The sequence below is a fragment of the Vibrio ouci genome (genome assembly GCF_004551525.1).
Lineage (GTDB): Bacteria > Pseudomonadota > Gammaproteobacteria > Enterobacterales > Vibrionaceae > Vibrio > Vibrio ouci.
The window spans coordinates 1-57,671 of sequence record NZ_SATR01000025.1; the positions used below are offsets into that span (position 1 = coordinate 1).

Sequence of the window (57,671 nt, forward strand, 5' to 3'; positions counted from 1 at the left end):
CATTGCCCTCTTGGTAGCTCACTACCAAGTCACCTTCAAAGTCCGCCGCTTCCGCGCTGCCATCAAGGTTTAAACCAAAGGTGTACGTCACGTCACCGTCAACCGGATTGCCTAACGTGACATCGAAGGTCGCAACCGCGTCTTCCGCTACGCCCTCAGCACTCACTGACAATGTTGGCGTGTCGTCATCTCCACCATTTTCACCGCTATCTTGAATTACTGTATTAACGTTTCCGGATCCTACAGTGCCTAGACCTGATTCTAATGAAATCGAATAATCTTCATTTCCTTCGTAAACATTATCTTGTGAGGTTTTAACTGTGATAGTTAATTGTGTTTCACCTGCAGGTACTGACACCGTCCCATCTTCATTAACATTTAGAAATTCACCATTTGATAATGTAACAACTAAAGATTCAAGGTCATCAGCTTCGGAACTACCTAGCGTCAAGCCAATTTTAACTGTAGTTTCTTGAGTTGAAGGCTTGTCAAAGTTTACGGTATAGCTCGCCGCATCACCTTCGCTCACAACATCGTTGCCTACAATTGAAATCTCTGGGATTGGTGTGACTGTAACATTAACGACCAAGGTATCTGTTCCGCCATTGCCGTCATCTACAGTTACCTCGAAACTATCATTGCCGTCAAAGTTTTCATTTGGCGTATATGTCCAAGAACCGTCTGGGTTTACGGTTACAGAACCGTTAGAAGGAGAAGATGTTTGGGTATATGTCAGTGTGTCGTTCTGGCTTGCATCTGTCGCGGTTAACTGTCCGCTGATTGGCGTGTCTTCATCTGTGATGACCGCTAAGCTTTCACCTAGTGGTGAGCTGTTGGAGTCGACAAAGATTGGATCGTATAGGCGGAATTGCTCTAGTAGAGAGAGGCTTTGTGTTTCAGATAGGCCTAATGATGCAAAGCCCGTAGTAACAAAGTCTGTTGTCGCAATAGTTTCGGTACCATCACGAGTAACACTGCCTGAAGCTGTCAGACTTGACCCACTTTGACCACCCGCGGCGGTTGCAAAGTCTTCACCCAACAGTGTCGGGTCTTGGCCTTCTTCTAAAGCAGCAAAGATGTCATCGATCTCTGCTGTAAGATCTTGTGGTACACCACTATCATCGACCAAGCTTACCTGAGGTGATTGTTCCTCAATCGCATTTGGGTCGAAAATAACTTCACCTGGTTTTGGTAGCTCGCCTTCACCTAATACTCTTAGATTTCCATTGATGTCGATTACGATAACTTGGTTAATTCCCGCGTTACCCATTGCTACGTAAGTACCAAATCCCATACTAAAGCCCTTTATCCTTGACTAACACAACACCTGTCTACGGTTACACGACAAATGTTTGACTGATTATAGATTCACTTGCTTTATAAATTATCATTTTTCGGGCTACAGCCAAAACATTTTATTCATAGTTTTTAACATTAAACACGATACAAGTTGCATTTCTCATCATTGAGATTCTGACTTAAGATCTCATTTTTCGGCTGATTTTAAACAGAACGCCATGTATTTGTATTAAATTTGAGACAAGCATGCATTTGCACCAATAATTAACACTTGCTTAACAGTAATTTACCTAAATGCATTAGTTTTCTTATTCCAAGAGTGTTACTTTATTGGCGCTATTGATGGATATGTATCGAATTTGAGACAGTGAATTTGATTACTATCCTCTGCGAAGAGCACTTGAGGAGAACCAAAGTGAATTGGAATAAGTTGAAAGTACTAAGCTGCGCGGTTGCACTTAGCTTTCCAGCACATAGTCAGACACTAGAGCAAGCAGTCGCTCATACAATTACAACCAATCCAGAAGTTAAAGCGTCGTACAACGAATTTAGAAGTAAGTTTTTTGATTCTGAAGCATCATCCGGTGCTTATATGCCAAGAATCGATTTAGATGCTGGTATTGGCTACGAAAACGTCGATCTTGCCTCTGGTACAGAGAATGAACTTACTCGTAAAGAAGCTACTCTTGCGCTTACGCAGTTGCTTTGGGATGGTTTAGCGACATTAAATGATATGGATAGAACGTCTGCGGATGCTGAATCGGTTCGCTTCCAATTACTTTCTGACGCTCAAGACATTGCTTTAGAAGTAACGAAAATCTATCTCGACGCGACAAAAGCTTATGAAGTGCTCGCGCTTTCTGAAAGTAACCTAGCCGTTCATAAAGAGATCTATCGAGATATCAAAAAGCGCGTAGACTCCGGTATTGGCTCTACAGCTGATATGTCACAGGTAGAGGCTCGCCTAGCAAAGGCTCATGGTAACCTGCTTGCCGCTCAGAACAATCTCTTTGATGTTCACACCCAATTTAAACGTATCGTTGGGCAAGCACCTCAGGGACTAATTTTCCCACGCGCTGATGAAACTGCGATCCCTTATACGGTAGATGAAGCCATTGATACGGCATTTAACCAACACCCTGTTGTGAAAGTTGCTCAGGCAGATGTTGACTCCGCTCGCTTCCAATACGATCAAACCAAAGGCGTTAACTACCCGACCCTTTCTATCGAAGCAAATCAAACATGGCGTGATGATGCAGGCGGTATCGAAGGTAGCAGTGATGAGTTTTCAGCGATGCTTCGCATGCGATACAACCTCTATAACGGCGGTTCTGATTCAGATCGTTCGGAAAGTGCAGCTTATCAGTTGAATAAAGCGAAAGACTTCCGCGACCGCACTTACCGTGCTGTTGAAGAAGGTCTACGCCTATCTTGGAGTGCTTTGGACTTAACAGTTCAACAAAAAGAGTTCTTATCAGACCACGTAGACTCGGCATCTGATACTGTTATCGCTTACGAAAAGCAATATAAGTTAGGTAAACGTACCCTACTTGACCTTTTAAACACGGAAAACGAACTGTTTGAAGCTCGTAAAGGCTACTTAGACGCTAAATATGATGAGCAGTACGCTAAGTATCGAGTGATGAACGCAACGGGTAACTTGCTTGCATCTCTACGTGTTGACACCCCTGAAGAGTGGAATGAAAAGGTAGAATACTGATATGAACAAATCACTATTAACAATGGTTATTGCTGCTACAGTATTTACCGCGCCACTTAAAGCGGAAGATGTGTACGAATACAAAGAGACACCAAAACCAAATCAAATCGATGACTTACTTGATGATGACAAAGACGGCGTTATTAACGCGCGCGATTTGTGTCCTCAGACTCCAGGTAAAGCTGATATTGATAATGATGGTTGTGGTACTTACATCAAAACAGAAGAAGAGATGAATCTTCATATTCTGTTCCAAAACGACTCATCTGTTATTCAGCCTATGTTCTTAGCGCAGATCCGTGAGATGTCTGAGTTCTTAGAGGCGTACCCGTCTACTTCGATTGAGCTTCAAGGTTACGCGAGTAAGGTTGGTAAAGCTGAGTACAACCAGAAGCTTTCAGAGCGCCGTGCACAATCAGTGCAAACGGCTTTACTAGATAATGGTGTCGCTTCTTCACGTGTACGTATTGTGGGTTTCGGCGATACTAGACTGGACGAACTCGGTGATGACGAAGTCAGCCATGCAATGAACCGTAAAGTTGTCGCAACCGTTGTTGGACTTAAAGGTAACGTGAAGGAAGAGTGGTCTATCTTCACTAAAATCGAAAAATAACGTTAATTGTTACTTAAAGGGGGCTAATGCCCCCTTTTTTATTTGGCTTTTCAACGATGAGTGTTACTCTAGCAGCGAATTGACTTACGAGATTTTTCCAATGAGCAAATTAACTTCTGATATTCAGGCAAACCTTGAACTATTCGTAGCTGAAACCAAGCAAAACAAACTTGTTTGGGGTATGCGTAATGAAGAAGGCTGGCTAGCTTGCGACTCAACTGAGTTTGAAAACAGTGAGGTTATGCCTTTCTGGTCATCGCAAGAAGACGCAAAAGCACACAACGTTGAAGAGTGGACTGACTTTGAAGTACTGGAAATTCCACTTGATATCTTTGTTGAAGATTGGCTACTCACTCTTGCTGAAGATGGTGTGCTAGTTGGAACGAACTGGAATGACCAACTTGAAGGTAAAGAGATGGAACCTTCAGACTTAGCAAAATTATATCTTGATTAATCGATACTAGAAAAGCGCTCAGATGGGCGCTTTTCTTTTTTCAATACCATCCTACTCACCTCGCATTTCTCCAGGTCCTATCGACAATACATTGTACTCTATTTGTTTTACGCCCTAAAATACTGAAAACAATTAGAACTCCCTTACAATGAGCCATCAATTCGTCAGCTACATTCTTATTTTTATATGTACCCTACTTTCAGTGCCGTCTTCTCTCGCTAGCAATGACTGGCATAAGTGGGAGCTCGCTTTCCATGAAGTCTCTGCTAAAAGTGACAGCCGCGCTCTTAGTATGCTTGAAGATCGCTACAACGCACTGCCTCTAGGTTTTGAAAAACTCTACATAAGCTCAAAAATTCACAGCTTCATGGTACTACGGGGCCAGCCCTATCATGGGAATCAAATAGCATTTAACCAAGACTATACCAACCGAGAGCAACTGTTCATTGCTGCGCTAAACGCAGAAGAGCAGCTCAACTTCTCACTAGCGTTAAATAACTATACTCAGCTCCTTTCTTACGCAAACCAGGTCAATGATATTCAGGGAAAAATTTTGTTCGAATATCACCTTTGCCGTTCGCTTAACAAACAGGGACAGTACCAAAGCGCTAACCTTTATTGCAGTTCTCTACAAACTCATCTTGAAGACGTTGATCATTCGCTGTTACCCAAATATCAAGCACTGAGAGTGATTGCGAACAATTTCGAATCAATTGGTGATTACAAAACAGCATTACAGTCTTATCAAGAGTACCTGACGATTCTACCGAGTAGCGTTGATCCTTCTGGGGTGTACAATGATGCGGGGCTGTTGTTAATGACTTTGGGTCAAATAGACCAAGCGATAGAGTACCTCAATATCGCCTTAAAAATTAGGAATGAGAACAACTCACAGCTCGAACTTGCCCAATCTCATCATAGTATGGGGAAAATTCTACTTGCAGCAAAAAACTATGAGTCGGCCGTTCATCATTTCACTCAAGCAAAAACGATCCTTACTCACTATCAGCACAGCTATGGGCTTACCTATGCTCTTCTCGGTTTAGGTCAAGCGAGTCATTTTCAAGGTGAGTACGCGCAGAGCCATGAATTGCTGCTCGAAGCTTTGGAACTGGCATCAATACAAGGTAACGACCAACTTAGAGGTGAAATATATTTAACCTTAGCGTCTTCTCATCAAGCGCAAGGGAAATATATCTCTGCCAACAGCTTTGCGAATAAAGCCCACCTTCTTGGCCAAAAGATAGCAAGCGTTGAATTAAATACTTCTTCCTTGAAAGCGCTGGCTTCCATCGCTGAATCTCAGCAAGACTATCAACAAGCTCTCACGCTATACAAAGAATACACAACGTCAGAGTTGTCAAAGCGAACAATGCAGCATCAATCCGCTTACATTGCGCTAGATAGCACGCAAAAAGAATATCAGCAGCAAGCGAATCATTTAAAGTCGATTGAGACAAATAACCACTTGCTTGCAAAGATAGACAAGTTGAACACCTTAAACACAATTTATCTTATTGTTATCGCCCTATTATGCGGCGTAATGACTGTATATATTTGGAAGATAAAACAACGTACTCGCAAAGCGGAGTTGGATCATCTAACCGGCGCGTTGAACAGAGCCGCGGCCATACGCGAAATAAAATCAGTGCCTAAGCTACCCAAGCAAGAACAAAAGCATTTGCTGATTTTGCTCGACCTAGATGACTTTAAAAGCATTAATGACAATTACGGTCACCCAACTGGGGATATCGCACTGGCTCATGTCGCGGAAATTATAAATAGCCACCTTAACGAAGGCGATATATTTGGCCGATTAGGCGGTGAAGAATTTGTTGTTATTCTCAGGGAGGTCGACGAGTTAGATGTGTTGGAGAAAGTGGAGAGCCTGCATCAGGCTATTTCGCAGACACCTTTTGAAGCTGAGAACAAAGAGAAGGTTAACGTGACTGCAACCTTCTCGTATCTCATCACTTCGAAGAGCCTTGATGATTTTGATGAGCTCTATTCAATATTGGATCAAGCTCTATATCAGGCAAAACAAAGTGGCAAAAATTGTATCATTGATGCCTTAAACGAGCCTATTTATCTGCCTGCTTCTGCTTACGCACCAATTCAGCCATAATCTGCTCTCGGTTATCAAGGTAGCTATTTAAACCAACCTTACGCAACTCGCATGACGGGCAATCACCACAGCCGTCACCAATGATGCCATTGTAACAGGTCAGTGTTTTTTCACGCACCAGTTGCAAGGCGCCATATTGGTCTGCTAGCGCCCAAGTTTCTGCTTTGTCTAACCACATTAGTGGAGTAGCAATTTCAAGATCACGATCCATACCTTGGACCAGAGCATTGTTCATCGCTTTAACGAAATCATTGCGGCAATCCGGGTAACCAGAAAAGTCCGTTTCACACACGCCAGTAATCACTGTCTGCGCGCCAATCTGGTAGGCATAAATCCCTGCTAAAGTCAGAAATAGAATATTACGGCCAGGAACAAAAGAATTAGGCAGGCCATTTTCTTGAAGCTCATGAGACACTGGAATGTCATCACGCGTTAGAGAACTAATAGCAAGTTCGTTAAGCAGACCAACATCCATCACTTTGTGCGCAGCAACACCAAGCTCTTTCGCTAAGCTCTGCGCAACTTCGATTTCTAGTTTATGACGCTGACCGTAATCGAATGTAATCGCATGTACTTCGTCGAACTCTTTTAGCGCTTGCACTAGGCAGGTCGTCGAATCTTGACCACCACTAAATACTACAACGGCTTTTTTCATCTTAATTTCCTTTATGCAATGCTGAGGTATTTGTGAGTTTGAATCGACAAACGCCAATTGCGCGCAACACAAACATCAATACATAACTGAGTTGCTCGTGGCTTTTGACTGATCGGCTGAAGAGCAATTGTTGTCTTATCAGAAACCTGAGCTCTTTCGATAAGCTCATCTAGCTGATCGATGTCTTTTTGAGTCGCAACCGGGTGTTTAATTTCATTGGCACGTAACAGCGCACTATCAAGTACTGGCAACTTACCTTTCATTGCCACCTTTGGTGACACTGTCACCCAAGTGTTCGTCGTAGCAAACACTTCAGACGTTCCACTGGTTTCGATCTGGCATTGACAATCAATATCTTCAAACGCCTGAGTTAAAGGGCGCAAATCATAGATACAAGGTTCGCCACCAGTAATAACAATATGCTTGGCAGTGTAGCCTTGCTGCTTGTACTCATTAACAATATCTTCCGCGCTGACACTACACCATGTCGGTGAGTCTTCGGTCTTAGCGAGAATTTCATTTAGCGGGCGCTCATCTGTTGGAGTTGCATCCCATGTTTGTTTTGTGTCGCACCATGCACACCCTACCGGGCACTCTTGCAAGCGAACAAACACTGAAGGAACGCCTGTAAACACGCCTTCACCCTGAATGGTCTCGAACATTTCGTTAATTTTGTACAATTTGATCTCAGCCTAACTCATCTACTAATTTCTGCAGGAACGAGACATTAAAGGGTTGGGCAAGCTAGGTCAACCCATTCATAAATTGATCAATCCAACTCAAGCGATTATGCTGCCCTCTTTTGTCAAATTTTAACTCAACGTTTTTAGGTAAGAGATGTACAAACTGATCGCTCTCGATATGGATGGCACCCTGCTAACCAGTGAAAAGGCTATTTCACACAGAACTCAACAGGCTATCGCTCAGGCAAGAAAGCAAGGCGTTAAGGTGGTGCTTGCTTCGGGACGCCCTCTTGATGGCATGCAAGCCAAAATTGATGAACTTGATATCACTGGCGACAGTGAGTTTGTCGTCTACTTTAATGGCTCAATGGTTAAAGAGATTGGTAGCGGTAAGTTGATTCATTCCGCGATGATTTCAGGCCGTGATGCAAAACGCGTTGCGACTCTGGCCCGCGAACTTGGTGGGTACTGTCACGCATTCAGTACTGAGCTGGGTCTGATCACACCAGAGTTAAACGAATTTACGGATATTGAAGCAAGCATCAACCAGATCCCAGTCACCGTTAAAGACTTTAATGAGCTCGACGATGGGCACCCAATCATTAAGGCGATGATTGTCGCAGCTCCAGACACACTCACGGCTATTAGCAAGACACTCCCTGCTCAATACCGTGAAGAATTCACCGTCGTTCAGAGTGCTCCCATCTTCTTAGAGTTTCTCAATAAAGACAGTAACAAAGGGGTTGGTATCAAAGCGATAGCCGACCATATGGGTATCAGCGCAGAACACGTGATTTGTATGGGTGATGCAGAAAACGATCACCACATGATCAAATATGCTGGCTTAGGCGTTGCAATGGAAAACGCGATGGAAGAAACGAAAGCCATCGCTGACCACATCACTCTAAGTAACAATGATGATGGTGTTGCAGCAGTAATCGAAGCTTTTGTTTTAGCTCGATAGGAGATCGGAGGTTCTGCCTCCGATAAATTATACTCATGGTAATGACAAAATAATTTAATCAACAAAAACAAATGGTTATACGACACACCCAATTGTTACTGATATCATTCAGCCTTGTTTATTATTTCTACAAGCTGAATATATGTTTACCGATTTATCTATAAAGAAGAAAATCGTTCTGCCCGTCATTTTGATCATATTACTTTTTACCACTAGTTCCGTTATAAATGTCGTCACATCCCGGAGCCAGGCTCAACTATCTAGTTCGATTCAACAACACTACTTACCCGCCTTATTTACGCTTGAGGACGCCTATCGCGACTTGTATCAAGCGACTTCCGCAGTTCAAGCCCTTGTACTAGCAACTTCAGAGAAAGAAATCGAGCATCACCGATTTGAATACAAAGACAATGCATATAAAGCAATTCCTCGAATGGAAAGCGCAATAGAGCTAGTTGAACTTGATTTATTGCCAAAGTCACTGGAACAAGATATAGACCACCTTGTTAGACTAGGTAAGAACTGGCTTGAAAGTTATGAAGTGTTTATAAATACGCCTGAATCTCAGTGGCAATTGTTCTATGAGCAAAATAAAGGAACATTTGACCGCCAATTCATAGAGGTACGCGAGCAACTAAACGTAGTTAAGGATGCGATTGAAGCCGCACGTAGTGAAGCTCAGTTGAAAAATGAGGCAGCAGCAAAACAGGCAGAGTTAACATTAGAAATTGGTACGACAGTCGTTATTCTAATCGCTCTGTTAACCTGTTGGTTTTTAATTAAAGTGATAGTCAAACCCATCGAAAACATTACACAAGCGATGCACGACATTGCTTCCGGAGACGGCAATTTAAACCAACGAATTGCGAGTCAGTCAAAAGACGAAGTCGGACAACTTGCTGAGGGTTTCAATATATTTGTATCAAAGATACAGAACACCATTGAACAAGTCATTGATAGTGCGGCCTCTGTTCGTGCTGAGATGTCACACCTCACTAGTGTTGCTCAATCAATTTCTAATTCAACCAATCATCAACAACGCGAAAGCGAAGTTGTTGCTGCAGCCGTACATGAAATGCAAACCACAAGTCATTTGGTCAGTGAAAATGCAAGTAATGCTGCAGAAGCGAGCCATGGAGCTAACCAAGAAGTTCAATCAGCAAACCTAGTACTAGAATCAACTGTGAATTCTATTCGAGCGCTCGCTACCGATATAGATAATGCTAGTGGAGTGATCCACACATTAGACCAAGATGTTACAAACATCGCATCGATACTCGATGTTATTTGCGGAATTGCGGAGCAAACTAACTTACTTGCTCTTAATGCCGCTATTGAAGCTGCTCGCGCTGGTGAGCAGGGTCGCGGTTTTGCAGTTGTCGCAGACGAAGTACGATCTCTTGCTAGTAGAACGCAACATAGTACCGGAGAGATTCAAGCAATGATCGAGCGTTTGCAATCTGGTGCAAAGCAAGCTGTAAACGTTATGCAAGCAAGTAAAAATAGCAGCGACTCTACTATTTCATCGGCCCTGTCGGCAACTGAGTCACTACACGAAATCCTGACTGCGATCAGCAAAATGAATGAAATGAACACTCAAATTGCAACCGCTGCATCTCAGCAAAGTTCCGTTAGTGAAGAGGTTAACTGCAACGTACAGAAAATTGCAGACAATAGCATCGCTATGGTTGAAATGGTTGGTACCGCGGATCAAGCAATCTGTGCTCTCGAGAAACAATGTGAGCGCTTAGAAGAACTGGTTTCACAATTTAAGTGTTAGCACGAAATTAACGACTAGGCCGACTCGCATTAGGGTCGGCTATTGCAGACTAAGTAAAAAGGCAGCGATATGCTGCCTTTTCTTTACTCAGATCAATTAGCGCTTAGACTTGGTATTGATGCGAATGATCATTACAAACAACAATATTAATATTGGATAGCGGAGCGTTTCAGCAATTAATGACTGTAAGCCACTGTGAGACAACGTTGTCACCAAGCGATCCCAAACAAGATCTAAAGCAATGGCCAACAGAGCAGCAATAGCGATAGCCATCCCTGAAGCTCTAGTGTGGTCATCCTTAAGCGTCGCGACCAAAGCAGAGACAGTGATCGTGATGGCCAACCAATAAGTGAACGCAGGAATTGGCCAGAAGAATGTTAATACTGCCGTCAACACGACCAAAGTCAACCAAACTGCTTTAGATGATAAGGTCTGGATGAGGTTTATATCTGGCTTCACATCCAATCGAATCATATGCCACGCACAAAGTGCACCAAGAATTGCGCCACTCACGCTATCGATCAAAAACGCAGCCCCATTGTAGAATCGAGACAAACTGAGCCAGATAACAATACACAATAAGATTACAGACCACCGATTCACGGATAGTCGCTTACAAGCATGTAATACCCATATACCCACACAAAACCATATGGACATGGATAAGCTTGGTAAACTGTACCCATAGCTATGTGCAACCTCTACAGCTGGTATATATACATGTGGCCTTGGATGGTTAAAGCCTTGCTGTGCTATCAAGGCGAGAAGCGATGTTACTGTAACCGCAAAAAACACTTTGTAAGCAAACTGCTTTCCAAACTTCCAATAAATAAGTGGGATAACAACAAGCAATAGAGTTGGAGTTGCTAGTACCCCGCCCGCATAGAATATGTACTCAATAATGGAACGTGTTTCAGAGGGAAGTCGATGGATCGCACTTTGAGCTTGTACCATCCAATCCAACTCTATCTGATTGATCTCAGGGGCGGCTTCGACAAGGTTTCCAACATAAACGACTGGTTGATCGGTGGCACTAGGCAAGGTGTCAATTAGCCATTGTAGTTGCTCGGGAAACCGGTATCTGTGCGCAGGTACTACTGCAGGATCGATCAAGGTAGCCGACGCAACTTCGATACCATAGTGTGGTGCAAACCAAACCGGTAGCTCATTACCATCAAGATGGTTGTTAAACTGAAAAGCAACAATATCAGAGTCACTCACGCAGTCGTAGAATATTGCTTCCTCTGTACGCCCTAATTCACCCGCAATTGAAACCACAAGCCCAGTTTCTTCCCAAGTTTCACGCTGCGCGGCCAAAGCTGGGTCTTCCCCTTGAAGAATGGTTCCGGCAGGTAACGAGAGCTTTTTGGTCAATATTTCATTGACCATTACAACTTTATCATCAGACCGGATTACGCAAACTGCCCCTTTAAGATTGGATGCTTCATTCGCTGAGGCAATAGGTAGCGAAGTAATGAAGAACAAACCGATAAGGAATATAAAAAGGTTTCGAGTCAGTGTCATAATGTCCATGATTTAAGAGGTAACGGCTTTACGCATCCAATGGATGTGATGGTTAAAGCCCGAGTGGTTATAAAATTCAATAGCAAGTTGGTTAAACTCCCATACTTCAACGAAGATTTGTTTAACACCATACTCTTCAAATCGAGTTTCGAGCTCGCTGCAAAGACGCTTAGCAATGCCTTTCTCTCGATAGGTTGGCTTTACATAAAGCTCATCGATACTTCCCATTTGCACAGGTTGACTCACAGTCGATACAAGCTCACAAAAATGTCCGGAGATAAAGCCGACGACACGCTCCCCCTTACATGCAACCAAAACGATGCATTCAGGGTCATCAATGTAACGTGCAATGCTCTTCTCTTGCTCGATTTCCTGCGCACTTTTAAAGTGCTCCGGGCATTGGCGGTGATGCTCATCATGCAACTCAAACATTTGATCATTGAGCTGCTCCAAATCGTTCATCGACGCCGCGCGAATAGTTACTTTCTGCATAAATATTTTCGCGTAACGAATAAAGTCATAGTTTGGCTGTTTAACAAAAATATATCAATAAAAAAGCCCCTACAAATAGGGGCTTCATCTTATATTTCCTGAGCTTAAGCTTTTAATACACGCTCAATTTCTTCTAAGCTGGTCGGGTCATCAATCGTCGATGGCACCGTATACTGTTCTCCATCCGCGATTTGGCGGATCGTCCTACGCAAGATTTTTCCTGAGCGAGTCTTAGGTAAACGCTCAACCACCAGCGCGTGCTTAAAGCAGGCAACGGCGCCGATTTCATCACGAACCTTACCAACCAGCTCGCCTTCGAGCTGAATGTCATCAACCTTAACGCCGTCTTTGAGTACCACTAGGCCAAGAGGCATCTGACCTTTAAGTTCGTCATGTACGCCAACTACTGCACATTCTGCAATCGCTGGGTGGCCGCCGACGATCTCTTCCATCTCACCGGTTGATAATCGGTGGCCGGCAACGTTAATCACGTCATCAATACGGCCCATAATGAACAGGTAACCCTCTTCGTCAAGGTAACCACCATCACCCGATACGTAGTAACCTGGGAACTGGCTAAGATAGCCCGATTCGAAACGGTCGTGGTTACGCCATACCGTAGGCAGACAACTTGGAGGCAGTGGGCGCTTAAGAGCTACAAACCCTTGTTGGTTCGCTTTTACCCTCTCACCAAGCTCATTGAGGATCTCAACCTGATAACCTGGGATTGGCTTAGTTGCCGAACCAGCCTTTACTGGCATAAGCTCGATACCCGTCGGATTACCGGCAATTGCCCAACCTGTTTCTGTTTGCCACCAGTGGTCAATCACAGGCTTATCCGCTTTGCTTTCGACCCATTCTAGAGTTGGCGGATCAAGGCGCTCACCCGCCATAAAGATAGTTTTTAAGCTTGATAGGTCATACTGGTTAATAAAGTTACCATCCGGATCTTCTTTCTTGATTGCACGGAACGCCGTTGGCGCCGAGAACAGAACCTCGACTTTATACTCTTCACACACTCGCCAGAAGGCGCCCGGATCTGGAGTACGAACGGGTTTGCCTTCAAACAGTACCGTTGTACAGCCGTGAATCAGTGGTGCATAGACAATGTAAGAGTGACCAACCACCCAACCGACGTCCGATGCAGCCCAGAAGACGCCATCTTGAGGAATGTTATAGATAGAGGTCATTGAGTACTTCATCGCGACCGCATGACCGCCATTATCACGTACAACGCCTTTCGGTTTCCCCGTAGTGCCCGAGGTATAGAGGATGTAAAGCGGATCCGTTGCTAAAACAGGAACACACGCATGAGGAAGCGCAGAGTCATAAGCCGACGCCCAATCCACATCTCGCTCTTTGTTAAGCTCAGCTTCACACTGAGATCTTTGTAAGACCAAGACACTTTCTGGCTTCCAGCGACTGTCCATAATCGCTTTATCCACCAGAGGTTTATATGGAATGACTTTCGCCACTTCAATCCCACAAGACGCCGTCATCACCACTTTTGGCTCAGCATCTTCAAGACGCACGGCAAGCTCGTTCGCGGCAAAGCCACCAAAAACCACCGAATGAATTGCGCCAAGTCGCGCACATGCCAGCATCGCCATCGCAGCTTCCGGTATCATCGGCATATAGATTACGACCCGGTCGCCTTTGGCTACGCCTTGAAGGGCAAGCATACCGGCGATTTTTGCGACTTTGTCTCGCAGCTGGTAATAGGTGTATTGCTGCTTTGTCCCAGTCACTGGCGAGTCATAAATCAAGGCAACATGATCACCTCTTCCCTGCTCGCAATGGTAATCTAACGCTAGCCAAGAGGTGTTAAGAACACCATCTGGAAACCATCGTTCTATACCGTTTTCGTCGTTGGCTAATATGGTTTGTGGCGATTTAAACCAATCAATATTGTTCGCCTGTGCGCCCCAAAATGATTCCGGCTCACTGAGTGCCCATTGATATTCTTTCTGATATGCAGACATATTGCTTCCTCCAGTATGTCCTGACATTGCTTTATTTATGTCGTTAGGTAATTGACTTAGTGCCAATTACTCAAAGATATCGGAGGGTACACGCACAAAGCCCTCCATTAAGATGCGAGCGCTTCGGCTCATTGACGCTTTTTCTGCGGTCCAACCATCGCCAGCGTTCAGCGCTTTGGCACCGACTTTAAGTGTGCCTGACGGATGGCCAAACGTGACGGACTCTCGCTCACCGCCACCACAGACATTATTCACTAACGTACCGGGAACACATGCCGCAACAGCGATAGCAACCGCTGCAGTGCCCATCATTGCGTGGTGGAGCTTGCCCATCGATAACGCTCGCACCAGCAGGTCAACCTGTTGTGTATCGATTTTCTTGCCACTTGATGAAACATAGCTTTTGGGCTGTGATACAAACGCTATTTTAGGCGTGTGCTGGCGGCTACTGGCTTGCTCTACAGACTCAATAAGGCCCATTTTTAACGCGCCATAGGCTCGGATGGTTTCAAAGCGGTCTAATGCAGCTTGATCACTGTTGATCGCCTCTTGTAGCTCGGTGCCTTGATAACTTAGTGCCTCTGCATCAATAAAGATGGTCGGGATCCCTGCATTAATCAGGGTCGCACTAAAGGTCCCTATATTCGGCACTTCCAAGGAGTCCACTTGGTTACCAGTTGGGAACATACTTCCTTCGCTTGCTCCCGGAGACATAAAGTCGACTTGTATTTCGGCTGCAGGAAACGTCACGCCATCAAGTTCAAACAGTCCTGTTTCTTGAACGCAGCCGTCAACAATTGGAACATGAACAACAATGCTCTTGGCGATATTTACCTGCCAGACTCGCACCTCTACGATACCGTTGTGTGGAATGCGCTGTGGGTCTATCAGGCCAGCATGAATGGCAAAAGGCCCGACGGCAGCAGACAAGTTGCCGCAATTGCCACTCCAATCGACAAACGGTTTATCAATTGATACCTGCCCAAACAGATAGTCCACATCGTGATCAGGGCAAGTACTTTTCGAAACAATCACCGTCTTGCTTGTACTTGACGTCGCCCCGCCCATACCGTCAATTTGCTTACCATAAGGATCAGGGCTACCAATGATGCGTAGCAATAACTTATCTCTTACTTGACCCGGTTCTTGCGCTTGCGCTGGGAGCTCTTCGAGATTAAAAAAGACCCCTTTACTGGTGCCCCCGCGCATATAGGTAGCGGGAACCTTAATTTGACTTGATGCCATGATTACCTCCTACCTATTGTGCTAAGAAGTCTTGAGCAAAGCGCTGTAATACGCCACCTGCTTTATAGACATTCACTTCGTCTTCAGTATCTAAGCGACACGTTACCGGAACATCAACTTTTTCACCGTTTGTCCGGGTCACCACTAGCGCTAAGTCTGCTCCCGGCGTTATTTCACCGATCACATCATAAAGCTCGCTACCGTCTAGCTGGAGGGTCTTGCGATCTGTGCCTGCTTTAAACTGCAATGGCAATACGCCCATACCCACCAGGTTCGTTCTGTGAATACGCTCAAAACCTTCTGCTGCAATGGCTTCAACACCAGCCAAACGTACACCTTTCGCGGCCCAATCACGCGATGACCCTTGGCCGTAATCCGCACCTGCGATAATGATCAGTGGTTGCTTGCGCTGCATATAGTTCTCGATGGCTTCCCACATACGGGTCACCTTGCCTTCAGGCTCGACTCTAGTCAGTGAACCTTGAACCACTTCGCCTTGCTCTAATACCATCTCATTGAATAATTTAGGGTTAGCAAACGTTGCTCGCTGTGCGGTTAAGTGGTCGCCTCGGTGAGTTGCGTATGAGTTAAAATCTTCCTCCGGCACGTCCATAGAAGCAAGGTATTCACCAGCGGCACTGCTCGCTAAAATCGCGTTAGACGGTGATAAATGATCAGTTGTGATGTTATCGCCTAACACTGCTAACGGCCGCATTCCTGAAAGGCTGCGCTCTCCTGCCAGCGCTCCTTCCCAATAAGGCGGCCTGCGTATATAGGTACTCTTTGGTCGCCAGTCGTATAAAGGATTGCTGCTGCGCTCATCGTCATCAAGCTTAAACATTTGGATATAGACCTGTTTAAACTGCTCAGGTTTGACGTGCTTACCCACGACAGCATCAATCTCTTCGTCCGTTGGCCATAAATCATTAAGATAGACTGGATTGCCGCTTTGGTCAGTGCCTAATGAGTCACGTTCGATATCAAAACGCATCGTCCCAGCTAATGCATAAGCAACCACGAGTGGAGGTGAGGCAAGAAACGCCTGTTTAGCATAAGGATGGATACGCCCATCAAAGTTACGATTCCCTGATAAGACAGCTGTGGTGTACACGTCTCGTTCAATGATCTCTTGCTGAATCTCAGGGTCGAGAGCGCCACTCATACCGTTACATGTCGTGCAAGCATAAGCCACGATACCAAAACCGAGCTTTTCCAATTCCGGTAACAGCCCGGCATCTTCTAAGTAAAGTTTGGCAACCTTTGATCCCGGAGCGAATGAAGACTTCACCCAAGGTTTTCTAATTAGGCCGAGCTCATTGGCTTTCTTAGCCACAAGGCCCGCTGCAACCACATTACGGGGGTTACTGGTATTGGTGCATGATGTTATCGCCGCAATAATTACCGCGCCATCTGGCAATTGCTGAGAAGACTGCTCTTCTATCGCATTACCTGCAATGCCGCGTGCAACAAGCTCGGAGGTAGGAAGTCGACGATGAGGGTTCGATGGCCCCGCCATATTGCGAGTTACCTGAGACAAATCAAACTCAAGCACACGCTCATACTGAGCCGTTTCCAAATCATCAGCCCACAAGCCAGTTTGCTTAGCGTACTGCTCTACCAGTGCAACCTGCTCTTCATCACGACCAGTCAACTTAAGGTAATTGATTGTCTGCTCATCAATATAGAACATACCCGCAGTGGCACCGTATTCTGGCGTCATATTAGATATTGTCGCTCGGTCGCCAATCGTAAGATCTCTTGCTCCCTCGCCAAAAAATTCAAGGTAAGAAGAAACCACACGTGCATTGCGCAGAAACTCAGTGATTGCCAAAACAATATCTGTAGCGGTAATACCTGGCTGACGCTTACCTGTCAGTTTTACACCAACAATATCAGGCAGTCTCATCATCGAAGGACGCCCGAGCATCACCATTTCCGCCTCTAAGCCGCCGACACCGATAGCAATGACGCCTAATGCGTCAACATGGGGCGTATGGCTATCGGTCCCAACGCAGGTATCTGGGTACGCAATCCCTTGTTTCGCTTGAACAACTGGCGACATTTTCTCTAAGTTGATCTGATGCATAATGCCGTTACCCGCAGGGATCACGCTGACATTTTCAAATGCCGTTTTACACCACTCAATAAAATGAAATCTGTCTTCATTGCGGCGTTCTTCTATCGCGCGATTTTTCTCAAACGCCTTCGGATCGTACCCGCCGTGTTCTACGGCTAATGAGTGATCAACAATGAGTTGCGTTTCGACCACAGGGTTAACCTTAGCGGGATCTCCCCCCTGCTCTGCAATGGCATCTCTTAGCCCTGCAAGATCGACAAGTGCCGTCTGGCCAAGGATGTCATGACATACCACGCGGGCCGGATACCAAGGAAAATCGAGGTCTCTCTTACAATAAATAAGCTGCTCTAGGCTTTGATTTAGTTTGCTAGGCTCACAGCGTCGAACCAGTTGTTCGGCTAATACGCGGGAGGTATAAGGTAGCTTTTCATACGCACCATCAGATAGTGCATTGACCGCTTCTCTGGCATCGAAATAGTCAAGATCGGTTCCCGGGAGCGCTTTTCGGTATAAAGTGTTATTGCTCATATCTGCTTCCATTCAGGTAATAGGTTATTCGCCTCACCGCGTTGTGAGGCGAATCGTTGACAATTACCTAGCCGCTTAGCGACTTTCGATATCAACCCAGTCTTGATGATCAGGTCCGGTATAATCCGCACTTGGGCGAATAATGCGGTTATTCGCGCGTTGCTCATAGACATGCGCAGCCCAACCCGTCAATCGACTCATCACGAAGATTGGCGTGAACAATTTTGTCGGAATATCCATAAAGTGATAAGCAGAAGCGTGGAAGAAGTCCGCATTACAGAACAGACCTTTTTCGCGTTTCATTACGGATTCTACACGTTCAGACACTGCATAAAGGTGAGTATCGCCCACCGCTAAAGACAGCTCTTTCGACCAACGTTTGATGAGCGCATTTCTTGGGTCACTTTCACGATAGATAGCATGACCAAAGCCCATAATTTTGTCTTTGTTAGCTAACATCTGCATGATGTTGTTTTCCGCTTCTTCTGGCGTTTGCCAATCTTGGATCATCTCCATTGCGGCTTCATTTGCACCACCATGCAGAGGGCCACGTAGCGTACCAATTGCTGCGGTAATGCATGAGTGAATATCTGATAGCGTTGACGCACACACGCGTGCAGCAAAGGTTGAAGCATTGAATTCATGCTCTGCGTATAAGATTAGCGAACAGTGCATCACTTGTTTGTGGATCTCTGTTGGCTCTTTATCCGTTAACATCTTAAGGAAGTAGCCGCCAATACAAGGCTCAGATTGGTCTTGGGTATCGATGCGAACGCCGTCATGACTAAAGCGATACCAGTAACAGATGATGGCAGGAAACAGTGCCAACATTCGCTCTGTCGCATCGAGTTGCTGGTCAAAACTCATTTCTTGCTCAAGATTGCCCAGTACTGAACAACCAGTTCGCATGACATCCATTGGGTGAGCTGATGCCGGAATCAGTTCAAGCGCTTGTTTTAGCTCGGCAGGTAAGCCACGCAAACTTGTTAAGCGCGTTTTATATTCATCCAGCTCTTTCTGATTCGGTAAGTGACCGCGTAACAGTAGGTGAGCAACTTCTTCAAACTGAGCGTTATTGGCCAGATCGGTAATATCATAGCCACGATAGGTTAATCCTGTCCCCGTTTTCCCGACAGTACACAAAGCTGTGCTACCAGCGCTTTGACCACGTAGGCCTGCGCCGCCTAACTCTTCATTCTTTTTTGATGATAGAGGCATTTTTTGAACTCCTTTTCTGTTTGATCTCGCCCTCTTTTCGGAGCATTTTGTAATCAAACAATTTCACGTTATTGGTTGGTTTCCGAAACTCTTTTCTTGGACTTCCGTTTGTTTCTACTTCCCTTCAGAAAACAGCTGGTCGAGCTTATCTTCATAATCATGATATTTAAGGTGAGCATAGAGCTCTTTGCGCGTTTGCATCGCATCGGTCAATGCTTCTTGATTGCCCACTTCTAACAGATGTTTGTAGACCATTTCAGCCGCTTTGTTCATCGCGCGGAATGCACTGAGTGGATAAAGCACCATGTCGACCTTTGACTTCGCCAGTTCTTCACAGCCATACAACGGCGTTTGACCAAACTCCGTAATATTGGCCAGTATTGGCACATGCTTGCCTGTTGCCTGCTCCAGAGCCTCAGAGAATTGAACGTATTGATCTAGGCGGCTCATCGCTTCCGGGAAAATCATATCGGCTCCCGCTTCAACACAAGCGATCGCTCGCTCAATCGCACGATCAATGCCTTCGACAGCCAGCGCGTCTGTTCTCGCCATGACAACAAAGCTTTCATCGTTTCGCGCATCAACGGCCGCTTTGACGCGATCGACCATCTCTTGCTGGCTAACAATCGCTTTATTCGGTCTATGACCACAGCGTTTCTGCGCAACTTGGTCTTCCATATGCACCGCACCCGCTCCTGCTTTTTCCATCGCCTTGATGGTGCGTGCAATGTTGAAAGCGCCACCAAAACCAGTATCAATATCAACAAGTAGCGGTAAGTCACACGCATTAGTAATACGCTCAACATCGACAAGAACATCATTGAGCGTGGTAATACCTAAGTCAGGTAGCCCGTACGATGCGTTGGCGATCCCCCCACCAGACAGATAGATTGCTTGGTGACCTAAATTTTTCGCCATCATGGCGCAATACGGGTTAATTGTACCCACGATTTGTAATGGGTCATTTTGTTCAACCGCGAGCCTGAACTTAGCCCCTTGAGATAAACTCATGTTGTCTTCCTCTAATCCCTTAGGATTTGTTGCTCAATCAAGGTTCGACTACCCGAAATATGACGTCTCATCAGCATCTCTGCTAACTCTTCATCTCTATTTCGAATCGCCTGTAAGATGTATTTGTGCTCGTCTAGTGCCTCAACTGGTCGAGACTGAGCTCTTGGAGATTGGTAACGATACATGCGTAACAGATGGTATAGCTCATCACAAAGCAGTGAGATGAGTTTGCTGTTTCGGCTGGCCAATATGATGCGGTAGTGGAAATCAAAGTCGCCATGTTGATGGAAGTACGACGCCCCCTCTACTTCATCAATGTGCTTAGAGTGTGTCGACAATACTGACTCTAGACCAAGCAACTCTTCTTCAGTGATGTGTCTCGCAGCCAGTCTCGCTGCCATGCCTTCTAACGCTTCACGCACAGAATAAAGCTCGATGAGTTTCTCAGGAGAGAAAGTGATCACTCGCGCCCCAACGTGAGGGATGCGCTCAATAAGTCCAAGGCCTTCAATGCGCATGATGGCTTCTCTTAGCGGACCACGACTGACTTGATATAACTTGGCTAGCTCAGGCTCTGAAATTTTACTGCCCGGCGCGATCTCGCCACTGACAATCGCTTCTACCAAGGACTCTGTAAGGCTTTCAGATTTGGTATTTTCCTTATCCGGAGCACCTTCTTTTTGTCGAGTTTTAAGTTCTATATTCATAATCAATACACTCGCGTTAAGAAACCACACTGTCTACAATTTGTTCTGATACATTTAAAATAGACCACAACATTGTCGACAATCAAGAGGATTGTCGACAATTTAGACTAAGGTATAAAGTAATGGACGTTATGAGCTAGGTAACGCGATGTATGCAACAATACGGCTAATGTGACGTACGCGGCTTTATTGATCTTTCTGCAGTGAGTCCTTGTCCTATTCAGATTAGTATCTGAAAACCAACAGCTATTCTCGTAACCTAAATTCTATGTACGTCCGTAAAGCCCTCACGTATAGCGCGCTCACCACAAGCATACTCCTAAGTGGATGCGCCTTTTTCTCAGCCCCAGAGCGTGAGCCTTATTACCCTCTCCTGAGTGAAGCGACATATTCTGATGAAGAGATATCTGTGATTGAATCAAACAACGTTCTCAAATCAGCCATCAAGCAAAACGCATTAATCAGCATAGAAAAACAAAATGAGATCGAAGCATCCTTCAGTAAAGTGTTTGCTGAAGTAGAAAACAGTGAAGGATTTTCATTCGAAGACTTAAAGACACCATCTTTTCATTGCGCTTTAAAGACGATAGTTCAGCAGTTCTCTTGCGAGGTTTATGCTAGCCAACAAGATGCTAATACCATTCAACTCTGCCCTCAAAACGAAAAGATTGTAGACAATAATTTGTCCTACCTTCCGTTTAACGATGGGGTAAGAGTAATCCAGCGCTTGGTGGCTGATGAGTTAAATGACGAAGGCACACTACAACTAGAGATGTTCTTAAAAAGTACCCACGAGCGTCCCCTCGAATCGCTTTGGGGCGCCGTGCATGAATTAGGTAGGTTTAAAGGTAGTCAGTTATCAGCTGAGAGTTTAGTCCTAACAGTCAATCTCTCTGCGTATAAAAAAGACCGTTACGCTCATGCGTGGCGATCTGCTTACCATGAACCACTGGTTTTCTTTGTAGTTCTTCCGCCAGTCGACGAGATCGCCACACAACCCAATGAAGTTGCCAGCATGGCATATAGCTTAAACAAGGCGAAGCTTATTGCCACAGACAGCCGTGAATAGGCATAGCGAAAAAAGGAACTCGATTGAGTTCCTTTTTTGGTTTCATACATAATCGTGACTATTGCGTATATTTATACTTAGCCATACTTGGGTCCATCATGCCTGCTTCAATCAGATTTTGCTCGATCATCATCTCTTGTAGTTGTTTCAGTGAGTTGATATTGCCGTAGCCGCGCTTAATCTGATCGAAGGCTTCTTCTAACTTAGGTAGGTTTTCAGCGGTCATTTGCTCTGTGGCCGCTTCGCTCGACGCGAGGAACCACTCAACATCCTTCGTGATTTCTTGGATATGTACCAAGGTATCTCGCAATTTATCTTGATAGTGATTCACTTCTTGAATGGCAGAAAAGTAAGCAGCCCATGCCTGCATACGCTCTAAGGTTGCCCCTTCACTTGAGTCCATGCTGACTATCGTTTGTGATAGTTTATTTCTCGATGAATTAATCGCCTCTTTGAGCTTAAATAGCCTTAAACTCAATTCATCGGCTTTTTTAGGCAGTAGCTTAATTTCGTATTTAACAAGCTTTCGAATCGCATGCATCTTTTGATCGCGTTTTTGGGCCGAGTTCACAAATACTTGATGATCGACTTTACCGACAGGATTGACCTTAAGTTGCTTCCTCGCCTCTTCAATTTTCTTAGAAAGCAAAGACTTAACCCCTTTCTTTGAGCCTTCTTCCCAAGCTTTTCTTGATGCGGCTTTCAATGCAGCCCCACCAGCGACTTCAAGTAGCGCAGCACCCTCTTTGCTACCCGGAAACGGGATCATCCCAATACCGGTTTTCACCCCTTTTTGAACCACGTCCATCGCGACCATTTTTTTGTCACGTTTAACCCAGTTCTTCGCAGATTGATACTTATTGCCAAACTTTCGCGACCAACTTTTATGGTATGACGCACTTTCCTTTTCTACATGATTCAGGAATTCCTTTGCCATTCTTTTAGCGTCTGAGCTCGCCATTTCTCTCTCCTTATAATTATCTAATTTATAAGATAATAGTGAATTTAATTTATTTCAGAATCAATACCTGCTACTTTTTAATGAATTATTAACAATAAATCACAAATCATTGTTTAGAGTAGACTTACTCAAACGGGAAGTCAGTTATAAGGAAGTGCCATGGCTGAGAACTTTTCCGCCACCTCCGGTCCAATGTCAGCAAAAGATTACCAAGGGCAGGATCATGCAATAAGCCAATTTTCTGTTACCCAAACCCTATCTGAACCATTTTTAGTGACTGCGACTCTTATCTCGAATAGTTTTGATATTCAGAATCAACTTGGTCAACTGCTCACCATTAACCGCTATTCCAACGTCTCAGGCAGCTCGACGCTATCTCGCTCATACAACGGCATTGTTACTGGCGTGAAAAGCTTGGGGATGGATGGCAACCTGCAGTTCGCTCTGTATGAAGTGACACTCAAGCCTTGGTTAGAGCTTCTGAAACATACACAGTCATTTCGTGTGTATCAGAATCAATCAACCAAAGATATTGTCAGTGATATTTTTGATAATGCAGGCTTCAAAGGCTGCTACAAAGTCGCGAAAATGCCGACCACCAAGCGCGAATATTGCCTTCAATATAATGAATCCGACTATGACTTTGTAACGCGTTTACTCGCGGAAGAAGGCATTTCTTACTATTTCACTCATTCCGACAAAGATCATACGTTAGTACTACAAGATGCTCAGTCCCCGTTTGATAAAGCAAGCGACGCAAAATTTGATATGGTCGAAACCCCAAGTGGTTCTTTGCCACTTATCGAAACTTGGTCCCCGGCTTTGTCATTTCACGGCGCGAGCGTTGAGTTAACCGCCTACGACTACAGCCAGTCAAAATTGGTATCGAGTAAAGCGCAAAAGAGCAATCATACGATAGCGAATAACACCAAACTGGCTAACCTACACTATCCCCCACAAGGGGTTTCTGGTGATAAAACAGACCTAGCAAGCAACCTAGCCAAAAGGCGTATTGGTTATTTAGAGCAGGACTATGAAAAGGTTGTAGCGACCGCTAAACATGACCTGTTTGACGTTGCAACATGGTTTTCGCTAGCGAGCCATTTAGATAAATCTCAATTGGCAGATTATTCGATCATTTCGGTCACCACCCAATACACCGAAGATGTTGTCTGTAATAGCCAAATCACAGCAATACCAAAAACAACCTCTTACTACCCGACACCGATTGAAAAAAGTCGTGTTCATGGTCTTCAAAGTGCGACAGTCGCTGGCTCAAGCGCCGGAGAAATAAACCAAGATGATCAAGGACGGGTCTATATTCAGTTTCATTGGGACACTGAATCGAGTGGCGACAAAACCAGTTGTTATGTTCGAGTCGCACAGATGCTGGCAGGAAACGGCTACGGCGCTCAGTTTGTCCCGCGTACAGGTCAAGAAGTGCTGGTTTCATTTATTGATGGCGATCCTGATCAGCCGATCATTACTGGTAGTGTCTACAACAGCAAAAATGCACCGCCTTACAAAGAAGCTAATACCACCAAAAGCGGCATTAAGACCAAGTTAAGTGGTCAATCGAATGAACTCTATTTCGATGACAAGAAGGATAACGAACTTATCTATCTTCATGCCGCGAAAGATTTGACCAACGAAATCGAAAACAATCACACCGAAACGATCAAAGGCGAACTGGCGCAGACGGTTACCAAGCAGATGGCGATCAAGACGGAAGATAACTACACCTTATCGGTGACAAAGGCTCTGTCTGAAAAAGCTAAGACGATTACGTTAGAAGCCGATGACACAATTGATTTAAAGGTTGGCTCTAGCAAGATATCCATCTCATCATCTTCCATCTCGATTGAAGCCAGTAGCATTGACATAAAAGCGAGCAATGCGCTCAACCTTCAAGGTACCAATGTCACCAGTAAAGCCACCTCTGCCAACAAAGTAAGTGGTACCACTACCGCGCTTGAAGCAACCAGTTCTAACTCGATTAAAGGCTTAAGTGTCGCGATTAAGGCCGACACGACTCTTTCCGCCGAAGGTTCACTGAGTGCGGAATTTAAGTCTGGCCTCAAAGCAACGTTTGATGGCGGTGTGATGGGCGAAGTTAAAGGTGCGATTGTCAAGGTAAACTAATGAGCTATAAAAAAATCCCATATCAAACCTGCGGGCAAATTCTACCGAGATTCAAGGCGTCAGAAGAAGCGATGGCCGTACTCAATCCAGACCTGACGATTGATGAATCAATTCAAGCTTTGCGCGAGAACGAACTCTACAATGACTTGATTCAATTCCTTGCACATGCCCTACCAGTTAGAGAAGCGATCTGGTGGGCTAGCCTATGTCTACTGCAACGCAAAGACGTTTGGAGCGCTAGCCAAATGCAGTGTATCCAAACAGCCCAACAATGGGTTCATTCACCTAGCGAAGAACTAAGACGTAAGGCAGAACTACTCTCTAACCGATTAGAGCTCAACTGCGGCCCATCTTGGTTAGCTCAAGCAGTATTTTGGAATGGTTCGGGAAGTATTGTCTCCCCTGACTTACCTGTAGTGCTACCCGATCCTTTCTTGTTTGCCAAAGCGGTTGCAGGCGCAATTAACCATTCTTCGGCGCTACCAACTTGGAATAACGCAGAAGACTACTATACTAATTCAATGACTTACGTTATCGATATTGCATGCGGTGGCAATGGAGGAGCAGCATGACCTTAGCAGCAAGACTGACTGATATGCACGTTTGTCCAATGCAAACACCTGCGGTACCTCCCGTGCCGCATGTCGGCGGCCCCATTAGTGGGCCAGGTGTACCCACAGTACTTATTGGCAATATGCCAGCGGCGACAATGGGCGACATGTGCGTCTGTGTCGGTCCCCCAGATTCGATCATCAAAGGCAGTGCAACCGTGCTAGTTATGAACAAACCTGCAGCACGAATGGGTGATACGACGGCGCACGGTGGCTCGATTGTCCTAGGAATGCCCACAGTGCTAATAGGTGGATAAAACCATTTCACAAACAAGGATTTAGCATTTTTTAACCGTCATCCGTCCAATTTTCTAGATGCAGGTCACTTTTTTGAGTAAATAGTAATTTTGGACGAGCCTTTTTATAAAATAACCCTAGACTATATCTATGTAGGAAAACTCCTAATCTAACAATTAAACAACCACTTGCATTAACCAAGCATTTACACTCAAGCAACGGAAGTCGTATGGTAGATATCGAAAGTTTATTGGCGCCAATTTCAGATGAAGCAGAAACAGGAACCTACCTGAAGCTCGATCGATCGGCGTACCGTTCTCTTCGTAACAGCTACAACACTGCTCAATCCTCATTCCGACAGCTTATTGAAACTCCTGATGCATCCAGTGATGAAGCATTACTTGACGCTAACGATTCCAATTGGGCCCAATTAAGACAAGATGCATTCGATGCGTTAACAAAGTCGACAAAAGACATTGAGCTTTTAGGTTGGTATATCGCCAGTCAGTTATTCACTGCGAAACCTTATCAAGCGCTCGCCGACTCAACGAAAGTACTAACCGAGCTCGTTGAACGCTACTGGTCAACCCTTCACCCGACCCTGCCTGAGAATAAACTCAAGAGCAGCGACGAACAGGGGATCGCAAGAGAATTAGCAGAATTTAGAATCAAGCCATTACTTCAGCTTGTCGGTGAAAGTAACGACTCAACTGCCCTTTTCATGCCTCTGCAACTTATCAGCCTTATTGACGAAATAACCTATGGCGATTATTTACGGGCAGAGCGTTCAGGTGAACTTGCGAGTCTTAAAGAGGCGGCTCAGAGCCAATTCTCATCTGACGTTGAAGAGACAGTCATGCTGCTCTCTCAAAGCTACCAACACTTTTCACAGGCAGAAGCGGCTATCGCAAAAGAGTGCCAGGAAATAGGCGTCACACCAACCAGTTTTCGTTTCGTCAAAGCCAATATCGCCAACTCTATCAACGCAATTCGATTCTTAACCGAAGAGAAGTTTGCTAACTGGCCACTCGATGATGAGTTCTTGCCTCGTAAAGAAGAAACGGTAGAAGAAGTACACACCGAAGTGGCGCCTGAGGCGAGCATTGCTGAGCCGCAAGCCGAAATGGCGGCAGCAACGAGCACTACGCAATCTGTCGAGTCCGCAGCACCAACAAGTAACGTGACCGCAAACGACGCAGCTCCATCGCTCAACCAAGCTTTAACAACCAATGCCACCGCTTTCACCAGCGTGGGTAACCTTGCCTCTCGCGATCACGCATTCCAAGAGCTGAGAAAAATCGCAGAGTATTTCAAAGCGACCGAGCCGCATAGCCCTATCTCCTTCTTGCTTGAGCGAGCCATTCGTTGGGGATACATGAGTTTACCTGAGCTCCTACAGGAAATGACGGGCGGTAATAACAACGTTATGGAGCATATCAATCAATTAACTGGTATGGACAACTTAGACAAAGTTGACCTTGCTGATAAAGGAGAAGCGTTCTCTCCGACTGTAAATATGAGCAACCCTGTTGTTAGTCAAGCAGAAGTCGCTCAAGTGTCACCTTCTTCCGTTACCCTTCCTACAGAAGAGAGTGTACCAACTCAACCTATAAAAACTGAAGAGACCACCTCTAAGTCGCCAGACAGTCTTAGCGACTTTGAGTGGTAAATAATGCTAGATAGCAAAGGAGAATAAAATGGCTTCTATTTTCATGAGAATCGACGGCACGAAACCTAAGGGTGCAGCTACAGTAGAGAAGATTGGTGGTAAAGATGGCTTTTTTGCTATCGATACTATCACTTGGAATGCTGTGCGTGGCGTTGGTATCGACGTTGGTAATGCTAACAACGCAGACCAAGGTATGGTTGCGCTGGGTGAAGTAAACGTTACTCGTGGTTGTGACGGTGCAACACCTCACCTGACTACTTTCCTATACGCTCCAGGCGGCGAAGGTAAAACGGTAGAAATCGTTATGACTAAACCTAACCGTGAAGGTTCTGGTGCCGATCCTTACCTAATTCTGACTCTGAAAGCAGCTCGTATGTCTAGCTACAACATGGCCGCTTCAGACGGCACGCTGCCAAACGAATCATTTAGCCTTACGTACACTGAAATTTCTAAGGCGTACTACATCGAAGGTGAAGGCGGCAAGATTGAGAAAGGTCCAGAAGTGGGCTTCGATGCAACGACGGCGAAAGTAACGTCTACAGCATCTTAATTGAATAAGGAGATCCATTGTGGCACTGAATTCCCAACACAAACGCGTAAGTAAAAACCGCGTAAGTATCACTTACGATGTGGAAACCAATGGCGCTGTAGAAACCAAAGAACTCCCATTTGTTGTTGGGGTAATTGGTGACTACTCGGGTCATAAGCAAGACAAAGAAGATGTCGAGGAACGCACTTTCTATAACGTAGACAAAGATAACTTTGACAACGTTATGAAGCGTGTTGGTCCAGAACTAAGCATGAAAGTAGACAATGTTCTAGCTGATGACGATAGCCAATTTGAAGCGAACCTTGCGTTCAATTCGATGAAGGACTTCGAACCTGAAGCAATCGTTGAACAGGTAGAGCCTCTTAAGAAGCTAGTAGAAACCCGCAATCAGCTAAAAGTTCTACTTTCTAAGGCCGACCGCTCTCGCGACCTAGAAAAGCTGTTAAAAGAAGTTCTGCAAAGTGCAGATACTATCAACGCGCTATCTGATGAACTCGGCATAAAAAAAGAGGGAGATGAATAATGAGCACAGAAGCTGAAAACCAAACCCAAGCCGAAGCTGGCGCTGCCGAAGGTGCTCTGAGTTTCCTTGATCGAGCGATTGAAGCAACAACGCAAACACCTGCTGATACAACTAAAGAGCTCTTCTCTGTTCTTGCTGAGCAAGCGCTATCTGGTACGGTCACATGGGATAAGAACCTGACTAAGACCATTGAAAATGCAATCTCTGAGATCGACAAGAAGCTTTCTAGTCAGCTTTCTCAGGTTATGCAACAAAAAGACTTCCAAAAACTGGAAGGTTCATGGCGTGGTCTGCAGAAACTGGTAAAAGAAAGCGAACTTGGTCGCGACCTAAAAATCAAAATGGTCGACTACAGCCAAGAAGAGCTGCTAGAACAGTTTGAAGATGCACCTGCTATTGACCGTAGCCCGCTTTTCAACGCTGTATACCAAGGTGAATTTGGTACGGCGGGTGGTGAACCATACGGTACATTCATTGGTGACTATGAATTTAGTGCAAAAGACGAAGACGTTGCCCTACTTCGCTACATGGGTGAAGTTGCTGCAGCGTGTCACGCACCGTTCGTTGCTGCTGCCAATGCGCAAATGTTCGAATTCAATGACTTCACAACCTTCGACGAAGGTAAGCCAGTCGCTGCAGGCTTTGACTCACCAGCGTACGCCGCGTGGAACTCATTCCGTCAGAGTGATGATGCTCGTTACGTAACACTAACGCTTCCTCGCACTATGGCGCGTTTGCCATACGGTGCAAAAGGCCTAGGTACAAGCTTATTCGACTATGAAGAGCTTGGTACGGATATGGATGGTAATCCAAATCCAGCGAGTAACGACGAGCTTGTTTGGTCAAATGCAGCCTACGACCTAGGCCTAAAAATGACTCAAGCTTACACTGCTTCTGGTTGGTGTACGTCGATTCGCGGTCTAGATAATGGTGGTAAAGTAGAAAACCTACCTAACCTTACCTACAAGACTGAAGCTGGTGACCTAGTTCAACAATGCCCAACCGAAGTTAACCTAACGGATGAGCGTGAAAAAGAGCTCAGCGACTTAGGCTTCCTACCGCTTGTTCACTACAAAAACAGCAACTACGGCGTATTTATCGGTGGACAAACGACGCAGCAACCTAAGACTTACACAGATCCTGACGCAACAGCGAATGCTGCAATCTCAGCTCGCCTACCGTACATCATGGCAAGTGGCCGTATCGCCCACTACCTAAAAGTGATGGGTCGTGACAAGTTAGGTTCGAACCTTGAAGCTCCTGATATTCAGCGTGAACTTCAGCTGTGGATCGACCAATACACCAACGCTGGTGCCATTGGTAATGAACAGCGCGCGAAAACACCGCTTGCGGAATCTCGCATTGAAGTTGTAGAACAACCAGGTCGTCCGGGCGCATATTCAGCCGTCGCTCACCTGCGTCCTTGGCTACAACTTGAAGAGCTGACCACGTCAGTTCGTATGGTTGCCAAAATCCCAGGTTAATCATTGATAGGCCGGCTCGTCCGGCCTTCTTTTCCCATTATTTTTCAAGGACGATGTTGGATATGAATCTTGATTCTAAATGGCAGCAAGACTTCACCTTATTAGACAGCACAGAGAGTGACTTTTTATCAGAGTCTCTCTCTATGTTGTCTGAAGTGATGCCTGACGCGTTATCAAGTAAAGGGCAACTCATCAGTAGTGTTTCTCGCCTTATAGTCGAACTCGATAAAAAAATCTCGCAGCAGATGGACCAAATCATCCACCATGATGACTTTCAAAATCTCCATTCAAGTTGGTTAGGTTTAGAAGGCCTAGCAAAGCTACCAGTAAGTAAACAGCGAACCAAACTTAAGCTGCTCGATATGTCGTGGGAAGAAGTCTCTAGCGATGTCAACCAAGCCTATACGATCAAGGCAACGGACCTATTTAATAAGATTGGCAACCGTGAACTGAATACGCTGGGCGGACAGCCTTTTGGTTGTATGATGTTCACCCACAAGATCTCTTTAGATATGGATTTTGACGCCGATTATGACGATCTCTTCACTTTAGAGCTTCTCAGCAAGTTAGGGGAAATGACCCTGTGCCCGATGCTGTTCTCTCCGGCTGATGACTTTTTTGTCCAGTCGACGGCGGATTGGCTTTCCGATACTAAGCGAATCAACAAGATCCTTCACGGCGAGGATTACCATCCTTGGCAAGCTCTTAGAAACAAAACCTCCTCGAAATTTCTTGGTTTGGTCATGCCATCCATTCGTATGCGTAGCCGATACGAAAACGAAAAAGTGGGCTTTATCTATAATGAATCTGGTCAAGGTCTATGGGGAAACGCAACCTTCGCGTTTGTCGCAACCATCATGCGCGAATACCACCGCGTGAATTGGTTTGGCTTTCTTAAATCGCGCTGGAATGATAAATCCCAAGGTGCGCTGGCAAATATTGATCTTCATACCAGCCAGTTTCTCAATCAACCAGAAACCGACGTAGTTTTATTTGGCCAAATCTCGACCTTCTATGCGCAAAATGGCTTTATTCCTCTGACAAAAAGTGTCTTGAGCGAAAAGTTCTATTTTAACGGTAATAACTCGATTTGGTTAAGCGGCGGAACCGACAACGAGAAAGTTCTGACCCAAATTCAAACCAGCTTGATGTCTTGCCGCATTGCGCATTACTTGAAAGTACAAGTGCGAGAAATGATCGGTAGCTTTAATACCGCAGCGGAGTGTGAGCTGTTTCTGACGCACTGGATTGAAAAATTTTCCAGTAATGTTTCTTTCGCAAATGAAGAGACGCTGTCCAAATACCCGCTCAGTTTTGCCAAAGTGTCTATTGTCGAATCACCGCATAGTGCGGGCAGCTTTTCTTGCACATTACGTATGGTGCCTCAGTACCAATACGATCACTTCTCTGGTGAGGTTGTCCTGACCACAGAGTTTGACGAGGTGGCGTAATGAGTTTTTGGCAGGCATTTATTCAACCGACAGACTCCTCAATGTCAAACAGTGACATTGAAGATATTAAGTATCATTTAACTCGACTTCTCGAATCAGAAGCGTCTCTCGTTGATATCGATGACCGCTTTACCGAGCTTCAGCGTTCTAACTTTCGTTTTGGTATCGAAGATGTGCAGTTACTGAGCGCCAGCTTAGACCAAACTCAGCTTGCTCTTCGCTTAGAACGTTACATCACCCACTTTGAACCAAGACTGACCAAGGTGTTGGTAGAGCTAGGCGAACGTAAAGAGAATGAAAATGCGATTGCGTTCAGCATTGTGGCAAAAGCAAAAACAGACCAAGGGCAGAAAGATCTTATCTTTGACTCAAAAATATCACTGAACAATTTGAAAACCATAATGACGGAGGACAGTTATGAGTGATCCGTTATTACGCTATTACGAGCAAGAGCTCACATTAGTACGCCGTGCCTTAGGACAGTTTGGTCAGCAACATTCTGGGCACGCCGAGCGCCTAAAAATACACCAAGGGCAAATCGAAGACCCAAGCCTTGCGCGCTTACTTGATGGTGTCGCGCTACTCAACGCCTCAGTAGAGAAAAAACTGTCCGATCAACTGCCTGAAGTTATTGAGGGGTTATTAGGTGTTCTCTACCCTAGCTATATTCAAACAATACCAAGCGTTGCCTATTTAGAGCTTGGTGAAGACGCCGATCTGGCAGAGTCGACATTGTTGCCAAAAGGGTCTCAATTTAACGCGACAGCGCAAGGCAAGGACTGCGTCTTTACTACCGTTGATGATCTGCAGACGACGCCGTTTGCAATCCTTGATACTTACGCTTCGAACGCACCATTTAAGTTTAATCGCCCTCGTGGCACTGAGTTGACCACGGGCGTTATTCAAATCAAGTTCTCGACTCAGGATCCGGATACGCATTTCAGCTCATTAGATTGCGACCATCTCGACCTATTTGTTCAGGGCTTCGAAAATAATGCAGATTCGCTTGTTGAGTTATTGCTTGCAGAGACTCAGGCCATTTCTGTTTCGGATGTCACATGCGAACATCACGTCGTGCTGGACACGGCAAATTTATCAAGTCGTGTCAGTGACGAAGCGTTCCGCTTTCTGCCACAAAAAGGCAATCAGTTCTCCGGCTACCAGCTGGTGAGTGAGTTTTTCTGCTTTAAAGAAAAACGTCAGTTCTTCCGTATTAAAGAATTCAAAAAGGCATTGGCAAAGTTCGATCAGTCGGAAATCGTACTCAATCTGTTTATGCATAGTTTGCCAACTGAGTTTATTCGCCTCTTCGACCGCCATGTCTTTAAGCTCAACATTTTACCGGCGATTAACTTGTTTGATAAAACGGGTGAGCCTACCAATTATGATCAACGTAGCTTAAGCGTTCCTGTTAATGCAGATGCACACAGCGATGACGATATCGAGATCGTCGAAGTTAAAGAAGTGTTTGAAATCACCTCGATGGGTGAAAAGCCTTTAATTCCACTGTTTAAAGATAGCTACCGCTCAAACAAGCGAGCGGACTACTGGCAATGTACACGTGACAGCAACAATGAATTCCGCCTCGCCATCAGCTTAAACAACCAGCAAGAACTGGAGTTTAACCGACTGTATGGCACTCGGTTACTGTGTACTAATGGCAAGATAGCCTGCTCCGTTCAGGGCAGCTTCGAGTGCCTAGAAAGCATCAATTTGCCCGGTGAATTTTACGCTATATATCCGCCCTCTGCGCCGATTGCAAGAGAGCAAGATCCTCATTTGCATTGGCAATTTATCGCATTACTGAATGCGAACTTTTCGTCACTATTGCACAGTGAGCAGCCTGCTGAAGCCTTAAAGCAAATGCTTCGCTTATGCAGTCGAAGCCAGCTCCCAGCGGACGAAATCCAAACTATCCGCGACGTAAAATTGCGCTCGCAGGTTTCAGCGCTGCGTATATTAGGCAAAAACGTCTTTTGCCCAGGCACTGAAATTGAAATCACACTCGATACTCAGAGCGGTTTCTTAGCCTTTAGCGATGTATTAAATCGTTTCTTCCAGCAGTACTGCAGTTTTGATCGATACATCCAGCTCTCTGTTCGTGTCTATGGCCGAGACGGTTTCGTTAAACGCTACCCTAAATACCATGGAAGCCAATACGCGCTTTAAGTGGCCTAGGAGTTAGCATGAACATAATTAAAGATCTTAGCCACAACCCTCAACAATACGACTTTGCTCAGGCAATGCGTATGTTGTCTCAGTTTATCGAGAGCGCTGAAACCCGAGTTCAATTGGTTCTTAAAGCAGAAGCAATGCCAACTGGTGACGCGAGCGAGATCCAATACTTCTCGTTGAAAAACAACAAGGCAAAATTCAGACTCGCGAAACAGGCTCTTTCTGGCGTAAAAGGCGTGATCCCCTACTACATCTACGAAGAGTTATTGCTCGCACTTCACGATGACGATCATGCGTTAAAGGACTTTCTCGACGTTTTCAATCAACGCTACTTTGAGCTGGTTGCGCAGCTTGAGAGCAGACAATGGCTATTAGTTCAAAACGAACTCAACGCGGATAAAACTCAACTGCTGCATCACATTGCTGCGCTAAAAGATGAGCACGCTCATCTATTTCAGTACTCGCTGTTGCTCAACCAAAATAGCCGAAGCCTGACTGGTCTCGAACAAATTCTCAATGATTACTTTCCGTATGAAATTGAGGTAACGACCAAGCATTTCGAGCGCAGAAAGCTGCCAAGTGACTCACTCACTCGTTTAGGGGCAAACCAAGCATACAACAGTCGCATCGGCCAAGGCTTCCTGATTGGCAAAACGTGCCTAACGCATTTTACTCATTTGTTGGTATCGATAAGACCTGCAAATGAACAGGAATTATCGGATATCCAAAACGATGCCATGCTGGCTGATTGTATGAAAACCTTGATCCAGCATTACTTAAAAGACAATACACCAGTTTCGATTTATCTCGAGGTAAAACGAGCCTATCTCGCTCGTCCTAAGCTGTCCTCAAATATGAATCAAGCTGCAAAACTCGGTGAGGTAGATTGCCTCGCACCAGAACGAAAACCTCAGCAAAGGATTCGTATTTTGCTCAAATAGGAGCGTTCAGTGGCCTTTGCGCTCTGAACATTAGAAATACAAGGATAAATGTATGACACAAGTAACCTTAACTAATTTAGTCGCCAAGCTATCTTCAGAGCTAAAACAAGCTTTAGAAGTGTCTGCAGGCGCAGCCATGAACCAAGGTGTCGCTTCGATTGAAGTTGAACACTGGCTACTACAGCTTATCTCTCAACAAGATGCGAACCTTAATAGCCTGATTCAATCGCAAAACTTAGCGCAAGAAAACCTTGTCAACGAGCTTTCTAGCAAAATAGCTCGGCTGCCCAAAGGCAACGAAGGCCAACCGACCCTTAGCCATGGCTTAACCGAATTAGTGAAAGATGCGTGGATGCTTGCGTCAGTCAATTACGGTCACGGAGAAATCATCAGCCTCCACTTAGTTCAGGCTTTGCTGCAGCAAAACGTACTGGGTGTCAATACGCTTCAACTCGATAGCTTGCAGTCGGTGTCTCTTGAATCACTGCAAGGCTTGATTAACAAAACGGCCGTTGCACGTGCGAAAACATCAGCATCAGGTGAAGCCGTTGCCAGTGGTCAACCAAGCGGTAACGACGCATTAAGTAAGTACACGGTCAACCTCACCCAGCAAGCGCTTGATGGCAATATTGACCCAATTTCTGGGCGTAACGCCGAAGTTAGAAAAGCGATCGATATCCTTTGTCGGAAACGCCAGAACAACCCGATCATGGTTGGTGAGCCCGGTGTTGGTAAAACCGCGGTGGTTGAAGGTCTTGCGCTTCGTATCGCTGCAGATGAGGTACCGGGAGCGCTTCAAGGCGTACAAATCCACTCGCTAGATTTAGGTCTTCTTCAAGCTGGCGCAAGTGTTAAAGGTGAGTTTGAAAACCGCCTTAAAGATGTCATCAATGAAGTCAAAAACAGCGAAGTCCCTATCATTGTCTTTATTGATGAAGCGCACACACTAATTGGTGCTGGCGGCGCTGCTGGTCAAAACGATGCGGCGAACCTGCTAAAACCTGCGCTCGCTCGCGGTGAATTCAAAACTATCGCTGCGACGACATGGGCGGAATATAAGAAATATTTTGAAAAAGATCCGGCACTGACTCGTCGATTCCAAGTGGTTTCAATTGAAGAGCCTAACGCAGAAGACGCGAAGCAAATGCTGCGTGGCGTGGCGGTTTCTTTACAAAAACACCATGGCGCCTTTATCGCGGAATCCGCGATTGACGCTGCGGTACATTTGTCTATCCGTTACCTTCCAAGCCGTCAGCTGCCAGATAAAGCGATCAGCTTGCTTGATACTGCAAGTGCGCGAATCGCCCTTACTCAAGGGGCAAAACCTGAGGTTATCGAGTCTCTAGAGCAGACGATTCGTTACCAGAACAATGAAAAGGTCGCACTCGAAAAAGAGAACGCCCTATTTGGTATCGCTGAAGAAGAAATCGCTGAACTCACAGAGACCATCAAAGCCAACGAAGCAGAGTTAGCCGCTTTAAATACTCGTTGGGAGCAAGAAGTCGAGCTGGTTGATAAAATCAAAGCGCTGCAAGAAGAAATTAGCCAAGCTGATGAGACTGACGCGCCCGATCTAACGAAACAGAAACAGCTTAATGACACACTCGATGAATTGGCGACGCTCCAAGGTGAACAACCTTTGGTGAATGCGATGGTCGATGACAATACCATCGCTCAAGTGATCGCCAATTGGACAGGAATTCCTGTCGGCAACATGATGAGTGACGAGATTGCTCGTCTACTGTCACTGGAAGAAGAGCTGGATAAGCGTGTTATTGGCCAGAATGTCGCTAAGCAAGAGCTCGCCAAAGCGATTCGTATTTCACGTGCTGGTCTTACCGATAGCCGCAAACCTATCGGCGTGTTCCTAATGTGTGGTCCAAGTGGTGTTGGTAAAACTGAAACCGCAATGGCACTTGCAGAGCAGCTTTACGGTGGTAGCAACGATATGACTATCATCAACATGACTGAATTCAAAGAAGAGCACAAGATCTCTATGTTACTCGGCTCGCCTGCCGGCTATGTTGGCTTTGGCGAAGGTGGCGTATTGACTGAGGCTATCCGACGTAACCCATACTCTGTGTTATTGCTTGATGAAATGGAAAAGGCCCACCCTGGCGTTCACGATCTCTTCTACCAGATCTTCGATAAAGGTCATATTAAAGACAGTGAAGGCCGAACTGTGGACTTCAAAAATACCATTATCATCATGACCTCTAATGCCGCGGACCAAGCGATCTGTGACGCGTGTGAAGAGCAGGATGAACGAATGAGTAATGAGCAGTTGTTAGAGAGCATTCGCCCTGATCTTCAGCATTACTTCAAACCTGCATTCTTAGGTCGCACAACGATTGTGCCTTACTACCCGCTCAACGACGAAGAGCTGGCAAAAATCACTGAGATTTCTCTCAATCGTATTAAGAAGAAATTGGCCGAACAGTACCAAGCTAGCTTTACTTGGGATAAAGGCTTTATCGACTTTGTTGTCGCTAAAAATACGGATCCAACAACAGGTGGCCGCGCCGTTGAGCAGATCATCAACCGTTCTTTAATGCCAAAACTAGCCGAAGAGTGTATCACTCGCCTAAGCCAGCAGCAGCCTATCACTCAAGTGTCAGTGGTTGCAGCAAGCAACGCAGCAGGCTTCGAGCTCACTATTAACTAATCAAATGGCTAAAGGAAACGTCGTCATGGATAAGCATCACAGCAGTAAGTCACCATCGTTTTTCTCATTACGAGTTAAACTTGTGCTGGCTATTATTGCTGTGCTGCTCTTTTCTAATGGCCTTAACACAACGTTAAATTACCTCAACTTTGAAAAGCGGTTAACTCAAACTAGCGACTCAACGTATCAAGTCGTCCTTAGTGAAACGGACAATGATATTAAGCAGGCAATGAGCTTGGGTTTACCGCTATCTGCGATTTCAAATATTCAATCTTTGTTAGAGCGTCGTCTCGCGTTAGTCGACGGGATCAGTAAAATTGAGGTATTGGATAAAAATGGCATTGCTCACTACTCTGCTGGAAAACATGTCGACTCTGAACGTATGATAAGTGCTGATATTTCCAATACATTCGGCCAAAAAGAAGGACAATTAAACCTCTATTATTCAACGGTTTATTTAGACAACATTAAAGCTCAGCTATTAACGCAACAACTAATGGACACCTTGCTATGGGTACTCGTGACCTCTTGCATCGGCTATTTCGCATTGAATCTGGGCTTGGACTTTCTACTCAAAAAAATACACGCTACACGTAACGTACTTGATGAGAAAAACATCAATGATGAGCAACGCATCGAAAACGCGTACAAAACATTTTTCAGTTCGCATGGTAAAAACAAGTGGCAACAACTGCGTGATAACTACTTTCCACTACTGATCATTTTCCTTGCGATCTTACTGACCTTTACTTCAAACATCGGTAGCTCGTATCAAGCGCTAGATAAGTTCTCTGACACTTATCAAACTCAGCTTGAACAGAAATCGCACGTCATCGGCGATACCTTATCTAGTATGATCCAACGACTTCTGCAACAAGGTGTGCCACTGGATCGCTTATACGGTTTAGAAGACGAATTTTCTTCCTACATTACCCAGCACCCGGAGCTGTTATCTATTCAGCTACAACAATCGGGAACCGATCTGTATCAATATCCAAAGCAGATGGTCGTCAGTCAATCTATGATGGCGTCACAACTGCCAATTGATGATGCTATCGGCATCGAACTAATGATGACAACAGACACCAATATTATTCCTCAGCTTCTCGAAGAGAGCTTGATGGATATGATCACTGTTCTCATTGCCTCGGCATTAATCGTGATTGAAATTATCCTCTTCGTGTGTAATTTCATGATCATTAAACCTTGGCACCAAATAAAGCAGCTGCTTAGAAACGCCAAGAAAGGCCACGCAGAATGGGTGGCGCAGGTGTCAGCCAAAGACGAACTGGGTAACATTATTGACTCGCTCAATAGCCTCACTCAGCGTAAAGCAGCCAATGAAAAGCTGACCGTTCGTCGCTCACAAGACTATCGCTTTATTCGTCTTCCCCTGTTTATGTTGGTTTTTGCGGAAGCGGCGTCACTCGCCTTCTTCCCTAACTTTGTCGCAAGCCTTTCCCACTCTCAGTCGTGGATCCCAGAGAGTCTGGTGACCAGTCTACCTATCTCACTGTTTATGTTCTGCTGGGCGATTTCTCTACCTTTTGCGGGCTATTGGTCAGATAAAGTAGGTCGCAGAAAGTCTCTCATTGTTGGTGGCTTAGTCACGAGTTCAGGCCTAGCGCTGACCGCTTTTTGTCATACATTAGAATTGCTGCTTTTAGTGAGAGCTTATACCGCGGTTGGTTACGGTATCGTCTTTATTTCAGCGCAGGGCTATATCACCGATACCACCACGACCAAAAACCGCACCAAAGGGATGTCGACCTTCTTATCGGCATTCTTTGCCGGCTCATTATGTGGCGCTGCTATTGGCGGGATTGTCGCAGATAAACTGGGCTACAATGTGACCTTCTTACTTGCTGCTGTACTGGCGCTAGCGAGCGTGCTTTTTGTGGTTAACTTCTTTAGCCATGGCAGTTCCAATTCGCAAAGCAAACCCGTGAGTCTCAACGATTTTAAAGTATTGCTAAGTAATAAGTATTTTGCGCTGATCACTTTCTGTAGCGCGATCCCTTCGAAAGTAGTTTTAACTGGTTTTTTGTATTACTTATGTCCGGTTTATCTTCAGTCTCTTGGCGAAAGCAGCGCGGTGTCAGGCCGAGTAATGATGAGTTATGGCTTAGCCATCATCATCATCTCCCCATTAAGCGCTTTCCTTGTTGATCGCTGGAACAACAAAATTCGCTTCATCGTTATTGGTGGGCTGTTATCCGCACTGGCGCTGATCAACATCATGATGCTACCGGGTACACTCGGTTTGTTGCTAATCGTTATTATGATTGGCGTAGCTCACGGCATCAGCGTCTCCCCTCAAATCCCACTAGTCATGGAACTGCTTGACCATGAAGGGCTAGATAAAGGCAAAACCATCGGTATTTTCCGTCTGACCGAGCGTATCGGTAACATTACTGGCCCGATGCTAGCAGGGTTAAGTTTAAGCCTGTTTGGCTATCAAGATACTATCGTACTGTTTGGTGTGACGCTGTTTATCAGCTCTGCGGTACTCATCATTTTCTACGCTCTGTTTACTAAGCGCGATCGCGCCCATTTGGAGGTTGCAAAATGAGAATGTTAGTTTGGGTTTTGCTCATACTACTGCCGCTGACCAGTAGCGTTCACGCGTCACAAAGTGAGCCTAAACAAGTGGTCATGCTACTTTGGCGCGGCGTCACCGACGCTGAACGCGGCTTTATGGAGTACTTATCTAGTAAAGTCGACGTCAAATACACCCTACTCGATGCAAAACGCGACAAAGCGACTCTGTCTCAATATGTTGAGAATATCGAGCAATACAACGCAGATTTGATCTATACCTTTGGCACCACTACCACACTGACACTGCTTGGCACCGAAGATAAGCCGAGTAACTTTCGTACAAACAGCAGCACACCGGTTGTGTTTAGTATCGTGACCGATCCGGTTGGCTCAAAGATTGTCTCAAGTACAACAGAATCAAAACGCAACTTCACGGGTGTGAGCCATATCGTTCCCCATCAAGTGCAGTTTAATGCGATTCAGAAACTGCCTAATGTCGAAACAATGGGCATTGTTTTCAATCCACTAGAAAATAATGCGGTGATCACGGCGCGAAAGATCCAGATGCTCTCGGCCAAGTTTGGTATGGACGTCTACCTATACCCTCTTCGCACAAAAGACAGTAAGCCAGACTTAAGCTCACTTTCATCAGTTATTGATACCATGCTTGAAGATAAAGTTCAGCTTGCTTATCTGCCGCCCGACTCTTACATCATCAGTCAAGGTAAAGGCATCGTCGATAGTTTGCATAAACATGGCATCGCTACCTTCTCCGCAACTGAGTCTCCGATTCGCAAACATAACGCTTTATTTGGTATTGTTAGCCGATACTATAACGTCGGCGAATTTGCCGGACACAAAGCAGAGCAAATTTTGACCCAAAAACGCGCTCCACAAGAGGTCGCTATAGAGCCCTTGAGCCAGTACTCCTATATTGTAAATATCGGTGCAGCTCGTACATTGGATTACTATCCTCCTGTTTCTATTCTAAAAATTTCCGAGCTTATTGGAGGGAATGAATGGCAAGAATGATTCCGAGTTTTACTTTCTGCCTAATGATTATGTTATTCAGCCTGAAATTCAGTGCTGATGCTTTTGCTCAACCTACTTTTGGCCCTTCTCGTCTGTTATTAACGACTCAAGACTGGCCTCCGTATCAAGAGTATAAACACGGACAAATGCAAGGTATTGCCCTAGACCGTGTCAAATGTGCGCTAGGAAAAATGGGGCAACCTTACCAACTGACAATGACGACTTGGTCTGACGCACAATTACGTGTCCATAGTGGCTCTCAGCATGCCTTTTTTGTTGCGACACAAACGGCTGAACGTGATGACTACGCAACCCTATCGGCCCCAATCGCACAACAAGAGCTTATGTGGTATTTCGGCCCTGGGGTTGAGCCTAAAATCAATGAGTTGTCAAAGTTAAACCTCAAGTTCTCTGCCAAATTTGGGTCGAATAAGTGGTTTTGGCTAAAACGTAATGGCTACAATGTAGTCAAACAGCCACGAGATGCTAAAGTATTACTAAAGCTTTTAAAACAAAGGGAAATTGATATCGCACTTGAGGATAAACTCGTGTTTCAGGGAGAGTTAGATGAAGCTGACCTACCCAGCGATTATTTTCAGTCTAAAACCCATGAAACTAAACCTATGGGTGTCTATTTTTCAAATCGTTTCCTAAATAAGTATTCTGGTTTCTTACCTGCATTTAATGCAGCGGTTTCAAAATGTGAGAGGTAACTAGTGGCTATCAGCATTCACTTGATTTCTGTACCCACTGAAGAGGTTGTCACCTCTAGAGTTGTGTATTTTCCTGAATCAGGAGGCACTATTGGTCGTGCTCCTGATTGTGATATTTCTTTATCCGACCAAACGAAACGCATTTCGCGATTACATGGTGAAGTGCGCCTCACTGAGCGTGGCTACGTCTACATCAGCCGTGGTCAAAATAGCGCTGCGCTAAACGATAAACCACTTAGCCAAGACAAAGAGTACCCGCTCAGCGATGGGGATATTCTTAAGATTGAAAATTATACGATGCTGGTCTCTACGCTCGTTTCATCAACCAATGCGGCTCCAGAAGCTAAGATGGATGACCCATTGCTAAAGCCATTCGAGTTAGATCTTAATGACGATACCGACTTTCTTGAACAAGAAAGCGGGCCTGAGCCTTCGAAACAAGCGAGCAGCTTTTCTCATAAAAATGTCTTAAGTGATGACCCATTTGCCGCCGACCCTTTTGAGGATATTGATAACGAGGAAATCGCCCAGCACGTCGAAGTCGATGAAATCGCGCATAACGAGGCATACAAGCAAAGCTCTGACCTAGAGTTTTTGCCATTGGATACACCCAATAACTCTCACCTCGAAGCTTCGATTGAGAAACTACTGATCCAATCAGAAAAGAATCAGCAATATTTGCAAAACCCGATGCTTCATCATGACGCCCTGTTTGATGCTCTTGAAAAGACTGTCGATCAGTTTTTGAATGAGTTTGCTCCTCAGGAGCTTGAGTCTCAATTTAGTGAGTACATTTCAGGTGGTTTGTTTAGTAATAAAGACAAACGCTACTGGAAGATTTATCGCAAACACTTCCAGCACCGTCAGCAAAATGGAGACTTCCGTCGCCAGTTTAAAGCACTGTTTATGGAAAACATGCAAAAACAGCGAGAGGAAAGCTAATGGTAAAGTGGTTTTGGGTACTGGCAGTATCACTCTTGGTTGGGTGCTCGTCTGATCCAGTGCCTGTAGTATCGCAATATACGTTGGCGATCTCTTCTGACGATACCATGAATCCGTCTGAATCAAATCAGGCAAATCCAGCGGTCGTGCGTCTGTATCAACTTACAGATGCGCAAATGTTCAAGCAGTTGCCATTTATCGATTTGTACAATGACGACGTCACTTTGCTAAGCGCCAACTTGGTCTCAAAGCAGATTCTGCCGGTCGTATTACCGAACAGTAACTTAACACAAACTTTGGACATTAATTCCACGACCCAATATGTCGCAGTCTTGGTCGAGTTTGTTGATTACCAAAATAGTGAGGCAAAGGCATTTTCCACTTTGCCTCTTGAAGATGAGCAATTCCTACAGCTCACAATCGAAGGGGCTAAAGCCTCATTAAACATTGTCACACCAGATTCGAGCTGGTGGCAGATATTTTAGTCAGTAGATAGGGAAATTACGTGGACGCGTTTAAAAAAGTAGTATGGCAAGAAGGCATGTTCATTGCCCCACAACATTTTCAGCAGCAAGATCGTTACGTACAAAATTACGTTAGACAAAACGTCGAGACGCTTGCTGGCTTTGCTCCCTTTTATGGTGTAACTGAACTTACAATTAATCATGAGTTGCTTAAGATTGGCAAACTCTCAATAACCACCAGTGCGGGCGTATTTCCAGATGGGACCCACTTTGAAGTCAATCATGAAGTTGCTCGCGATGTACCGGAAAACAGTATTGAAACTGTTGTTTACCTTGCTCTGCCTATCTCCCTTCAAGGCAACAACGACTACGGGCAAGAGCAGTCAGATCAGGGCCGATACCTAACTCGCACTGTAAACGTATTCGATACATCAACATCAGAAAATGCCAGTGTAGAGATAGACATTGCACACCTTAATATCTCTTTAAAACTACAAGGTGAAGACACGTCAGGCTTTACCTTAATTCCTGTAGCTAAGATTTTGGAATGCACCGAATCGGGCGAGATTATTCTTGATCGCGCTTTTATTCCTGCATGTTTACACTTTGGCGCATCGCAACTGTTGATTGAGCGAATTAAAGAAATCCACGCGCTCACCTCGAATCGCGCTACGACCCTGCTACAACGAATTCAAGCAGGCGAAGGGCAAAAAAGTCCTCAGTCAATGATGCACGATTACTTGTGGCTGCAAACGCTCAATACATGGCTACCGTGGTTCGATCTCACTATTGCCAATTCAAAACTTCAGACTCATGAAGTTTATGGTGAGTTACGCAAATTTGAAGCGCAAATCATGGCGTTGACCCCTGCTATCCCAGAGCCGTGTCGTCCACTCCAGTGCCATAAGATGTATGAAAGCTTTAACCCGCTATTCTCGTCACTACGTAATATGCTCACTCTCGTCCAGCAAGATTCTGTACTCGAGTTTCCTTGGGACACGACATTATTTGAAAAACGTCGCTTACTGCGCAGCCTAATCAAAGATACAGCAAGCATTGCTAATCGCAGGTTTGTCCTCTCGGTCAAATCAACCATTAGCAGCGCTGAGCTTAATGAACTGTTCCCTATCGCAGCGAAGCTAAGTAACAATTCACGTATTGTAGAAATTGTTCGTAACGGACTATCGGGGATTTCCTTAACTCCACTACCGGTTACCCCGAGTGAGTTAAAACCTACACAAGGTACGGCTTACTTCGAAATCGATACCTCTGACCGAATGTGGTTAGAGATGTTGGAAAATCGAGATGCTATCGCCCTTCATGTAGACACACGAATAGCGGATCTTGACGTGATGCTCTATGCATTGAGATAACGCCATGGATTACTTGGATGAAGAAACGCTCGTATGGGATGCTAAACAAGCAGACTTTGTGAGCAAAAATGATGAAGCCTCAGGTGACTCTTGGTCTCCTGTCGATGCGAGCCGTGGGCGCGGCGAATTCTTGCATTACTTCGATAAAGCAGAGAATCAACTGTTTAATATCAGTAGTGAGCTTCTGGCCATCACCCTGAAAATCTCGACACTACCGGAACCAGAAGATGTCGCTAACCTGCGCCAACAACTGGTCGAAAGTATCAATGATATTAAGATCAAAGGCGCAGAGCTCACCTACCCTGTAGCCGTTATTGATAAACTGTGCTTTCTATACGCAGTCGTGCTAGATGAGTTGATTATCTACAGTGAATGGGGCGAGTCTCGCGGGTGGGAGAATAAAACCTTACTCAGTGAACTGTTTGGTATGCGTAATGGCGGTGAGCTGTTTTTCACCGTTGCAGAGAAAGCGCTTCGCCAACCCCATAAAATGGTCGACCTTCTAGAGATCATTCATATATTCCTTAATATCGGCTTTAAAGGTCAATATCGAGAATCAGGCAGCGAACAGTTAAAAGCGTTTATCCACCAGCTTGAACAAGTACTCAGTCGTTATCGACAGCCCGGTAACATTCATTGTCATAGCCGCACTAAGCTACCAAAGGCACGTAAACCTACCAGAAGAAAACGCTATTTCGTCACAACCGTGTTCTTTGCATGTCTGATCGCGACAATCGTGACACTCACTTACTTTTGGTACGACAAGACTCACTCCCAACGAGCTCGAGACTTCTATAACCTACCTGACTTTAGCGCTCGTTACGTATTGTCTGGTGAAGTGAACGACATCATTTTTATCAGTGACGATTCTGATCTCGACGCTGCGCCGAAAAAAGCCAGTAAAGTTGAAATGGTCGAAGCGACACCGCCAAGTAATCTTGCAACCAGTTATTCATCGTGGTTGGTTCAGTTAGCAACCTTTAAGCAAGGTAATAACGCAACCAAGTTTGTGGCCAATCTATCCCCTTCGAAATACGAACCTGTGATTGACGAATTTGATTCTTATTACCGCGTGATCGTGCGCAGTGATTCGTCGTCTCAAGCTATCGAAATTAAAAAATGGTACACAGAGCACGACAAACTTACTCCGATCATCGTCAGAAACACCCATTCTGATAACAAAAATAATAAAGAGGCAGAATAACGATGAGCGAAAAAACACCCACTCAGAATAAGAGTAGTAAGCGAAGCATTGTTTGGTCATTGATCATCGCCCTACTGACTCTAATGATTGGCGGCGGACTAACTTGGTGGTTTGGCTACCCAGAGCACCTTATTAGCGGCATCGTTATTACACTGCTAAGCGGCATTATACTTGCGCTGCTTTGCTATTGGCTGATGCAACGTAAAGGTAAACAGAAAGCGAAATCTAGCCAAGAAACCTTATTGATTCAAAAACGCAGCAAACTGTTAGCCCAACACTTTAAGCGTATGCTTAACGTACAAAAACGTAAGAAGCGTTTAAACAGTCGATATGATCAGCCGATTTATCTATTGCTGAGCGACGAACCAAGTAAAGATAAAAGCATCATCACTCAGATGGGTTATGAGGCGTATAAACTCGACGATTTTGGTAATGATATCGAGTTCCCAATTCTATTTTGGTTAAGCGAACACTCAATTTTAATCTCATTGAGTATGGGTGAAGACCAACAACCTGAGTATCTCAAAACTCTATGTCGTTGTTTGAACAAATGGCGACCACGTCAAGCGGCGAACGGTATTTTGCTGACAACTGAAGTGTCAATGTTGCTTGAAAATAGAGAGCTGCTTACCCAAAAAGCGGACGAAGTGAAGTCAACCATTAAGACATTCAATGACGCCTTAGGTCTCAACTTACCTATCTACAACTTAATCACCAACATGGGGCAAATTAACGATTTCTGTCAGTTTTTCTCAGCCTTTGACGAATCAAAACGCAACGAAGTGTTCGGTGCAACTTCCCCGGTACTTAAAAACGGTGGTGTCGATGCCGATTGGTTTAACGAGGAGTACGATCATTTAATTGGCCAACTTATCGCAAGTACCAGCACTGCTCTCGCTTCACAATTGAATCAGGAGTTTCGCAATTCTATCTGTGCGGCGCCCTACCAATTTGGACTCCTGAAGCAGACTCTGTGGCACTTCTTACAACGCCTCTACCGTGGCGATCAACTCAATAACGGCCTTAACTTTAGAGGCTTCTACTTCACTCATAGTGGCTCAAGTGAAAAGCAATATGACCTCCTAGCAAACGTCGTCAATGATTCTCTTGGTAATGAGAAGTTCCAGCAACAGCAACAAACGCCAGTGAACCAATCGTTATTTGCGCAGCACATCATGAGTCATGTGATATTAAATGAACATGAACTGGTGGGAGTAAACCGCAAAAAAGAAAACCTATTGCTGATTTGGCAAGGTGCCTACACGATCTTTTGTGCTCTTACTTTGGTCGCCATTCTCGCTATTCTTAAGTTTGACTTTGACTACCAGAATGCTCGCGAAACCCGCGCTGACAATATGCTTGAGCATTACAAAGAAGCGATAGCTGCATCACCCTACGATATTGAGAATATGGCGGATAACATTCCGAACTTGTATTCGCTTAATCGAATTTACGCACTCTACTTACGCCCAGACCCGTGGTATACCTTGCCGTTTATGCCAAGCTCGACGATTAAACAAGAGGTAGAAAATGCCTACTTTACTGAGCTTGCTAAAGTGCTTATTCCTTCAATGGAAAATACGTTAGAAAAAGACTTGTTCGTCTACGTAAATCTTGAAGACCAAGCTAAGACACTGTCGCTGCTAAATAACTATCGACTACTGTTTGATCCAAACAGAACCAATATCGAAGAGCTTAAGCTGTACTTTATGTCTTCTCTGCGTGATCAAGGGGCAGCTGACAGTGTTAACCTAGCTCAGCTCAAAGTGCTGCTTGATGACGTTTTTGCTCAAGATCTCGTGCCAGTTAAGCCTAATTTTGATTTAGAGAGTCTAGCGAAAAAAGTCATCAATCAAACCGGGATTGAGACGCTTCTCTATGAGCATATTCTCAATTCATCAACCTACTCTAAACGTGTTGATGTCAGACAAGAGCTTGGCGAGAACTTCTCTCAGTTGTTAAGCTTCTCTCCGAACTACGTCGGTTACTTGGTCCCGTACCTGTTTACTCCGTCAGGATTTAACGAGCTCGATCTTTCTGTCGACTCAGCAATCCTGCGCGAAGCATTGCAAGCCTACGAAGGTGTAGCAGGAAGCTCTCCAAGTGCATTAGAGATGTACCGCGTGAGTCGTGACTTAAAGCAGATGTATCAAACCGATTACATCAACTACTGGCGTGATTTCGTCAACAATGTTCAGGTAAACGAAATCAATAGCCCTGATACATTAAAGTCGACTTTGTCGGTACTGACTACCGCATCTAACAACCCTCTCGCGCAGCTGTACAACACTGTTAGTAAATACACGTCGGTAGAAATCGAAGTGCCGAAAGAAACAGAGGAAGGTGCACAGCCTCCGCAGCAAGATGTTGAAAAGAAAGAGACGGCTCGTCAGATATACATCGCGTTTACGCCATATCACAAGCAAGTTACCGCCTCAAACCAAGATATAAAGCCGATTGACCAATTGTTGAGTCAGTTTACTGCGCTGGAAACTTGGTTAGAGAAATTCTTTACTGCGGATAATCCTCAGCAAGTTGCCTTCAATACCCTAACGGCAGAACTCAAAGTCAGTAACCCAGTGTCTGCTGTTGCGGGTATGGAATCGAGTCAACCGGCAATATCCACGGCGATCATCAAAGGTGTGGCTAACCAAACTAACGAAATGGTCATGCTGCTTGCCCACGGCTACTTAAACAACGCTTGGCAATCAGAGGTTTTCCAAACCTATCAAAACACGATTGCCGCCTATTATCCGTTTAACCGAGCTTCTTCTGTCGACGCTTCTACGAGCGACGTAAAGACATTCTTCCAAAATAACGGCGTTTTGGATGCCTTTTATCAGACTAAACTAAAAGGCTTCATTACTGATGAGCGTTCACCATTCTTACCAGGTCTGCTGCCAAATAGTGGCCTAGCGTTAGACCCGAATGTTTGGCAAATGATCAATAAAGCGGAAGATATTCGTAACGCGTTGTTCTTAAGCGATCCACAGAACCTGTCACTGCAGTTTCAGCTTAAAGCGCAAGAGATGAGTGCTAACCTGACTCAGTTCTCCATCAATGCAGAGAAGTCACTGTTTACCTACCGCCACGGGCCTCGCCTTTGGAGTAAACAATCGTGGTCAGCGAGTGACTTAGATAAGGACACCATTAGCTTCAGGTTACTCTCTCAAGGTAATCAAATCGCGAACGAAACCTTCAATGGAAGCTGGGCTTGGTTCAGATTGATTACACCAAGAGTCGTATCAACGACATCACAAACGACTCAAGTTAAGTTCTCGCATGGTGGTAGCGAAGTCGAGTTGAACATTAAGACACAAGGACAAAACAATCCATTTGTGCCTAATTTCTTCTCTGCATTTTCACTTCCATCGAGTATTTAATGCATGGCGCGTATCGCTAAAGAAATAGACTCTGCAGACAGGTACGCACCTCTGTTTAGAGCATTGGGGTTGTCTCAATGCTCTAATCTCAGTCACTGCGTGTATAAAGGCTATAGCCAAAGCTACGGTTGGGTAAGCCTTAAGGTCGCAGAAACACCACTGGCGAGAGCGCAACTGGCAAATGAAGTTAGGTTCCTCAGTGAGCATCAAAGCCCCTATTGGCCGACATATCTAGCTTCTGGAAACGACGCCTCTTATGATTGGTTATTGCTGTCATTTGAAGAAGGTGCGGTACTAAGTACATCTGGTCTTGAGTTACCTGAGATAAACTCACTACTCGAATCGCTGCAAAATGCGCTTAACCATTTACACTCATTCGGTTACATCCATGGTGATATCAAACCGGCCAATATTCTTATCACTCAAGATAGAAGCATCAGACTTGTCGATTTCGGCAGCGTCTTACCGATTGGCGTAAATTACGCATCTTTCCCACACAGCTCTATATCACCAAGGTTTAGCGCACCCAATCCACACTTACGCCAAGGGCGCACGCATGCGAAGGATGACTTTTTCTCGATAGCCGTGTCCGTCCAAAGCTTGTATCAATGCCACCCATTTCAAATGCAAAGCATCATCTTTTTTTGCCAACAAACCAGCGAACCTGATACTAGCGCCCTTCCAGCTCGTTATCAGATGCTAATTTTACAATCCATTACCCGTGCGCAACGACTTCTCGCTAAGCCGCCCATTCGATAAATAATCTGGTAGGTAGCTCGGCATAATTCCCCTATTTATTAGAGTGTTACTAGAATCGTTGAATCTGTGATTACCTGCCGAACCAAGATGTAATTCATAAAATTAATAGGTAAAAGTTAATTGATATGGATTCCGAATTTAGGAACTTTACTCTAATTAACATTTTCTTAACCTTGTATTTCAGCAACCATGGGGGGCTTATTTAATACAAGGAGTCACACATGCAAGTAAGCATTACAACAACAAAAACAATTCTCGCCAGCGTTATCAGTGCTACCCTGCTATCTGGATGTTATTGGGATGATCCTGAAAAAGCGGCGAAACACGTCAGTAATAAAATCGACCGAAAAGCAGTAGTAGAACACCTTTCCGAGCTAGAGGGACGAGCATCAGTTACTACCGATGGCAACTCTACAACTCGTGCAGCAGGAACCGATGGCTACAAATACTCAGTTGAATACATCATCGAAACCATGCAAGACCACGACTACAACGTCAGTGTTCAAGAGTTCGATTTCCGAGCGTGGGAAGAACTGGCTGGAACGTCACTTAATGTCGCGGGTTCAGAACTCGTTGGCGTTAGAACTGCCGCTGAAGGCCAAGAAGCAGATTTTGCTGCTATGTCATACTCTGGTAACTCAAACGGTACGATTAGCGCGACTGCGGCCTTTATCACGCCGGATTTCCGCTTTGATGCCACTGACTACGACAGCACCGATGGCTGTGAAGCATCAGATTTCAATGGTATAGACGTTCAGGGCAAAGTTGCTGTTATTCAGCGCGGTGGCTGTAGCTTTGACGCAAAAGTCATCAACGCTCAGAACGCTGGTGCAAAAGGCGTCATCGTATTCAACCAAGGTAATAGCGAAGGCCGCACCAGTGTCGTAAATGGCACATTGGGAAGTGATAGCGCGGCGACAATTCCCGCTTTCGGCGCACGCTTCGATCTTGGTAAGCAGTGGTATGACGCAAGCCAAACTGGCGACGTTAATGTCGTTTTGAATATCAACGTTCAAGATGAAATGGTAGTAACACAAAACATCATCGCCGAAACCAAAGGGGGCGATGACAGTCAGATCATCATGCTGGGTGCTCACCTAGATTCCGTTCCTGAAGGTCCAGGAATCAACGACAACGGCTCTGGCACCGCTGGCCTATTAGAATATGCAGTTACACTTGCTGAACTTAAAGCACCCGTAAAAAACAAAGTACGTTTCGCATGGTGGGCAGCTGAAGAAGCTGGGTTAGTCGGATCTGAGTACTATACCAACGAGCTCTTTGGTCCGCTGTACAATCAAGCACAGCAAGAAATTTTGGCTCAGTTTGAGCTTGAAGATCCAAGTCAGTTCACCCCAGAACAAATTGAAATGGTTGAAGCGCGTTACAATGATCTCAACAAAATTAAGCTTTATCTAAACTTCGATATGATCGGGTCACCAAACTACGTCTTCGGCGTAATGGATGGTGACTTATCTGATACGAAAGACAGTCCTGATAACGCTTATACGGGTGACTTCACTCCTCCATACGGCACTTCTCACATTGAATCTAAGTTCAATGACTTCTTTGATAACAAGAAAGAAGGCACTGTACCTCAAGCACTTTCAAAACGTTCAGACTATGCGGGCTTCGCCGATTGGGGCGTGGCGTTTGGTGGTTTGTTTACCGGTGCTGAAAAAGTTAAATCAGCACAAGAAGCCGAGCTATTTGGTGGAGAGATCGATGTTGCGTACGATGTGTGTTACCACAAAGCATGTGATGACCTAAATAACATCAGCCAAAAAGCGCTGTATGTTAACACCCAGTCACTTGCTTACGTAACAACCTTCTATGCATTTAGTCAGCCAATCTTCCCTGAGCAACAGGCAGATCCTGCGCCACAAGTACGCGCGTTTAGTGCTGATGTCGAACCTGTCGATAAACTGCGTATTGGTGAGAAGCTAAAAGCGGCAGACAGCGTCTCTGACCATGATCACTTCCACGGTGATTTTGACCAAGACCGCGACTAATTTCCCTATCCTTTCTATAGCAAGCCGCACTATACAAGTGCGGCTTTTTTCATTTCCTTTCCACATTTTTCCGCACTAGGCGACGGCAGTCTGAGACAAGTACTTGTTAATATCAACGGGGTCAATTTGTTCTTGAGGAAGAAATCTCTGCGCATACTCTAAGTAAGCACCACTTTCTAAGAATAAGATAAACAGTTCCATATCAATGTGCTCATCCATTGCCATTTTATGCATGATGTCGATAGCGACACTAATCGGTTTTGCTTTGCGATAAGGTCTATCAGCAGCGGTCAGCGCTTCAAAAATATCCGCGACAACCAGCACACGCTCTGGGACTGAAATATCTTTATCCGTTAGTTTGCGTGGATAACCTGTCCCTTTTAACGTTTCGTGATGAGTTGAGGCATAACGAGGGACACGACTGAGCTCTGGAGGAAACGGTAACGCTTCTAACATCTTGATACCACTAATCATATGCTCATTGATCTTAAAACGGTCTTCTGCCGTCAACGTACCTCTAGAAATAGATAAATTGTACACTTCGCCAAGGTTGTAGAGATGCTCAGGGACTTCAACCTTAATACCAAATTTTTCATCGAAGACCAGCGGACGTATCCGTTTTATGATGTGCTCTGGTTTATCAGCTAATAGTGGCTCTAATACAGGTAAGGTTGACTCAACATGTTGCTTGTTTAGCTCTTCAAAGGGAGACAAACCAAGCCTATCATCAAAGTTCCTTTGCCATGTTTTTGAAGCAATGGACCTTACTCGGGCAATCGACTCCTCTCCCATAAATTCCCCTCCTACATTTGAACGAGCAATAAATGCAAATTCTTCTTTAAGAGCATCTTTTTCTTGTTTAAGGTCCGCCAACGCCTGTTCTTTATTAGTGGTCTCAGCTAACTGACCAGTGAGGTACTTAATCTCAGCATCACGCCACAGTACTTCGAAGCGCATACGGATCTCATGGATCCGGTTGTAGTTTGCTTCGAGCTTCGTTCCCTTATCTACAATATGCTCTGGCGTGGTGATTTTTCCGCAGTCATGTAGCCAAGCTGCTATCCTAAACTCCCTACGCTCATCATCATTGGCAAATTGGAAATCTTTAAATTTGCCCGTGTTACACTCTTCAGCAGCTTTCGCCAAAATCAGTCCTAGTTCTGGAACACGGTTACAGTGTCCTGCGGTATAAGGTGATTTGTCGTCGATCGCTTGCGCAATCAGCTTAATGAAGGCTTCAACAAACTCTTCTTGTTGTTTTTCATGCCTATCAAGTTCTGCCCCCATGTTCGCTATTGATTGCGATAACTCGTGCACCTCTTTTATCCGTGTTTCGACTCCGTTCAGTTGATCATACTGGCGCGCTTTAATTTTCTGAGTTTCCACACGAAGCGCACGAATTGGTTTAACGATCGGCGCACTGAATCTCCATGCTAAAGGCATAAGGCAAAGCATCACTGCAGTGGTCACGGCAATAGACGTGACCAATTCAGGAATGATTTTAGCCATGATCACCGAGTTGGGTACCAACACCGCAAAATATTCTTTGTCATGATTGCCTGAGCTCATTTCCGTAATAAATACGTACTTTTCCTCACCACCCAGCGCGATTTTTCTGATTTGGTTTAGGCTTTCCACACTTCGGGACAGTTGATAAAGCTCGGGATATGGAACGAACGTGCCTCGCCACTGGTTTGTGTCTAACCATTTCTTTCTCAGTGCACTTCGCTGCTCAGGGGAAATTGCTTCTATCGCTAGATTGATAAGATTAACCAGTGCGCTGTTTTCTTCCTTCATATAGAGATGGAACGATATAGGGTCCACATTCTGGAGTTTGGTTACAGCGACGGTCTGCTCAATAACCAATTCATTAAGCTCGCCAAGAGTGTGGTAAGTATCGACAAGATAATTTAGTTCCCCTTTCATGAGCGCTTCTTTAGCGTCATCAAGGCTCTCAAGTTCAACAATGTTCAGGTGTGGATACCTTTTCGAGAGCCAAGATTTCATCTCAAAACCACCAACAACACCTACTGGTTGTGACAATAAGTTGTTCAAGTCTTTAGGTACGCTCTGCGTCACTTTAGCAGCCAATGCCAGCTCCCCTTCAAACATAGTGCCGCTTCGTACGCCTATTGTGTCGATGTTGCTTGGTACAGAATGAAGAATATCCAAATCTCCCACTCTATATTTCTCTGCGAGTTCAACCGTGCTAAAGCCATTGATAAACTCAAATTTCAAACCTGTTTTGTCTGAGATCAAGTTCAATACATCAATGGCGTAACCTTTCGGTAGACCTGACTGAGCATAATCATAAGGCCCCCAATCATTTTGATTAGAGACCATTAGAGACTCGGTCGAATCAATTAACGCCTGATTCTGAGCAGATAACCCCAGTGGAGCAGAGTCAGGAATATTGACTTCTTGGTATAAGGCAATATTCGACGCAATCACTTCCCCTTTGTCATTGAAGATAAAAGACTCGGCGCCGCTTCCTTCACTTAGACCTAATTCTGTTGCGGTGATTTTCTCATTAACCGCAGAGAGCACCACATCAATACCAATCGCACCTTTTTTGCTTTCGATTGAGTAAGTTTGACCAGTAATTTTTAAGTGCTGAAAAAGGTAAGGATCGGTTTTGAATACATTATTTCCCTTAGCACCTACGTACCACGGTCTTTGAGTCGGGAAATAATTGCTTTCTTCTTTAATGCTCTTGGTAAGCGTAAAGTCTGACGTGTAGTAGTCCGTTGTGCGTATACGATGTGCTTCGGGCCCAGTAATCTTAATAATAACCCAGCGATCATCTGGGGACGCTTCAATTCGGTCTCTAACAACTGGGGATGACTCTAGGTTGATGACTTGGAAAAAATTGTCATTATTTAGGCCGAAATAAAGACTATAAAACAAAGGGTTGTCATCAAGGATTTGGGTAAAAATGTCACGTATTTCGTGGTCAGAAAACTTGTGGTCAATCGTTGTAGATACACCACGCAATATACGAACGCTGCTCGTCGCGTTCATTTCTACCTGCTGAAGATATTCACTGACATCAGATGACGCTATTTTCAGCTTGGCCAATACTGCTTCTTGCGACATCTGTTTTCCAAAGTGGTACTGCAGACTTATCGCGACACAAGCAGTAATCGCGGTGGCAAATAGAAACATGCTGCCGACTGTAAACTTTATTGAGTATTTTCGGCTTTCCCTAGACGTTTTACTCATTTTCGTGCCTCCATGGCGCTAATTTTATTGTGCAATTGATTTCTTAATTTCAATTGGCTTGGTCAATTATCAAATGAAACCAAACGCACTTCAATACACTATTCGATAAAACCAGGGAGATCTCATTCACAGTTCGGCCTACAAATGGGATGAAAGTCACTCACTTTGATGTGCATCCGGTTCGATAGTCGATCTCGTGAACTTTATGAACAAAACCCCCAAAATGCTCAATATTGTTTTTATCAACGCATTAGAGACAGGAATGTAACAAGCTCTTAACCTTAATCACATCTATCAACAAGCTTCCCTCCCTTGCTGATAGTAAATTCATAATGATAAGTACATTTTCAATGAAGAATGTACACATACATAAGGAACGTGAATCATGTTTAAGGTACTAAAACCAACACTGGCGGCTTCGATCATCGCAGCTTCATTTTCGTTTAGCGCAATGGCCGCTGATGTTGAGAAAATCCACTTTCTAATCCCTGGTGGCGCTGGCGGTGGCTGGGACATGACAGCTCGTGGTACTGGTGACGTATTAGTTAAATCTGATATCGTTGAAAATGTCTCTTTCCAAAACCTATCTGGTGGCGGCGGCGGTAAAGCAATCGCGCACCTAATCGAAACAGCAGAACGCCAAGAAGATACGCTAATGGTGAACTCAACGCCTATCGTTGTTCGCTCACTAACGGGTATTTTCCCTCAATCATTCCGCGATTTAACTCCAGTAGCGGCGACCATTGCTGACTACGGCGCAATTGTTACTTCTGTTGACTCTAAGTACGACACTTGGGAAGACGTAGTAAAAGAGTTCGAATCGAACCCACGTAAAGTGAAAATCGCTGGCGGCTCAGCACGCGGCAGCATGGACCACCTAGTAGTTGCAGCAGCATTTAAAGGCGAAGGCTTCGACGCTAAGAAAGTACGTTACATCGCATATGATGCGGGCGGCAAAGCAATGGCTGCACTACTTTCAGGTGAAACTCAGCTACTTTCAACAGGTCTAGGTGAAGTTCTAGAAATGTCGAAGTCTGGCCAAGTTAAGATCCTTGCAGTTACAGCGCCTAAACGTCTAGATGCAGCTCCAGAGATCCCAACTCTAACTGAATACGGTAACGAAACAGTCTTTGCTAACTGGCGCGGTTTCTTCGCAGCTCCTGGCGCTAGCCAAGAGAAGATCGACGAGTGGAACGCTGCTTTGACTAAGATGTACAACACAGACGAGTGGCAAGTGGTTCGTGACCGCAACGGTTGGATCGACAACTACAAAGCGGACAAAGACTTCTACGCTTTCTTAGAAGACCAGGAGCAGCAAATGGGCGACCTAATGCGTGAGCTTGGTTTCCTGAAGTAATTTCCTGCAAAGAAGTTTAAGGGCGACTTGCACCGCCCTTATACCCCTTTCGCCGTACATGAGCTAACTACACAATCTCCTCTGTTTATTTATAGACAGTTAAGCCTTTGACTAGCAGCAAGCGGCTTATTTGTTAGTGAAACATGCTCATTAACCCTCATGTACGGCTTTTTTCTTTCTATACCTGTCACATGGAGTTGGATATGTCGGATTTGCCAACGAACTCTTTCAATAACGGGAACTTTTTCTCTAAAGAAAACCTCCTCAGCCGCGATCGTGTTGGCGCGATGATTTTTCTACTTGTCTGTCTATGCTACGGCTACCAGACAACCCAGATCCCACTGTTTCCCGGAGACGAATACGAACCCTTTACAGCTAGAACGCTACCTACTTTGCTAACGTTTATCGGTATTGGACTTTCCTTACTTTTACTTGTGACTGGCCAACCTGATGTAAAAAGTGGTGCAGTTGTTGAATTTAACTGGAAACTTCTGATTGGTTTCTTAGTGCTAATGGCTCTGTATGGCGTAGGTCTTACCTATCTTGGTTTTGTCATTGCGACCAGTTTGTTCCTATTAGCTGGCTTCTACCTACTGGGTGAACGACGTAAAGCTGTGCTGCTTGGCGCCTCTTTCCCGTTTGTAATCGCTTTTTATCTTCTTCTTACCCAAGGCCTGGATATCTACCTAGAGCCTGGTGTTATTTTCACCATTTGGTCGTAATTTAAGGGAAATGACATTATGTTAGACGGAATCTTACAAGGCCTCTCTACTGCGGTAATGCCAATGAACATCATGATGGTGGTTGTTGGGTGTTTCGTAGGTACATTCATTGGTATGTTGCCGGGTCTAGGCCCTATTTCTGCCATCGCGCTCATGATCCCAATCACCTACGGCTTAGACCCTTCTTCTGGTCTGATCCTTATGGCAGGTGTTTACTATGGTGCGGTATTTGGTGGTTCAACCTCTTCAATTCTAATTAACGCGCCTGGCTGTTCTTCTACCGTTGTAACCGCGTTTGACGGCTACCCGATGGCTCAAAAAGGCCAAGCAGGTAAAGCACTGGCGTTAGCTGCCTACTCTTCATTTACTGGTGGTACATTGTCAGCAATCATGCT

Annotated in this window: 45 protein-coding genes (1 of these 45 running past the window's edge); 32 read left to right on the forward strand and 13 right to left on the reverse strand. The window is 45.1% G+C overall.

Annotated elements, in window-relative coordinates:
* On the reverse strand, positions 1 to 1,294 hold a 1,294-nt coding region (locus ELS82_RS15800; protein WP_167489342.1), incomplete at its 3' end, for an Ig-like domain-containing protein.
* A 420-nt stretch (positions 1,295 to 1,714) separates the two neighbouring features.
* On the opposite strand from ELS82_RS15800, the gene ELS82_RS15805 reads away from it, so the two are divergent.
* The 4 genes from ELS82_RS15805 (at position 1,715) to ELS82_RS15820 (ending at position 6,211) form a co-directional block, all read left to right on the forward strand.
* Positions 1,715 to 3,019: a TolC family outer membrane protein gene (locus ELS82_RS15805; RefSeq protein WP_134836327.1), complete on the forward strand. Its 1,305-nt coding sequence runs from the start codon at positions 1,715 to 1,717 to the stop codon at positions 3,017 to 3,019.
* Position 3,020: 1 nt separating this feature from the next.
* Positions 3,021 to 3,632 (forward strand): OmpA family protein, encoded by a 612-nt coding sequence (locus ELS82_RS15810; RefSeq protein WP_134836328.1) that lies wholly within the window; start codon positions 3,021 to 3,023, stop codon positions 3,630 to 3,632.
* 100 nt (positions 3,633 to 3,732) lie between these two features.
* Positions 3,733 to 4,086 (forward strand): DUF2750 domain-containing protein, encoded by a 354-nt coding sequence (locus tag ELS82_RS15815; protein WP_134836329.1) that lies wholly within the window; start codon positions 3,733 to 3,735, stop codon positions 4,084 to 4,086.
* A 148-nt stretch (positions 4,087 to 4,234) separates the two neighbouring features.
* Positions 4,235 to 6,211 (forward strand): tetratricopeptide repeat-containing diguanylate cyclase, encoded by a 1,977-nt coding sequence (locus ELS82_RS15820; RefSeq protein ID WP_134836330.1) that lies wholly within the window; start codon positions 4,235 to 4,237, stop codon positions 6,209 to 6,211.
* Here ELS82_RS15820 and queC read toward each other — a convergent pair.
* Together queC and queE are read right to left on the reverse strand one after the other, a co-directional pair.
* Positions 6,168 to 6,866 carry a 7-cyano-7-deazaguanine synthase QueC gene (queC, locus tag ELS82_RS15825; protein WP_134836331.1) on the reverse strand — a complete coding sequence of 233 codons (699 nt, stop codon included), beginning with the start codon at positions 6,864 to 6,866 and terminating at the stop codon, positions 6,168 to 6,170. The genes ELS82_RS15820 and queC overlap by 44 nt on opposite strands.
* Before the next feature lie 11 nt (positions 6,867 to 6,877).
* Positions 6,878 to 7,546 carry a 7-carboxy-7-deazaguanine synthase QueE gene (gene queE, locus ELS82_RS15830; protein ID WP_134836332.1) on the reverse strand — a complete coding sequence of 223 codons (669 nt, stop codon included), beginning with the start codon at positions 7,544 to 7,546 and terminating at the stop codon, positions 6,878 to 6,880.
* Positions 7,547 to 7,703: 157 nt separating this feature from the next.
* Between queE and ELS82_RS15835 the strand changes: the two genes are divergently transcribed.
* A complete protein-coding gene (locus ELS82_RS15835) occupies positions 7,704 to 8,513 on the forward strand; it encodes a Cof-type HAD-IIB family hydrolase (RefSeq protein WP_134836333.1) in 810 nt (269 codons plus the stop codon).
* 142 nt (positions 8,514 to 8,655) lie between these two features.
* On the forward strand, positions 8,656 to 10,293 hold the full coding sequence (locus ELS82_RS15840) for a methyl-accepting chemotaxis protein (protein ID WP_134836334.1): 1,638 nt from the start codon (positions 8,656 to 8,658) through the stop codon (positions 10,291 to 10,293).
* Positions 10,294 to 10,389: 96 nt separating this feature from the next.
* On the opposite strand, the gene ELS82_RS15845 is transcribed toward ELS82_RS15840, so the two are convergent.
* From ELS82_RS15845 to ELS82_RS15880, 8 genes are all read right to left on the reverse strand, one after another.
* Positions 10,390 to 11,817, reverse strand: a complete 1,428-nt coding sequence (locus ELS82_RS15845; RefSeq protein WP_244230793.1) for a bifunctional NUDIX hydrolase/phosphatase PAP2 family protein — start codon at positions 11,815 to 11,817, stop codon at positions 10,390 to 10,392.
* A 12-nt stretch (positions 11,818 to 11,829) separates the two neighbouring features.
* Entirely contained in the window at positions 11,830 to 12,309 is a 480-nt protein-coding gene (locus ELS82_RS15850) for a GNAT family N-acetyltransferase (RefSeq protein ID WP_134836336.1), read from the reverse strand.
* A 104-nt stretch (positions 12,310 to 12,413) separates the two neighbouring features.
* A complete protein-coding gene (locus ELS82_RS15855) occupies positions 12,414 to 14,291 on the reverse strand; it encodes a propionyl-CoA synthetase (RefSeq protein ID WP_167489344.1) in 1,878 nt (625 codons plus the stop codon).
* A 66-nt stretch (positions 14,292 to 14,357) separates the two neighbouring features.
* Positions 14,358 to 15,536, reverse strand: coding sequence for a 2-methylaconitate cis-trans isomerase PrpF (prpF, locus tag ELS82_RS15860; RefSeq protein WP_134836338.1), 1,179 nt, complete (start codon positions 15,534 to 15,536; stop codon positions 14,358 to 14,360).
* A 13-nt stretch (positions 15,537 to 15,549) separates the two neighbouring features.
* Positions 15,550 to 18,141 (reverse strand): Fe/S-dependent 2-methylisocitrate dehydratase AcnD, encoded by a 2,592-nt coding sequence (gene acnD / locus ELS82_RS15865; RefSeq protein WP_134836339.1) that lies wholly within the window; start codon positions 18,139 to 18,141, stop codon positions 15,550 to 15,552.
* A 75-nt stretch (positions 18,142 to 18,216) separates the two neighbouring features.
* On the reverse strand, positions 18,217 to 19,359 hold the full coding sequence (prpC, locus tag ELS82_RS15870; RefSeq protein WP_134836340.1) for a bifunctional 2-methylcitrate synthase/citrate synthase: 1,143 nt from the start codon (positions 19,357 to 19,359) through the stop codon (positions 18,217 to 18,219).
* Between the two features lie 114 nt (positions 19,360 to 19,473).
* Positions 19,474 to 20,370 (reverse strand): methylisocitrate lyase, encoded by an 897-nt coding sequence (prpB, locus tag ELS82_RS15875; RefSeq protein WP_134836341.1) that lies wholly within the window; start codon positions 20,368 to 20,370, stop codon positions 19,474 to 19,476.
* 11 nt (positions 20,371 to 20,381) lie between these two features.
* On the reverse strand, positions 20,382 to 21,077 hold the full coding sequence (locus tag ELS82_RS15880) for a GntR family transcriptional regulator (protein ID WP_134836342.1): 696 nt from the start codon (positions 21,075 to 21,077) through the stop codon (positions 20,382 to 20,384).
* A 409-nt stretch (positions 21,078 to 21,486) separates the two neighbouring features.
* On the opposite strand from ELS82_RS15880, the gene ELS82_RS15885 reads away from it, so the two are divergent.
* On the forward strand, positions 21,487 to 22,146 hold the full coding sequence (locus ELS82_RS15885) for a hypothetical protein (RefSeq protein WP_244230794.1): 660 nt from the start codon (positions 21,487 to 21,489) through the stop codon (positions 22,144 to 22,146).
* Positions 22,147 to 22,204: 58 nt separating this feature from the next.
* On the opposite strand, the gene ELS82_RS15890 is transcribed toward ELS82_RS15885, so the two are convergent.
* Entirely contained in the window at positions 22,205 to 23,107 is a 903-nt protein-coding gene (locus ELS82_RS15890) for a hypothetical protein (protein ID WP_134836344.1), read from the reverse strand.
* A gap of 159 nt (positions 23,108 to 23,266) precedes the next feature.
* Here ELS82_RS15890 and ELS82_RS15895 point away from each other — a divergent pair, with 159 nt between their 5' ends.
* The 22 genes from ELS82_RS15895 (at position 23,267) to ELS82_RS16000 (ending at position 51,975) form a co-directional block, all read left to right on the forward strand.
* A complete protein-coding gene (locus ELS82_RS15895) occupies positions 23,267 to 25,249 on the forward strand; it encodes a type VI secretion system Vgr family protein (RefSeq protein ID WP_134836345.1) in 1,983 nt (660 codons plus the stop codon).
* Positions 25,249 to 25,821, forward strand: coding sequence for a DUF6931 family protein (locus tag ELS82_RS15900; protein WP_134836346.1), 573 nt, complete (start codon positions 25,249 to 25,251; stop codon positions 25,819 to 25,821). Before ELS82_RS15895 ends, ELS82_RS15900 begins: the two co-directional genes overlap by 1 nt.
* The gene (locus tag ELS82_RS15905) at positions 25,818 to 26,117 is read left to right on the forward strand and encodes a PAAR domain-containing protein (protein ID WP_134836347.1); all 300 of its coding nucleotides are present in this window, start codon (positions 25,818 to 25,820) and stop codon (positions 26,115 to 26,117) included. Before ELS82_RS15900 ends, ELS82_RS15905 begins: the two co-directional genes overlap by 4 nt.
* Before the next feature lie 209 nt (positions 26,118 to 26,326).
* Positions 26,327 to 27,766 carry a type VI secretion system protein TssA gene (locus ELS82_RS15910; RefSeq protein WP_134836348.1) on the forward strand — a complete coding sequence of 480 codons (1,440 nt, stop codon included), beginning with the start codon at positions 26,327 to 26,329 and terminating at the stop codon, positions 27,764 to 27,766.
* A 28-nt stretch (positions 27,767 to 27,794) separates the two neighbouring features.
* A complete protein-coding gene (locus tag ELS82_RS15915; protein ID WP_004413924.1) occupies positions 27,795 to 28,316 on the forward strand; it encodes an Hcp family type VI secretion system effector in 522 nt (173 codons plus the stop codon).
* 19 nt (positions 28,317 to 28,335) lie between these two features.
* Positions 28,336 to 28,839 (forward strand): type VI secretion system contractile sheath small subunit, encoded by a 504-nt coding sequence (tssB, locus tag ELS82_RS15920; RefSeq protein WP_004413923.1) that lies wholly within the window; start codon positions 28,336 to 28,338, stop codon positions 28,837 to 28,839.
* On the forward strand, positions 28,839 to 30,323 hold the full coding sequence (tssC, locus tag ELS82_RS15925) for a type VI secretion system contractile sheath large subunit (RefSeq protein WP_004413922.1): 1,485 nt from the start codon (positions 28,839 to 28,841) through the stop codon (positions 30,321 to 30,323). The genes tssB and tssC overlap by 1 nt, the downstream gene beginning before the upstream one ends.
* 62 nt (positions 30,324 to 30,385) lie before the next feature.
* Complete coding sequence (locus tag ELS82_RS15930; protein ID WP_134836349.1) at positions 30,386 to 31,774, forward strand: type VI secretion system contractile sheath domain-containing protein; 1,389 nt, start codon at positions 30,386 to 30,388, stop codon at positions 31,772 to 31,774.
* A complete protein-coding gene (gene tssE / locus ELS82_RS15935; RefSeq protein WP_134836350.1) occupies positions 31,774 to 32,199 on the forward strand; it encodes a type VI secretion system baseplate subunit TssE in 426 nt (141 codons plus the stop codon). Before ELS82_RS15930 ends, tssE begins: the two co-directional genes overlap by 1 nt.
* Positions 32,192 to 33,943 (forward strand): type VI secretion system baseplate subunit TssF, encoded by a 1,752-nt coding sequence (gene tssF / locus ELS82_RS15940; protein WP_134836351.1) that lies wholly within the window; start codon positions 32,192 to 32,194, stop codon positions 33,941 to 33,943. Before tssE ends, tssF begins: the two co-directional genes overlap by 8 nt.
* Positions 33,944 to 33,960: 17 nt before the next feature.
* A complete protein-coding gene (locus ELS82_RS15945; RefSeq protein WP_134836352.1) occupies positions 33,961 to 34,890 on the forward strand; it encodes a type VI secretion system baseplate subunit TssG in 930 nt (309 codons plus the stop codon).
* A gap of 52 nt (positions 34,891 to 34,942) precedes the next feature.
* Entirely contained in the window at positions 34,943 to 37,555 is a 2,613-nt protein-coding gene (gene tssH / locus ELS82_RS15950; protein WP_134836353.1) for a type VI secretion system ATPase TssH, read from the forward strand.
* A gap of 25 nt (positions 37,556 to 37,580) precedes the next feature.
* A complete protein-coding gene (locus tag ELS82_RS15955) occupies positions 37,581 to 40,127 on the forward strand; it encodes an MFS transporter (protein WP_134836354.1) in 2,547 nt (848 codons plus the stop codon).
* Entirely contained in the window at positions 40,124 to 41,128 is a 1,005-nt protein-coding gene (locus ELS82_RS15960; RefSeq protein WP_134836355.1) for an ABC transporter substrate binding protein, read from the forward strand. The genes ELS82_RS15955 and ELS82_RS15960 overlap by 4 nt, the downstream gene beginning before the upstream one ends.
* A complete protein-coding gene (locus ELS82_RS15965; protein WP_370447471.1) occupies positions 41,125 to 41,841 on the forward strand; it encodes a transporter substrate-binding domain-containing protein in 717 nt (238 codons plus the stop codon). The genes ELS82_RS15960 and ELS82_RS15965 overlap by 4 nt, the downstream gene beginning before the upstream one ends.
* 3 nt (positions 41,842 to 41,844) lie before the next feature.
* The gene (locus tag ELS82_RS15970; RefSeq protein WP_134836357.1) at positions 41,845 to 42,783 is read left to right on the forward strand and encodes an FHA domain-containing protein; all 939 of its coding nucleotides are present in this window, start codon (positions 41,845 to 41,847) and stop codon (positions 42,781 to 42,783) included.
* A complete protein-coding gene (gene tssJ, locus ELS82_RS15975) occupies positions 42,783 to 43,268 on the forward strand; it encodes a type VI secretion system lipoprotein TssJ (RefSeq protein WP_134836358.1) in 486 nt (161 codons plus the stop codon). The genes ELS82_RS15970 and tssJ overlap by 1 nt, the downstream gene beginning before the upstream one ends.
* Before the next feature lie 20 nt (positions 43,269 to 43,288).
* Positions 43,289 to 44,620 carry a type VI secretion system baseplate subunit TssK gene (gene tssK, locus ELS82_RS15980; RefSeq protein WP_134836359.1) on the forward strand — a complete coding sequence of 444 codons (1,332 nt, stop codon included), beginning with the start codon at positions 43,289 to 43,291 and terminating at the stop codon, positions 44,618 to 44,620.
* A gap of 4 nt (positions 44,621 to 44,624) precedes the next feature.
* A complete protein-coding gene (gene icmH, locus ELS82_RS15985; RefSeq protein WP_134836360.1) occupies positions 44,625 to 45,824 on the forward strand; it encodes a type IVB secretion system protein IcmH/DotU in 1,200 nt (399 codons plus the stop codon).
* Positions 45,825 to 45,826: 2 nt separating this feature from the next.
* Positions 45,827 to 49,207: a type VI secretion system membrane subunit TssM gene (tssM, locus tag ELS82_RS15990; RefSeq protein ID WP_134836361.1), complete on the forward strand. Its 3,381-nt coding sequence runs from the start codon at positions 45,827 to 45,829 to the stop codon at positions 49,205 to 49,207.
* Positions 49,208 to 49,210: 3 nt separating this feature from the next.
* Positions 49,211 to 49,966: a protein kinase domain-containing protein gene (locus ELS82_RS15995; RefSeq protein ID WP_134836362.1), complete on the forward strand. Its 756-nt coding sequence runs from the start codon at positions 49,211 to 49,213 to the stop codon at positions 49,964 to 49,966.
* A 221-nt stretch (positions 49,967 to 50,187) separates the two neighbouring features.
* Positions 50,188 to 51,975 carry a M28 family metallopeptidase gene (locus tag ELS82_RS16000; RefSeq protein WP_134836363.1) on the forward strand — a complete coding sequence of 596 codons (1,788 nt, stop codon included), beginning with the start codon at positions 50,188 to 50,190 and terminating at the stop codon, positions 51,973 to 51,975.
* 75 nt (positions 51,976 to 52,050) lie between these two features.
* Here ELS82_RS16000 and ELS82_RS16005 read toward each other — a convergent pair whose 3' ends face one another.
* Positions 52,051 to 55,197, reverse strand: coding sequence for an HD domain-containing phosphohydrolase (locus ELS82_RS16005; protein ID WP_134836364.1), 3,147 nt, complete (start codon positions 55,195 to 55,197; stop codon positions 52,051 to 52,053).
* 385 nt (positions 55,198 to 55,582) lie between these two features.
* Between ELS82_RS16005 and ELS82_RS16010 the strand changes: the two genes are divergently transcribed.
* From ELS82_RS16010 to ELS82_RS16020, 3 genes are all read left to right on the forward strand, one after another.
* A complete protein-coding gene (locus ELS82_RS16010; protein WP_134836365.1) occupies positions 55,583 to 56,554 on the forward strand; it encodes a tripartite tricarboxylate transporter substrate binding protein in 972 nt (323 codons plus the stop codon).
* A gap of 203 nt (positions 56,555 to 56,757) precedes the next feature.
* Entirely contained in the window at positions 56,758 to 57,276 is a 519-nt protein-coding gene (locus ELS82_RS16015; RefSeq protein WP_134836366.1) for a tripartite tricarboxylate transporter TctB family protein, read from the forward strand.
* Between the two features lie 18 nt (positions 57,277 to 57,294).
* Positions 57,295 to 57,671 carry the start of a tripartite tricarboxylate transporter permease gene (locus tag ELS82_RS16020; RefSeq protein ID WP_134836367.1) on the forward strand. Its footprint extends 1,150 nt past the window's final position, so 377 of the gene's 1,527 nt are visible here — the first part of the coding sequence; the start codon lies at positions 57,295 to 57,297; its stop codon lies beyond the right edge, outside the window.

What these genes read in the sequence shown, in the direction of transcription:
- tssJ (WP_134836358.1), top strand. Translation starts at nt 42,783, where the DNA reads ATGGTAAAGTGGTTTTGGGTACTGGCAGTATCACTCTTGGTTGGGTGC.
- ELS82_RS15895 (WP_134836345.1), top strand. Translation starts at nt 23,267, where the DNA reads ATGGCTGAGAACTTTTCCGCCACCTCCGGTCCAATGTCAGCAAAAGAT.
- ELS82_RS15915 (WP_004413924.1), top strand. Translation starts at nt 27,795, where the DNA reads ATGGCTTCTATTTTCATGAGAATCGACGGCACGAAACCTAAGGGTGCA.
- tssE (WP_134836350.1), top strand. Translation starts at nt 31,774, where the DNA reads ATGAGTTTTTGGCAGGCATTTATTCAACCGACAGACTCCTCAATGTCA.
- ELS82_RS15815 (WP_134836329.1), top strand. Translation starts at nt 3,733, where the DNA reads ATGAGCAAATTAACTTCTGATATTCAGGCAAACCTTGAACTATTCGTA.
- ELS82_RS15810 (WP_134836328.1), top strand. Translation starts at nt 3,021, where the DNA reads ATGAACAAATCACTATTAACAATGGTTATTGCTGCTACAGTATTTACC.
- tssF (WP_134836351.1), top strand. Translation starts at nt 32,192, where the DNA reads ATGAGTGATCCGTTATTACGCTATTACGAGCAAGAGCTCACATTAGTA.
- ELS82_RS15880 (WP_134836342.1), bottom strand. Translation starts at nt 21,077, where the DNA reads ATGAATATAGAACTTAAAACTCGACAAAAAGAAGGTGCTCCGGATAAG.
- acnD (WP_134836339.1), bottom strand. Translation starts at nt 18,141, where the DNA reads ATGAGCAATAACACTTTATACCGAAAAGCGCTCCCGGGAACCGATCTT.
- ELS82_RS15900 (WP_134836346.1), top strand. Translation starts at nt 25,249, where the DNA reads ATGAGCTATAAAAAAATCCCATATCAAACCTGCGGGCAAATTCTACCG.
- prpC (WP_134836340.1), bottom strand. Translation starts at nt 19,359, where the DNA reads ATGCCTCTATCATCAAAAAAGAATGAAGAGTTAGGCGGCGCAGGCCTA.
- ELS82_RS15930 (WP_134836349.1), top strand. Translation starts at nt 30,386, where the DNA reads ATGAATCTTGATTCTAAATGGCAGCAAGACTTCACCTTATTAGACAGC.
- tssC (WP_004413922.1), top strand. Translation starts at nt 28,839, where the DNA reads ATGAGCACAGAAGCTGAAAACCAAACCCAAGCCGAAGCTGGCGCTGCC.
- tssH (WP_134836353.1), top strand. Translation starts at nt 34,943, where the DNA reads ATGACACAAGTAACCTTAACTAATTTAGTCGCCAAGCTATCTTCAGAG.
- ELS82_RS16010 (WP_134836365.1), top strand. Translation starts at nt 55,583, where the DNA reads ATGTTTAAGGTACTAAAACCAACACTGGCGGCTTCGATCATCGCAGCT.
- ELS82_RS15845 (WP_244230793.1), bottom strand. Translation starts at nt 11,817, where the DNA reads ATGACACTGACTCGAAACCTTTTTATATTCCTTATCGGTTTGTTCTTC.
- ELS82_RS16000 (WP_134836363.1), top strand. Translation starts at nt 50,188, where the DNA reads ATGCAAGTAAGCATTACAACAACAAAAACAATTCTCGCCAGCGTTATC.
- ELS82_RS15840 (WP_134836334.1), top strand. Translation starts at nt 8,656, where the DNA reads ATGTTTACCGATTTATCTATAAAGAAGAAAATCGTTCTGCCCGTCATT.
- prpF (WP_134836338.1), bottom strand. Translation starts at nt 15,536, where the DNA reads ATGGCATCAAGTCAAATTAAGGTTCCCGCTACCTATATGCGCGGGGGC.
- ELS82_RS15910 (WP_134836348.1), top strand. Translation starts at nt 26,327, where the DNA reads ATGGTAGATATCGAAAGTTTATTGGCGCCAATTTCAGATGAAGCAGAA.
- ELS82_RS15965 (WP_370447471.1), top strand. Translation starts at nt 41,125, where the DNA reads ATGATTCCGAGTTTTACTTTCTGCCTAATGATTATGTTATTCAGCCTG.
- ELS82_RS15945 (WP_134836352.1), top strand. Translation starts at nt 33,961, where the DNA reads ATGAACATAATTAAAGATCTTAGCCACAACCCTCAACAATACGACTTT.
- ELS82_RS16015 (WP_134836366.1), top strand. Translation starts at nt 56,758, where the DNA reads ATGTCGGATTTGCCAACGAACTCTTTCAATAACGGGAACTTTTTCTCT.
- ELS82_RS15960 (WP_134836355.1), top strand. Translation starts at nt 40,124, where the DNA reads ATGAGAATGTTAGTTTGGGTTTTGCTCATACTACTGCCGCTGACCAGT.
- ELS82_RS15850 (WP_134836336.1), bottom strand. Translation starts at nt 12,309, where the DNA reads ATGCAGAAAGTAACTATTCGCGCGGCGTCGATGAACGATTTGGAGCAG.
- ELS82_RS15905 (WP_134836347.1), top strand. Translation starts at nt 25,818, where the DNA reads ATGACCTTAGCAGCAAGACTGACTGATATGCACGTTTGTCCAATGCAA.
- ELS82_RS16005 (WP_134836364.1), bottom strand. Translation starts at nt 55,197, where the DNA reads ATGAGTAAAACGTCTAGGGAAAGCCGAAAATACTCAATAAAGTTTACA.
- icmH (WP_134836360.1), top strand. Translation starts at nt 44,625, where the DNA reads ATGGATTACTTGGATGAAGAAACGCTCGTATGGGATGCTAAACAAGCA.
- tssM (WP_134836361.1), top strand. Translation starts at nt 45,827, where the DNA reads ATGAGCGAAAAAACACCCACTCAGAATAAGAGTAGTAAGCGAAGCATT.
- ELS82_RS15820 (WP_134836330.1), top strand. Translation starts at nt 4,235, where the DNA reads ATGAGCCATCAATTCGTCAGCTACATTCTTATTTTTATATGTACCCTA.
- ELS82_RS15855 (WP_167489344.1), bottom strand. Translation starts at nt 14,291, where the DNA reads ATGTCTGCATATCAGAAAGAATATCAATGGGCACTCAGTGAGCCGGAA.
- ELS82_RS15890 (WP_134836344.1), bottom strand. Translation starts at nt 23,107, where the DNA reads ATGGCGAGCTCAGACGCTAAAAGAATGGCAAAGGAATTCCTGAATCAT.
- ELS82_RS15995 (WP_134836362.1), top strand. Translation starts at nt 49,211, where the DNA reads ATGGCGCGTATCGCTAAAGAAATAGACTCTGCAGACAGGTACGCACCT.
- queC (WP_134836331.1), bottom strand. Translation starts at nt 6,866, where the DNA reads ATGAAAAAAGCCGTTGTAGTATTTAGTGGTGGTCAAGATTCGACGACC.
- ELS82_RS15955 (WP_134836354.1), top strand. Translation starts at nt 37,581, where the DNA reads ATGGATAAGCATCACAGCAGTAAGTCACCATCGTTTTTCTCATTACGA.
- ELS82_RS15835 (WP_134836333.1), top strand. Translation starts at nt 7,704, where the DNA reads ATGTACAAACTGATCGCTCTCGATATGGATGGCACCCTGCTAACCAGT.
- prpB (WP_134836341.1), bottom strand. Translation starts at nt 20,370, where the DNA reads ATGAGTTTATCTCAAGGGGCTAAGTTCAGGCTCGCGGTTGAACAAAAT.